General features: G+C 69.1%; 55 protein-coding genes (1 of these 55 only partly in view). 41 read left to right on the forward strand and 14 right to left on the reverse strand.

Annotated elements, in window-relative coordinates; translation table 11 throughout:
- Positions 1-177: 177 nt before the first annotated feature.
- A complete protein-coding gene (olsB, locus tag EDC22_RS06735) occupies positions 178-1,023 on the forward strand; it encodes a l-ornithine N(alpha)-acyltransferase (protein WP_245499665.1) in 846 nt (281 codons plus the stop codon).
- A gap of 105 nt (positions 1,024-1,128) precedes the next feature.
- On the opposite strand, the gene EDC22_RS06740 is transcribed toward olsB, so the two are convergent.
- A complete protein-coding gene (locus EDC22_RS06740; RefSeq protein WP_132805849.1) occupies positions 1,129-3,411 on the reverse strand; it encodes an NADP-dependent malic enzyme in 2,283 nt (760 codons plus the stop codon).
- Between the two features lie 145 nt (positions 3,412-3,556).
- Here EDC22_RS06740 and mutS point away from each other — a divergent pair, with 145 nt between their 5' ends.
- From mutS to trpS, 4 genes are all read left to right on the forward strand, one after another.
- Entirely contained in the window at positions 3,557-6,313 is a 2,757-nt protein-coding gene (gene mutS / locus EDC22_RS06745) for a DNA mismatch repair protein MutS (RefSeq protein ID WP_425385515.1), read from the forward strand.
- Positions 6,310-9,081, forward strand: a complete 2,772-nt coding sequence (locus tag EDC22_RS06750) for a [protein-PII] uridylyltransferase (protein ID WP_132805850.1) — start codon at positions 6,310-6,312, stop codon at positions 9,079-9,081. Before mutS ends, EDC22_RS06750 begins: the two co-directional genes overlap by 4 nt.
- An 85-nt stretch (positions 9,082-9,166) precedes the next feature.
- On the forward strand, positions 9,167-10,735 hold the full coding sequence (gene murJ / locus EDC22_RS06755; RefSeq protein WP_132805851.1) for a murein biosynthesis integral membrane protein MurJ: 1,569 nt from the start codon (positions 9,167-9,169) through the stop codon (positions 10,733-10,735).
- A gap of 51 nt (positions 10,736-10,786) precedes the next feature.
- Complete coding sequence (gene trpS, locus EDC22_RS06760) at positions 10,787-11,833, forward strand: tryptophan--tRNA ligase (protein ID WP_132805852.1); 1,047 nt, start codon at positions 10,787-10,789, stop codon at positions 11,831-11,833.
- On the opposite strand, the gene EDC22_RS06765 is transcribed toward trpS, so the two are convergent.
- The gene (locus EDC22_RS06765; protein ID WP_132805853.1) at positions 11,805-12,095 is read right to left on the reverse strand and encodes a hypothetical protein; all 291 of its coding nucleotides are present in this window, start codon (positions 12,093-12,095) and stop codon (positions 11,805-11,807) included. The two genes, trpS and EDC22_RS06765, sit on opposite strands and share 29 nt — an antisense overlap.
- On the opposite strand from EDC22_RS06765, the gene EDC22_RS06770 reads away from it, so the two are divergent.
- The 23 genes from EDC22_RS06770 to EDC22_RS06880 all read left to right on the forward strand — a co-directional run bounded on the left by EDC22_RS06770 (position 12,094) and on the right by EDC22_RS06880 (position 35,135).
- Positions 12,094-12,585 carry a universal stress protein gene (locus tag EDC22_RS06770; protein ID WP_132805854.1) on the forward strand — a complete coding sequence of 164 codons (492 nt, stop codon included), beginning with the start codon at positions 12,094-12,096 and terminating at the stop codon, positions 12,583-12,585. The two genes, EDC22_RS06765 and EDC22_RS06770, sit on opposite strands and share 2 nt — an antisense overlap.
- A 148-nt stretch (positions 12,586-12,733) precedes the next feature.
- Positions 12,734-13,288, forward strand: coding sequence for a NifU family protein (locus EDC22_RS06775; protein WP_132805855.1), 555 nt, complete (start codon positions 12,734-12,736; stop codon positions 13,286-13,288).
- A gap of 37 nt (positions 13,289-13,325) precedes the next feature.
- A complete protein-coding gene (gene tsaB / locus EDC22_RS06780; protein WP_245499666.1) occupies positions 13,326-14,063 on the forward strand; it encodes a tRNA (adenosine(37)-N6)-threonylcarbamoyltransferase complex dimerization subunit type 1 TsaB in 738 nt (245 codons plus the stop codon).
- Positions 14,060-14,539 (forward strand): GNAT family N-acetyltransferase, encoded by a 480-nt coding sequence (locus tag EDC22_RS06785; RefSeq protein ID WP_132805856.1) that lies wholly within the window; start codon positions 14,060-14,062, stop codon positions 14,537-14,539. Before tsaB ends, EDC22_RS06785 begins: the two co-directional genes overlap by 4 nt.
- 32 nt (positions 14,540-14,571) lie before the next feature.
- Complete coding sequence (locus EDC22_RS06790; protein ID WP_132805857.1) at positions 14,572-15,000, forward strand: Fur family transcriptional regulator; 429 nt, start codon at positions 14,572-14,574, stop codon at positions 14,998-15,000.
- Between the two features lie 6 nt (positions 15,001-15,006).
- On the forward strand, positions 15,007-15,831 hold the full coding sequence (olsA, locus tag EDC22_RS06795; RefSeq protein WP_132805858.1) for a lyso-ornithine lipid O-acyltransferase: 825 nt from the start codon (positions 15,007-15,009) through the stop codon (positions 15,829-15,831).
- Between the two features lie 53 nt (positions 15,832-15,884).
- Positions 15,885-17,315, forward strand: coding sequence for a tRNA (N6-isopentenyl adenosine(37)-C2)-methylthiotransferase MiaB (gene miaB / locus EDC22_RS06800; RefSeq protein WP_132805859.1), 1,431 nt, complete (start codon positions 15,885-15,887; stop codon positions 17,313-17,315).
- Positions 17,316-17,359: 44 nt separating this feature from the next.
- Positions 17,360-18,346: a PhoH family protein gene (locus EDC22_RS06805; RefSeq protein ID WP_132806013.1), complete on the forward strand. Its 987-nt coding sequence runs from the start codon at positions 17,360-17,362 to the stop codon at positions 18,344-18,346.
- A gap of 10 nt (positions 18,347-18,356) precedes the next feature.
- On the forward strand, positions 18,357-18,842 hold the full coding sequence (gene ybeY, locus EDC22_RS06810) for an rRNA maturation RNase YbeY (protein WP_132806014.1): 486 nt from the start codon (positions 18,357-18,359) through the stop codon (positions 18,840-18,842).
- 7 nt (positions 18,843-18,849) lie between these two features.
- Positions 18,850-19,896 (forward strand): hemolysin family protein, encoded by a 1,047-nt coding sequence (locus EDC22_RS06815; protein ID WP_132805860.1) that lies wholly within the window; start codon positions 18,850-18,852, stop codon positions 19,894-19,896.
- Positions 19,897-19,920: 24 nt separating this feature from the next.
- Positions 19,921-21,543 carry an apolipoprotein N-acyltransferase gene (lnt, locus tag EDC22_RS06820; RefSeq protein WP_132805861.1) on the forward strand — a complete coding sequence of 541 codons (1,623 nt, stop codon included), beginning with the start codon at positions 19,921-19,923 and terminating at the stop codon, positions 21,541-21,543.
- 180 nt (positions 21,544-21,723) lie between these two features.
- Positions 21,724-22,131, forward strand: coding sequence for a helix-turn-helix domain-containing protein (locus tag EDC22_RS06825; RefSeq protein WP_132805862.1), 408 nt, complete (start codon positions 21,724-21,726; stop codon positions 22,129-22,131).
- Positions 22,132-22,251: 120 nt separating this feature from the next.
- Positions 22,252-23,421 (forward strand): methionine adenosyltransferase, encoded by a 1,170-nt coding sequence (gene metK, locus EDC22_RS06830; protein WP_132805863.1) that lies wholly within the window; start codon positions 22,252-22,254, stop codon positions 23,419-23,421.
- Positions 23,414-24,118: a tRNA (guanine(46)-N(7))-methyltransferase TrmB gene (trmB, locus tag EDC22_RS06835; protein ID WP_132805864.1), complete on the forward strand. Its 705-nt coding sequence runs from the start codon at positions 23,414-23,416 to the stop codon at positions 24,116-24,118. Before metK ends, trmB begins: the two co-directional genes overlap by 8 nt.
- Before the next feature lie 246 nt (positions 24,119-24,364).
- Positions 24,365-24,925, forward strand: a complete 561-nt coding sequence (gene rimP / locus EDC22_RS06840) for a ribosome maturation factor RimP (protein ID WP_132805865.1) — start codon at positions 24,365-24,367, stop codon at positions 24,923-24,925.
- A gap of 14 nt (positions 24,926-24,939) precedes the next feature.
- On the forward strand, positions 24,940-26,568 hold the full coding sequence (gene nusA, locus EDC22_RS06845) for a transcription termination factor NusA (RefSeq protein ID WP_132805866.1): 1,629 nt from the start codon (positions 24,940-24,942) through the stop codon (positions 26,566-26,568).
- Entirely contained in the window at positions 26,552-27,286 is a 735-nt protein-coding gene (locus tag EDC22_RS06850) for an RNA-binding protein (RefSeq protein ID WP_132805867.1), read from the forward strand. The genes nusA and EDC22_RS06850 overlap by 17 nt, the downstream gene beginning before the upstream one ends.
- Positions 27,283-29,877 carry a translation initiation factor IF-2 gene (infB, locus tag EDC22_RS06855; protein ID WP_132805868.1) on the forward strand — a complete coding sequence of 865 codons (2,595 nt, stop codon included), beginning with the start codon at positions 27,283-27,285 and terminating at the stop codon, positions 29,875-29,877. Before EDC22_RS06850 ends, infB begins: the two co-directional genes overlap by 4 nt.
- Positions 29,878-29,969: 92 nt before the next feature.
- The gene (gene rbfA, locus EDC22_RS06860) at positions 29,970-30,389 is read left to right on the forward strand and encodes a 30S ribosome-binding factor RbfA (RefSeq protein ID WP_132805869.1); all 420 of its coding nucleotides are present in this window, start codon (positions 29,970-29,972) and stop codon (positions 30,387-30,389) included.
- Entirely contained in the window at positions 30,389-31,315 is a 927-nt protein-coding gene (gene truB / locus EDC22_RS06865; protein WP_132805870.1) for a tRNA pseudouridine(55) synthase TruB, read from the forward strand. Before rbfA ends, truB begins: the two co-directional genes overlap by 1 nt.
- Before the next feature lie 36 nt (positions 31,316-31,351).
- Complete coding sequence (rpsO, locus tag EDC22_RS06870) at positions 31,352-31,621, forward strand: 30S ribosomal protein S15 (protein ID WP_132805871.1); 270 nt, start codon at positions 31,352-31,354, stop codon at positions 31,619-31,621.
- Between the two features lie 157 nt (positions 31,622-31,778).
- Positions 31,779-33,905 carry a polyribonucleotide nucleotidyltransferase gene (gene pnp, locus EDC22_RS06875; protein WP_132805872.1) on the forward strand — a complete coding sequence of 709 codons (2,127 nt, stop codon included), beginning with the start codon at positions 31,779-31,781 and terminating at the stop codon, positions 33,903-33,905.
- Positions 33,906-34,151: 246 nt separating this feature from the next.
- The gene (locus tag EDC22_RS06880) at positions 34,152-35,135 is read left to right on the forward strand and encodes a GGDEF domain-containing protein (protein ID WP_132805873.1); all 984 of its coding nucleotides are present in this window, start codon (positions 34,152-34,154) and stop codon (positions 35,133-35,135) included.
- Positions 35,136-35,156: 21 nt separating this feature from the next.
- Here EDC22_RS06880 and fabI read toward each other — a convergent pair whose 3' ends face one another.
- Genes fabI through fabA form a run of 3 tightly spaced genes read right to left on the reverse strand, consistent with a single transcriptional unit; the run spans position 35,157 to position 37,816 of the window.
- Positions 35,157-35,987 (reverse strand): enoyl-ACP reductase FabI, encoded by an 831-nt coding sequence (gene fabI, locus EDC22_RS06885; RefSeq protein ID WP_132805874.1) that lies wholly within the window; start codon positions 35,985-35,987, stop codon positions 35,157-35,159.
- A 27-nt stretch (positions 35,988-36,014) separates the two neighbouring features.
- A complete protein-coding gene (gene fabB, locus EDC22_RS06890; RefSeq protein WP_132805875.1) occupies positions 36,015-37,238 on the reverse strand; it encodes a beta-ketoacyl-ACP synthase I in 1,224 nt (407 codons plus the stop codon).
- Between the two features lie 50 nt (positions 37,239-37,288).
- The gene (gene fabA, locus EDC22_RS06895) at positions 37,289-37,816 is read right to left on the reverse strand and encodes a 3-hydroxyacyl-[acyl-carrier-protein] dehydratase FabA (protein WP_132805876.1); all 528 of its coding nucleotides are present in this window, start codon (positions 37,814-37,816) and stop codon (positions 37,289-37,291) included.
- A 269-nt stretch (positions 37,817-38,085) separates the two neighbouring features.
- Here fabA and irrA point away from each other — a divergent pair, with 269 nt between their 5' ends.
- Entirely contained in the window at positions 38,086-38,550 is a 465-nt protein-coding gene (irrA, locus tag EDC22_RS06900) for an iron response transcriptional regulator IrrA (protein ID WP_132805877.1), read from the forward strand.
- A gap of 172 nt (positions 38,551-38,722) precedes the next feature.
- On the opposite strand, the gene EDC22_RS06905 is transcribed toward irrA, so the two are convergent.
- Positions 38,723-39,271 carry an SH3 domain-containing protein gene (locus EDC22_RS06905; protein ID WP_132805878.1) on the reverse strand — a complete coding sequence of 183 codons (549 nt, stop codon included), beginning with the start codon at positions 39,269-39,271 and terminating at the stop codon, positions 38,723-38,725.
- 206 nt (positions 39,272-39,477) lie between these two features.
- Here EDC22_RS06905 and EDC22_RS06910 point away from each other — a divergent pair, with 206 nt between their 5' ends.
- The 3 genes from EDC22_RS06910 to EDC22_RS06920 all read left to right on the forward strand — a co-directional run bounded on the left by EDC22_RS06910 (position 39,478) and on the right by EDC22_RS06920 (position 41,169).
- The gene (locus tag EDC22_RS06910; protein ID WP_132805879.1) at positions 39,478-40,464 is read left to right on the forward strand and encodes a 2-hydroxyacid dehydrogenase; all 987 of its coding nucleotides are present in this window, start codon (positions 39,478-39,480) and stop codon (positions 40,462-40,464) included.
- A complete protein-coding gene (locus tag EDC22_RS17915) occupies positions 40,461-40,685 on the forward strand; it encodes a DUF2254 domain-containing protein (protein ID WP_165926817.1) in 225 nt (74 codons plus the stop codon). The genes EDC22_RS06910 and EDC22_RS17915 overlap by 4 nt, the downstream gene beginning before the upstream one ends.
- A 181-nt stretch (positions 40,686-40,866) precedes the next feature.
- Positions 40,867-41,169: a TM2 domain-containing protein gene (locus EDC22_RS06920; protein WP_132805880.1), complete on the forward strand. Its 303-nt coding sequence runs from the start codon at positions 40,867-40,869 to the stop codon at positions 41,167-41,169.
- 3 nt (positions 41,170-41,172) lie between these two features.
- Here the strand turns inward: EDC22_RS06920 and EDC22_RS06925 are convergent, their stop codons facing one another.
- The 8 genes from EDC22_RS06925 to ubiE all read right to left on the reverse strand — a co-directional run bounded on the left by EDC22_RS06925 (position 41,173) and on the right by ubiE (position 48,293).
- Positions 41,173-41,931, reverse strand: a complete 759-nt coding sequence (locus tag EDC22_RS06925; RefSeq protein WP_132805881.1) for a molybdopterin-synthase adenylyltransferase MoeB — start codon at positions 41,929-41,931, stop codon at positions 41,173-41,175.
- Between the two features lie 56 nt (positions 41,932-41,987).
- The gene (locus EDC22_RS06930) at positions 41,988-42,728 is read right to left on the reverse strand and encodes a DUF2259 domain-containing protein (protein WP_165926818.1); all 741 of its coding nucleotides are present in this window, start codon (positions 42,726-42,728) and stop codon (positions 41,988-41,990) included.
- Between the two features lie 108 nt (positions 42,729-42,836).
- Complete coding sequence (gene cysK / locus EDC22_RS06935; RefSeq protein WP_132805883.1) at positions 42,837-43,820, reverse strand: cysteine synthase A; 984 nt, start codon at positions 43,818-43,820, stop codon at positions 42,837-42,839.
- 104 nt (positions 43,821-43,924) lie between these two features.
- Positions 43,925-44,215 (reverse strand): alpha/beta hydrolase fold domain-containing protein, encoded by a 291-nt coding sequence (locus EDC22_RS06940; protein WP_132805884.1) that lies wholly within the window; start codon positions 44,213-44,215, stop codon positions 43,925-43,927.
- 5 nt (positions 44,216-44,220) lie between these two features.
- Positions 44,221-44,667, reverse strand: a complete 447-nt coding sequence (gene dut / locus EDC22_RS06945) for a dUTP diphosphatase (RefSeq protein ID WP_132805885.1) — start codon at positions 44,665-44,667, stop codon at positions 44,221-44,223.
- Positions 44,664-45,878 carry a bifunctional phosphopantothenoylcysteine decarboxylase/phosphopantothenate--cysteine ligase CoaBC gene (coaBC, locus tag EDC22_RS06950; RefSeq protein WP_132805886.1) on the reverse strand — a complete coding sequence of 405 codons (1,215 nt, stop codon included), beginning with the start codon at positions 45,876-45,878 and terminating at the stop codon, positions 44,664-44,666. Before coaBC ends, dut begins: the two co-directional genes overlap by 4 nt.
- 64 nt (positions 45,879-45,942) lie before the next feature.
- A complete protein-coding gene (gene ubiB / locus EDC22_RS06955) occupies positions 45,943-47,511 on the reverse strand; it encodes a 2-polyprenylphenol 6-hydroxylase (protein WP_132805887.1) in 1,569 nt (522 codons plus the stop codon).
- Between the two features lie 5 nt (positions 47,512-47,516).
- Positions 47,517-48,293, reverse strand: coding sequence for a bifunctional demethylmenaquinone methyltransferase/2-methoxy-6-polyprenyl-1,4-benzoquinol methylase UbiE (gene ubiE, locus EDC22_RS06960; RefSeq protein WP_132805888.1), 777 nt, complete (start codon positions 48,291-48,293; stop codon positions 47,517-47,519).
- A 111-nt stretch (positions 48,294-48,404) separates the two neighbouring features.
- On the opposite strand from ubiE, the gene mutM reads away from it, so the two are divergent.
- From mutM to gyrB, 9 genes are all read left to right on the forward strand, one after another.
- Positions 48,405-49,286: a bifunctional DNA-formamidopyrimidine glycosylase/DNA-(apurinic or apyrimidinic site) lyase gene (mutM, locus tag EDC22_RS06965; RefSeq protein ID WP_132805889.1), complete on the forward strand. Its 882-nt coding sequence runs from the start codon at positions 48,405-48,407 to the stop codon at positions 49,284-49,286.
- A 70-nt stretch (positions 49,287-49,356) separates the two neighbouring features.
- Positions 49,357-50,130: an enoyl-CoA hydratase gene (locus tag EDC22_RS06970; RefSeq protein WP_132805890.1), complete on the forward strand. Its 774-nt coding sequence runs from the start codon at positions 49,357-49,359 to the stop codon at positions 50,128-50,130.
- Positions 50,131-50,292: 162 nt separating this feature from the next.
- The gene (gene rpsT, locus EDC22_RS06975; protein ID WP_132805891.1) at positions 50,293-50,559 is read left to right on the forward strand and encodes a 30S ribosomal protein S20; all 267 of its coding nucleotides are present in this window, start codon (positions 50,293-50,295) and stop codon (positions 50,557-50,559) included.
- 646 nt (positions 50,560-51,205) lie between these two features.
- Complete coding sequence (locus EDC22_RS06980; RefSeq protein WP_132805892.1) at positions 51,206-51,640, forward strand: rhodanese-like domain-containing protein; 435 nt, start codon at positions 51,206-51,208, stop codon at positions 51,638-51,640.
- 119 nt (positions 51,641-51,759) lie between these two features.
- Positions 51,760-53,187 (forward strand): chromosomal replication initiator protein DnaA, encoded by a 1,428-nt coding sequence (dnaA, locus tag EDC22_RS06985; RefSeq protein ID WP_425385518.1) that lies wholly within the window; start codon positions 51,760-51,762, stop codon positions 53,185-53,187.
- Between the two features lie 136 nt (positions 53,188-53,323).
- Positions 53,324-54,442, forward strand: a complete 1,119-nt coding sequence (gene dnaN, locus EDC22_RS06990) for a DNA polymerase III subunit beta (RefSeq protein ID WP_132805893.1) — start codon at positions 53,324-53,326, stop codon at positions 54,440-54,442.
- 37 nt (positions 54,443-54,479) lie between these two features.
- A complete protein-coding gene (gene recF, locus EDC22_RS06995; RefSeq protein ID WP_165926831.1) occupies positions 54,480-55,625 on the forward strand; it encodes a DNA replication/repair protein RecF in 1,146 nt (381 codons plus the stop codon).
- Positions 55,626-55,809: 184 nt separating this feature from the next.
- Positions 55,810-56,424 (forward strand): LysE family translocator, encoded by a 615-nt coding sequence (locus EDC22_RS07000; RefSeq protein WP_132805895.1) that lies wholly within the window; start codon positions 55,810-55,812, stop codon positions 56,422-56,424.
- Positions 56,425-56,620: 196 nt separating this feature from the next.
- On the forward strand, positions 56,621-56,627 hold the start of the coding sequence (gene gyrB / locus EDC22_RS07005; protein ID WP_132805896.1) for a DNA topoisomerase (ATP-hydrolyzing) subunit B. 2,420 nt of this gene lie beyond the right edge of the window; only the first 7 of its 2,427 coding nucleotides appear in the window; the start codon lies at positions 56,621-56,623; its stop codon lies beyond the right edge, outside the window.

A 56,627-nucleotide genomic window follows, 5' to 3' on the forward strand; every position in this document is an offset into this window, starting at 1 on the left:
TCATATCGCGAAGGAAATGGGGGCGGGACACCCCGGTTCGGGCACCGTGAGGGGACCCGTCACCTTCGGGGGGAGGCTCGCTGACAGGTGCGGCACAGGGGCCAGATGCGACTGACGGACAGGTTCAGCCCCGGCCGGCTCGTGCGGAAGTTCGGGCCTGTTGCCGGATTGACGCCGATGACCTTCGATTTCGGGCGGACCCGGCCGCCCGTTCCGGACAGTTTCGGCCGGATCGGATCGCTCGAGGTGCGGCTGGCCCGCACCGCCGCCGAGGTGCGCATGGCGCAGAGCCTACGCTACCGCGTGTTCTATCGCGAGATGTCGGCCCAGGCCGGTGCCGGTCACAAGTTCCTGCGTCGCGACGTCGACGGCTTCGACGGTCTCTGCGATCACCTGCTCGTGATCGACCATGATCCGCCGGCCGACCTGCGCCGCCGCCGCAAGCCGGTGGTGGTTGGCACCTACCGGCTGCTGCGCCAGGACGTCGCCGAGCAGTATGGCGGCTTCTACACCGCCGACGAGTTCGAGATCGCCGATCTCGTCGAGCGCCACCGGCCGCTGCGCTTTCTCGAGCTCGGACGCTCCTGCGTCCTCAAGGAATACCGCAACAAGCGTACCGTCGAGCTGTTGTGGATGGGCTGCTGGGGCTATGTCCAGCACCACGAGATCGACGTGATGATCGGCTGCGCCAGCCTCGAGGGCACTCGGCCCGATCTGCTGGCGTTGCCGCTGTCATTCCTGCACCACCATGCCGCGGCGCCCGAGGAGTGGCGCATCCGTGCCGTTCCCGGCCGCTACGTGCCGATGAACCGGATACCGGCCGAGGCGATCGACGCGCGTGCCGCGCTGCATTCGCTGCCGCCGCTGGTGAAGGGCTATCTGAGGCTCGGCGCCTTCGTCGGCGATGGCGCGGTGGTCGACCACCAGTTCGGCACCACCGACGTCTGCATCGTGCTGCCGGTCTCGGCGATAAACCCGCGCTATTTCGGCCATTTCGGCCCGCCCAGGGAACGGCTGTCCTGATCTGCCGGTGTGACCTGCCGGGCGGCGGGGCGTCGCGACCTGCCGCGCCCCGCACGTCGCCGCGCTGCACCCTCCACCCGCCGGCTGTGGGCAGCCGCCGATCTTTCAGCCGCCGATATTGTAGGCCGCGATCGACGCCATGTTGACGATGTCGGCGTCGGTCGCACCGAGGCCGACGATCTGCACCGGCTTGTCGAGGCCGACCAGCAGCGGCCCGATCACGGTCGAGCCGCCGAGCTCCTGCAGCATGCGTGTCGAGATCGACGCGGAGTGGATCGCCGGCATCACCAGGACGTTGGCCGGACCCGACAACCGGCAGAACGGATAGGCGGCCATCGCGTCGCGGTTCAGCGCGACGTCGGCCGACATCTCGCCGTCATACTCGAAATCGACATGCCGCTTGTCGAGGATCTTCACCGCTTCGCGGACGCGTTCGGAGCGCTCGCCGCTGGGATGGCCGAAGGTCGAGTAGGCGAGCAGCGCCACCCGCGGTTCGTAGCCGAGCCGGCGCGCCACGCCGGCCGCCTCCACGGCGATGTCGGCGAGTTCCTCGGCGCCGGGCATCTCGTGGATCGCGGTGTCGGCGACCAGCACCGTGCGGCCGCGCGCCAGAGCCAGCGACACGCCGATCACCCGATGGCCGGGCTTCGGGTCGATCACCCGGCGGATGTCCTCGAGCGCGATCGAGTAGTTGCGGGTGACGCCGGTGATCATCGCGTCGGCATCGCCAGTCGCCACCATGCAGGCGCCGAAGGTGTTACGGTCGGTATTGACCAGCCGCTGGCAATCGCGCCAGAGGTAGCCGCGCCGCTGCAGGCGGGCGTACAGATAATCGGCATAGTCCTTGTTGCGGCGCGTCAGCCTGGCGTTGACGATCTCGATGTCGTCGCGCGGCTCGAGCCCGAGCCCCGCCATCGTTTCCAGCACCTGCTGGTCGCGGCCGACCAGGATCGGCCAGCCGAGACCGGAATTGGCGAAGGCGAAGGCGGCGCGGATGACCGGCTCCTCCTCGCCCTCGGCGAATACGACGCGCTTCGGCGCGCGGCGGATCTTCGAGTGGATCCGCTGCAGCGTGCCGGCGATCGGATCGCGCCGGGCCGACAGTTCGGCGCGATAGGCGTCCATGTCGACGATCGGCCGTCCGGCGACGCCCGACTCCATCGCCGCGCGCGCGACCGCAGCCGGAATCGCGCTGATCAGGCGCGGATCGAACGGCACCGGGATGATGTATTCGCGGCCGTAGCGCGGCCGGTTGCCGCGATAGGCGGCCGCCACCTGATCGGGCACGTCCTCGCGCGCCAGCTGCGCCAGCGCCTTGGCCGCGGCAATCTTCATGGCGTCGTTGATGGTTGTCGCGCGCACGTCGAGGGCGCCCCGGAAGATGTAGGGAAAGCCCAGCACGTTGTTGATCTGGTTGGGATAGTCGGACCGGCCGGTGGCCACGATCGCATCGTCGCGGATCTCGGCGACTTCCTCCGGCGTGATCTCCGGATCGGGATTGGCCATCGCGAAGATGATCGGGTTCGGCGCCATCGAGGCAATCATCTCCGGCGTGAAGGCGCCCTTGGCCGACAGGCCGAACACCACGTCGGCGCCCTTCATCGCGTCGGCCAGCGTGCGCGCGTCGGTGTCGACAGCGTGCGCCGATTTCCACTGGTTCATCCCCTCCTCGCGGCCCTTGTAGATCACGCCCTTGGTATCGCAGAGGATGACGTTCTCGTTCGGGAAGCCCATCGCCTTGACCAGCTCGAGGCAGGCGATGCCGGCGGCGCCCGCACCGTTGCAGACGAGCTTCGTGTTGCGGATGTCACGGCCGGTGAGGTCGAGCGCGTTGATCAGTCCGGCGAGCGAGATGATCGCGGTGCCGTGCTGGTCGTCGTGGAACACCGGGATGTCCATCAGCTCGCGCAGCCGCTGCTCGATGATGAAGCAGTCGGGCGCGCGGATATCCTCGAGGTTGATGCCGCCGAACGACGGGCCGAGATAGCGCACCGCGTTGATGAAGGCGTCGACGTCCTCGGTGGCGATCTCCAGATCGATCGAGTCGACGTCGGCGAAGCGCTTGAACAGCACCGCCTTGCCTTCCATCACCGGTTTCGAGGCGAGTGCGCCGAGATTGCCGAGACCAAGGATCGCGGTGCCATTGGAGATCACCGCGACCATGTTGCCCTTCGAGGTGTAGTCGTAGGCGCGGCTCGGATCCTCGGCGATGGCGCGCACCGGAACGGCCACGCCGGGCGAATAGGCCAGCGATAGGTCGCGCTGGGTCGCCATAGGCTTGGTCGGGTTGACCTCGAGCTTGCCGGGCTTGCCCTGGTTGTGGAACAGCAGGGCTTCCTGATCGGTAAAGGTCGGCCGCTGGGCCGGCTGTGGCTTGTCTGACGGCATCGGCCGTGCGTCTCCCCGCGTTTCCTCAAAGGCTTGTGTCCCGCCGATGCGGGATGGCGACCTTACAGAGGGGCTGTGCACCACTCAAGCTGTCGCGCGGCGGCGACGATGAATCGCCCGGGTCGATCTGCTAGGGTCGCGGGCCATGACCGTCAGGCCACCCGATAGAGCCGCCGCCGCGGCGGCGACCGTTCCCGTACCCGATCCGGCCGAGGATGCGCGCGTCACCCCGATGATGCGCCAGTACCTCGAGATCAAGGCCGCCAATCCGGACTGTCTGCTGTTCTACCGGATGGGCGACTTCTACGAGATGTTCTTCTCGGACGCCGAGGTGGCGAGCCGGGCGCTCGGCATCACGCTCACCCAGCGTGGCAAGCATCTGGGTCAGGACATTCCGATGTGCGGCGTGCCGGTCCATGCCGCCGACGACTATCTGCAGCGGCTGATCGCGCTCGGCCACCGGGTCGCCGTGTGCGAGCAGACCGAGGATCCCGCCGCCGCCCGCAGGCGCGGCTCAAAGGCGGTGGTGCGCCGCGACGTGGTGCGGCTGGTGACGCCCGGCACGCTTACCGAGGACACGCTGCTCGATTCCCGCCGCAACAACTATCTCGCTGCGGCCGCGCGCGTGCGCGGCATGGGCGACGACGTGGTGGCGCTGGCCTGGGCCGACATCTCGACCGGCGATTTCGCGGTGGCGGAGACGCAGGCGAGCGAACTTGCCGCCGCGCTCGCCCGAATCGAGCCGGGCGAGCTGCTGGTCTCCGATTCGCTCTACGACGATCCGCAGTTCCGCCCGCTGTGGCGCACGGCCGGGTGGACGGTGACGCCGCTGCCGGCTGCGAGCTTCGATTCGATTTCGGCCGAGCGCCGGCTCCGGGATTATTTCGGCGTGGCGACGCTTGATGGCTTCGGCGCCCTGTCGCGGGCCGAACTTGCCGCCGCCGGTGCGGTCGTCGCCTATGTCGATCGCACCCAGATGGGCTCGCGCCCGCCGCTGTCGCCGCCCGCGCGTGAGCCGCGCGGGGCGGTCATGGCGATCGACGCGGCGACACGCGCCAATCTGGAGTTGGTCGCCACCCTGTCGGGCGAGCGGCGCGGCAGCCTGCTGGCCGCGGTTGATCGGACGCTGACCGCCCCGGGCGGCCGCGAGCTGGCTCGCCGCCTCGCCGCACCGCTGACCGACCCCGCGGCGATCTCTGCCCGCCACGATGCGGTCGAATGGCTCGTCGGGCGCAGCGAGGTGCGCCGTGCCATACGCGAGACGCTGCGCACCGCGCCCGACATCGCCCGCGCCCGCGCCCGCATTGCGGTGGGCCGGGCCGGTCCCCGCGACCTTGCCGCGATCCGTGACGGCATCGCCGCCGCCCGTTCCGCCGCAGCGACGCTGGGCGCGGCCGGCGACGCGCCGGCCGCCATTGCGGCGATCATCGATCGGCTCACCGGCCCCGACGTGAGCCTGCATGGGCGGCTCGAGGCAGCCCTGGTCGATCGGCCACCCTTGCTGCGCCGCGACGGCGGCTTCGTCAGGCCGGGCTTTTCCGCCGATCTCGACGAGGCGCGCGCCCTGCGCGACGAAAGCCGCAAGGTGGTGGCCGGCCTGCAGGCGAAGTATCAGGAGGCGACCGGCATCCGCACGCTGAAGGTCCGCCATAACAACGTGCTCGGCTATTTCGTCGAGACCACCGCCCAGCACATGGAGAAGATGTCGGCCGAACCGCTCGCCGGCGTCTTCTTCCATCGGCAGACGCTCGCCAGCCAGGTGCGCTATTCGACCGCCGAGCTTGCCGATCTCGAGGGCCGCATCGCCACCGCCGCCGAGCGGGCGCTGGCGCTGGAGGGCGAGATCTTCGACGCGCTTGCCGCCGCGGTCCTCGCCGAGGGTACGGCGCTGGAGGCGGCCGCCGCCGCGCTCGGCGAACTCGACGTTCATGCCGGTTTCGCCGAACTCGCGGTCGAGCGCGACTATGTGCGCCCGCTGGTCGAGGCGAGCCTCGCCTTCGAGATCATCGGCGGCCGCCATCCGGTCGTCGAGCAGGCGCTGGCGGCCGATGCGGCCGGGCCGTTCGTCGCCAATGACTGCGACCTGTCGCCCCCCGACGGGGATGACGGGCGGATCCTGCTGCTGACCGGTCCGAACATGGCCGGCAAGTCGACCTTTCTGCGCCAGAACGCGCTGATCGCGATCCTCGCCCAGGCCGGCGCCTTCGTTCCGGCGGCACGGGCGCGCATCGGCATCGTCGACCGGCTGTTCTCCCGCGTCGGTGCTGCCGATGATCTGGCACGCGGCCGCTCGACCTTCATGGTCGAGATGGTCGAGACCGCCGCGATCCTCAACCAGGCAGGCCCGCGCGCGCTTGTCATCCTCGACGAGATCGGCCGGGGGACGGCGACCTTCGACGGTCTGTCGATTGCGTGGGCGACCGTCGAGCACCTGCACGAGGTGAACCGCTGCCGGGCGCTGTTTGCGACGCATTTCCACGAATTGACGGCGCTTGCCGAGACGCTGCCGCGGCTTTCCAACGCGACGGTGAAGGTCAAGGAATGGAAGGGCGAGGTGATCTTCCTGCACGAGGTGGCACCGGGAGCCGCCGACCGCTCCTATGGCATCCAGGTCGCCAGGCTTGCCGGATTGCCTGCGGCGGTCGTCGCGCGCGCCCGCGAGGTTCTGGAGAGGCTCGAGGAGACCGACCGGCGTGCCGGCACCGCCGGTCTCGTCGATGACCTGCCGCTGTTCTCGCTCAAGCCGCGCCGGGCCGCTCCGGCGGCCGCTCCGTCGCCGCCCGTTCATTCCGTGCTTGCCGAACGGCTCGCCGCGCTGATACCCGACGATCTGACCCCGCGCCAGGCGCTGGACCTGATCTACGAGCTCAAGGCGCTCGCACAGGATATGGCGGAGCAATGAACAGGCCGCAGCGCCATCTCGCGCAGATCGTCGAGGCCGGGACGCTGGCGGCCGAGCTCTCTGCCCTGCACGCCGAGCACGGCGCGTCAGCGGCCTTCCGCACGGCGATGCTTGCGCGGCTGAAGGCGGTGCGGGCCGAAGGGCTCGCAACGATCGAGGACTGGCTCTCCGAGGATGGCCGCGGCCTCGCCTGCGCCCGGCGCATCGCCGCCCTGCAGGACGCGATCGTCGAGGCGGTCTTCCTGTTCGCCACCCGCACCGCCTTTCCTGCCGACAATCCCTCCGCGTCGGAGCGGCTGTCGGTGATTGCCACCGGCGGCTACGGGCGCGGCACGATGGCGCCGGGCTCCGATGTCGACCTGTTGTTCCTGCTCCCCTACAAGAAGACCCCGTGGAGCGAGAGCGTCATCGAGCAGATCCTCTACACGCTCTGGGACATGGAGCTGAAGGTCGGCCACGCGGTGCGCTCTGTCGACGACTGCATCCGGCTTGCGAAGTCCGACATGACGATCCGCACCTCGATCCTCGATGCGCGGTTCCTGTGCGGCGACAGGGAGATGTTCGAGGAACTCGAGGCGCGCTTCGAGGCAGAGGTAGTGACCGGCACCGGCGCCGAGTTCATCGAGGCCAAGCTCGCCGAGCGCGACGCGCGCCATGCCAGGGTGGGCGAATCCCGCTATCTGGTCGAACCGAACGTCAAGGACGGCAAGGGCGGGCTGCGCGACCTGCAGACGCTGTTCTGGATCGCCAAGTACTTCTATCGCGTCGGCACCGGGGAGGAGCTCGTCGATCTCGGCGTCCTCGACCGCTCCGAGGCCCGCCAGTTCCGCCGCTGCGAGGATTTCCTGTGGGCGGTGCGCTGCCACCTGCACTTCCTCACCGGTCGCGCCGACGAGCGGCTCACCTTCGACCTGCAGCGCGACATGGCGATGCGCCTCGGCTACACGCCGCATCCCGGCCTGCGCGAGGTCGAGCGCTTCATGAAGCACTATTTCCTGGTGGCCAAGGATGTCGGTGACCTGACCCGCATCGTCTGCTCGGATCTGGAGATGCGGCACGTCAAGCGCACGCAGGTGCTGTCGCGCTTCATGCAGCGCCTGCGTCGCCGCAAGCCGGGCCATCTGGCGGAGAGCGGCGACTTCGTCATCGAGGCAAACCGGCTCAACGTCACCGACGATCTCGCCTTCGAGCGCGATCCGGTCAACCTGATCCGGATGTTCTTCCTCGCCGACAAGTACAACCTGCCGTTCCATCCCGAGGCGCTGAAGCTCGCCCGCCGGTCGCTGAAGCTGATCGACCAGTCGCTGCGCGAGAACCCCGAGGCGAACCGGCTGTTCATGAAGGTGCTGACCTCGCGCAACGACCCGGAGGTGGTGCTGCGGCGGATGAACGAGGCCGGCGTGCTCGGCCGGTTCATCCCGGAATTCGGGCGGATCGTCGGGCTGGTACAGTTCAACATGTACCATCACTTCACGGTCGACGAGCATCTCGTCCGCTCGATCGGCATCCTGGCGGACATCGAGCAGGGCCGGCATGCCGACGATCATCCGCTCGCCAACGAGATCATCCACACCATCCAGAACCGCGAGGTGCTGTATCTGGCGCTGTTCCTGCACGACATCGCCAAGGGCCGGCCGGAGGACCATTCGATTGCCGGCGCCCGCATCGCCCGCCGGCTGGCGCCGCGGCTGGGCTTCTCGCCGGCCGACACCGATACCGTCGCCTGGCTGATCGAAAACCACTTGACGATGAGCATGATCGCCCAGTCGCGCGATCTCGCCGACCGCAAGACGATCGAGGATTTCGCTGCCCAGGTGCAGAGCCTGGAGCGGCTCAAGCTGCTGCTGATCCTTACCGTCGCCGATATCCGCGCCGTCGGCCCCGGGGTCTGGAACGGCTGGAAGGGCCAGCTGCTGCGCACGCTCTACTACGAGACCGAGCCGGTGCTCGCCGGCGGCCACAGCCAGACGCAGCGCACCGTCAGGATCGCCGCGGCCCAGGCGGCGCTGCGCGAGGCGCTCGCCGACTGGAGTGAAGCGGAGTTCGCCGCCTATCGCGACCGCCATTACCCGGCCTACTGGCTGCGCACCGATCTCGAGCGCCAGATCGAGCACGCCCGCTTCCTGCGCGATCTCGACGTCCAGCGCCGCAAGCTCGCCACCCGCGCCAAGCCGGACGAGTTCCGCGAGATCACCGAGATCACGGTATTCGCGCCGGATCATCCCCGGCTGCTGTCGATCATCACCGGCGCCTGCGCGGCGGCAGGTGCCAATATCGTCGACGCGCAGATCTTCACCACCTCCGACGGCTTCGCGCTCGACACGATCTTCGTCTCCCGCGAACTGCCGGAGGATGCCGACGAGCGCCGCCGGGCCGAACGCATCGGCAGGCTGATCGAGCAGGCCCTGGAGGGCAAGGCGCCGCTGCCAGATCTGGTCGGCAAGCGCACCGTGCCGAAGTCGCGGCTACGCGCCTTTTCGGTCGAGCCTTACGTGCTCGTCAACAACACCTGGTCAAACCGCTTCACGGTGATCGAGATTTCCGGTCTCGACCGGCCCGGTCTCCTGTTCGAGCTGACCGGCGTCTTGGCAAGGCTCAACCTCAACATCGCCTCGGCCCACATCGCGACCTTCGGCGAGCGTGCCATCGACGTGTTCTACGTCACCGACCTCACCGGTCAGAAGATCACCAATGCCAACCGCCAGGCGGCGATCCGCCGCCATCTCCTGCAAGTCTTCCAGCCCGCCCGGGAGGGCGCGCCCGCCTGAACGGCGCGCCGTGACGGCGTCCCCCGTTTCGGATAGGGTCCGCCGCCGCCATCCTGGCGGTTGCCCGCTGATCCAGGGAACCTGAATGTCGCTCCTGAGGAATTTCGCGACCGTATCTGGGGGAACGGCGACGAGCCGTCTGCTCGGCTTCATCCGCGATGTCATGATGGCCGCCGGCCTCGGCACCGGACCGGTGGCCGATGCCTTTCTCGTGGCGTTCCGCTTTCCCAACCTGTTCCGGCGGATCTTCGCCGAAGGCGCCTTCAACTCGGCGTTCATTCCGCTGTTCGCCAAGTCGCTGGAGGGGCAGGGCGCCAAGTCGGCCCGGCAGTTCGCGGAGGAGGCCCTGTCCGCGCTGTTGTTCACGCTGCTTGTCCTCACGGCAGCGGCCGAGATCGCGATGGCGCCGCTGATGCTGGTCATGGCGCCGGGCTTCGTGTCCGATCCCGACAAGTTCGATCTGGCGGTGCTGCTGTCGCGGATCTGCTTCCCCTATCTCCTGTTCATCTCGCTGGTGGCGCTGCTGTCGGGAGTCCTCAACGCGCTCGGCCGCTTTGCCGCGGCGGCCTTCGCCTCCGCCCTGCTCAATTTCGTGCTGATTGCCTTCCTCGCGGCGATCTTCTGGCTTGGTCTCGAGGAAACGCCGCGCGCGGGAATCTGGCTGGCCTGGGGCGTCTTCGTTGCCGGGGTCTGCCAGCTCGTGATGCTGGTGGTCGCCTCGCGCCGGGCCGGCATGGGCCTCGCCATCATCCGACCGCGGCTGACGCCCGGAGTCCGGCGGCTGATCGCACTCGGCATTCCGGCGGTGGTGACGGGCGGCATCACCCAGATCAACATCGTTGTCGGAACCGTCATCGCCTCGCTGCGCGAGGGTGCGGTCTCCTATCTCTACTATGCCGACCGCATCTATCAGCTGCCGCTCGGCATCGTCGGAACCGCCATCGGCGTGGTGCTGCTGCCGGAACTCGCGCGCCGGCTGCGGGCCGGCGACGATGTCGGCGTGCAGACGGCGCAGAACCGGGCATTCGAGTTCACTCTGGCGCTGACGCTGCCCGCCGCCTGCGCGCTGATCCTCGTTGCCACGCCGATCATCCGCGGCCTGTTCGAGCGTGGCGCCTTCGACCCGGCCGACACGCGGGCGACCGCGCAGGCCCTCGCCGCCTTTGCTTTGGGCCTGCCGGCCTTCGTGCTCGGCAAGGTCTTCCAGCCAGCCTTCTTCGCGCGCGAGGACACCCGCACGCCGATGTGGTTTGCCGGCATCAACGCCGCCGCCAACATCGTCCTGAGCCTGGCGCTGTTCCCCGTCCTCGCTCATGTCGGCATCGCCCTGGCGACCAGCATCGCGGGCTGGATCCATACCGGCCTTCTCGCCGGCCGCCTCTGGCGCGATGGCTATTTCGTCGCCGATGGACGGCTGAAGTCGCGCGCCCTGCGGGCGATCGCCGCGACGGCGATCATGGCGGCCGTCCTGCTGCTCGTCGAGTGGCTGCTGCGGCCGTTCTCCGGCTCCGGCCGCGACCTCGCCAACGCGATGGTGCTGGCGGCGCTCGTGGCGGCGGGCGGCGCGTCCTATGCCCTCGCCGCGATGCTCACCGGCGTGCTGACGCGCGAGGAGTTCGCCCGCGCCCTCGGCCGTCGCCGGACCGGCGCTTGAATCCGCCCCTGCGATCAGCCATAAGGCGCCGGCATTTCCCGGAGGAACACGATGGCGGCGTTTCGTGAGCGCGTCTTTTCCGGCGTCCAGCCGACCGGAAACCTGCATCTGGGCAACTATCTCGGCGCCATTAAGCGCTTCGTCGCGCTGCAGGACACCTTCGAGTGCATCTATTGCGTCGTCGACATGCATGCCATCACCCAGGCGCCGTCGGTCTGGGGCGGCCCGGCCGAGCTCGCCCGTTCGACGCGTGAGGTCACCGCTGCCTTCCTTGCGGCCGGGATCGACCCGGACCGCCACATCGTCTTCAACCAGAGCCAGGTCGGCGAGCACGCCGAGCTCGCCTGGGTGTTCAATTGCGTCGCCCGCATGGGCTGGCTCAACCGGATGACCCAGTTCAAGGAGAAGGCTGGCAAGCATCGGGAGAACGCGTCCGTCGGCCTGTTCGCCTATCCGACCCTGATGGCCGCCGACATCCTCGTCTACAAGGCGACGCACGTTCCGGTCGGCGAGGATCAGAAGCAGCACCTCGAGCTGACCCGCGACATCGCCCAGAAGTTCAACACCGACTTTGCCGATTCGATCCGCAGGGTCACCGGTGCCGACGCGCTGTTCCCGCTGACCGAGCCGGTGATCCAGGGGCCGGCGACCCGGGTGATGAGCCTGCGCGACGGCTCCAAGAAGATGTCGAAGTCGGACCCCTCCGACTATTCGCGCATCAACCTGACCGACGATGCCGACACCATCGCGCAGAAGATCCGCAAGGCGAAGACCGATCCCGAGCCGCTGCCCTCCGAGGAGGCGGGGCTCGACGGCCGTCCGGAGGCCGACAATCTCGTCGGCATCTATGCAGCGCTCGCCGACTCGACCCGCGCAGACGTGCTCGCCGAATTCGGCGGTGCGCAGTTCTCCACCTTCAAGGCGGCGCTGGTGGATCTGGCGGTGGCCAAGCTTGCGCCGATCGCCGCCGAGATGCGCCGGCTGACGGCCGATCCGGGCCATATCGACAGGGTGCTCAGGACCGGCGCCGACCGGGCCCGCGCCATCGCTGCCCCGATCATGGCCGAGGTCAAGCAGGTCGTCGGCTTCCTGCGCTGACGGTGGTCGGCGCGGCGGTGACGAAGGTCGGGCTGTCGAAGCTGCCGAGACGCACCGCCGCGACCGCGCCCGCGGTGGGTGTCGGGGCCGCGATGACGAGGACCAGGGCAATTTCCGCCCCCGGCAGCCCCAGATCCGAACCGATGTTTCCATCCGTGCATGCAGCTTCTGCCGCTCGGACGAAGCGCAGCGCGACGACAGGACCGGCCATCGCGCGACGCCGCTTGCTGCCCTCCCGAGTCGGTGGCAGCATGCGCGCCATGCCGAAGCGCCGCAGCAGCGAGCCGGGCCACCGGCGCAAGTTCCTCGTCGTCATCGACGACACGCCGGAATGCGACCGCGCGGTCTATTTCGCCAGCCGCCGCGCGCGCCAGACGGGCGGTTCGCTGGTGATGCTGTACGTGATGCCGCCCGGCGACTACCAGCACTGGCTGGGGGTCGAGACCATCATGCGCGCCGAGGCGCAGGACGAGGCGCGCCGGGTTCTCGGTGAATTTGCCGAGAAGGCGCGCAAATGGGCCGGGATCGAGCCCGAACTGGTGATTCGCGAGGGCAACCGGGCCGAGGAGCTGTTGGCGGTCATCGAGGAGGACGAGGACATCGTTGTCCTGGTGCTGGCCGCCAGCGCCGGCAAGGAGGGCCCCGGACCGCTCGTCTCGGCGATCGTTTCGCGCTCGGCCGGAACCTATCCGATCCCCATCACCATCGTTCCGGGATCGCTCTCCGACGAGGAGATCGAAGCGCTGAGCTGAGCGGCGGCGGGCTTGCCTTCATCGGCCATCTGGTAGAATGCTTCTAAACTGGCACTTGGGAGGCGGGGACGATCGCCCCATATCCCCTCATGACGAGCCATTCCGGTCGGCGCGCGTCCGCGCCGGCGAGCGTTAGGGGACGAGACCGATGTTCATCCAGACCGAGGCCACACCGAACCCGGCCACCCTGAAGTTCATTCCCGGCAAGGTGGTCCTGCCCGGCGACACGCTCGACATCCGCTCGCGCGAGGAGGCAGCCGTTTCGCCGCTGGCCGAGCGGCTGTTCGAGATCGACGGCGTTGCCGGGGTGTTCTTCGGCGCCGATTTCATTGCGGTGACCAAGGATGCAGGCGAATGGCAGCATCTCAAGCCGGCCATTCTCGGCGCCATCATGGAGCACTATCTGGCCGGGGCGCCGCTGCTGCGTCAGTCGGCTTCGGACTCCGGCAGCGAGGAATTCTTCGACGAGGCCGATTCGCAGACCGTTGCCACCATCAAGGAGCTGATCGAGACGCGGGTGCGTCCGGCGGTCGCCTCCGACGGCGGCGACATCATCTTCCAGGGCTACCGCGACGGTGTCGTCTATCTGCACATGCGCGGCGCCTGCTCCGGCTGCCCGAGCTCGACGGCGACCCTGAAGCACGGCATCGAGAACCTGCTGCGGCATTTCGTGCCCGACGTACAGGAAGTTCGCCCGATCTGAGCGCCGACCGCAGGCGGCGGCGCGCGGCCGGACGACCGTGGATCGCCGGATCGGCGCGCACCCCTTCGTCGTTGCCTTTCGCCACGCTGTCACGCCGCAGATGACCATCCTCGCCATCGACACGGCGCTCGCCGCCTGCTCCGTCGCCATCGCAGACGGCGAGCGGACGGTGTCGCGCATCGTGCCGATGGCGCGTGGCCACGCCGAGGTGCTGATGCCGCTGGTGGCCGAGGTCCTGGCGGACGCCGGGATCGGCTACGACGCGATTGACCGGTTCGCCGTCACCATCGGGCCGGGCACCTTCACCGGCGTGCGCGTCGGCGTCGCGGCGGTGCGCGGCATGGCGCTTGCCACCGGGCGTCCTGCGATCGGCGTCTCGACTCTGGAGGCGATCGCCGCCACCCATGTTGCCGCAGGCCGGCCAGCGGCGCCGTTCGCCGTGGCGATGGATGCGCGCCGCGAGGAGGTCTATGCGCAGGTCTTCTCGGCCGATGGCGCGCCGCTGGACGACGCCCGGGCGGTGGCGGTGGATATGCTCGCGGCCGGTCTTGCCGCCGACGTGGGTGCCGTCGTCGGCACGGCGGGCGGCCTTCTTGCGGAAGCGGCGCTGCGGCTCGGACGGTCGGTTGTCCCGACGGCTGCCATCGGCTGGCCCGATCCCGTCGCGCTGGCGCGGCTGGCGGCGGTGCGGCAGCCGGCCCGTGCCCCCGCGCCGCTCTATCTGCGCGCGCCGGATGCCAGACCGCAGACCGCCGCCCGGCTCGCCCGCGCATGAGCACCATCGGATTGCCGCGGCGGCTCGCCCCCGGCGATGCGGCGGAGGCCGCCCGGCTGCATGCCGCGGCCATGACCGAACCCTGGGGCGCCGACGCCTGGCAAAGCCTCCTCGCCGATCCGGCCGTGACAGGGTTCGGTGTCGGCGAATCATGGCGGCTCGCCGGGGCGCTGCTGCTGCGCTCGGTCCTCGACGAGGCCGAGATCCTGATGCTCTGCGTTGCGCCGGAGGCCCGGCGTCGTGGTCTCGGTCGCGCCCTTGTCGCGGCCGCCCTCGAGACGGCCGCGCGCAACGGCGCCCGCCGCGTCTACCTGGAAGTTGCGGTTGACAATGCGGCCGCGCTGTCGCTCTACGGGTCGATCGGCTTCCGCGAGGCGGGCCGGCGGAAAGGCTATTACCGGCGCCCGGCCGGACGCGTCGACGCGCTTCTCCTCGCCCGTCCGGGCGATCTGGAGCAGGCGCGGCGTGGCGGCTAGGATCGGGGCATTGCGGCGGGATCGCGAGGGCCATGGCGGACGAGACCAACCTGATCGAGGAGCAGTGCCTGTCGCGCGGCATGCGCATGACCGACCAGCGCCGCATCATCGCCCGCGTGCTGGCGGCCTCTGCCGACCATCCCGACGTCGAGGAGCTCTACCGGCGTGCCGCCGCCGTCGATCCGAAGATCTCGATCTCCACCGTCTACCGCACCGTCAAGCTGTTCGAGGATGCCGGCATCATCGAGCGGCACGATTTCCGGGACGGGCGCTCCCGCTACGAGCAAGTGCCCGACGAACATCACGACCATCTTATCGACCTGAAGTCCGGTCAGGTGATCGAGTTCCGCGACGAGGAGATCGAGCGCCTGCAGGAGCTGATCGCCCGCAAGCTTGGCTACCGGCTGGTCGACCACCGGCTCGAGCTCTACGGCCTGCCGCTGCGCGACGAGGAGCGCTGAGGCCCGATGGGTACGCTGCGGGCGCTGTTCATCCTCGCCGTGCTGGCACTGGTCACGCCGCCGCTGATGCTGGTCCAGCTCGCGCTCCTCGCCGTGCGCGCGCCGCTGGCCGCCCGGCTGCCGGTCGCCTATCACCGGATGGTCTGCGCGCTGCTCGGCGTGCGCGTCACGCTGCATGGCGCGCTCAGCGAGCGCCGGCCGCTGCTGCTTGCCGTCAACCACGTTTCCTGGCTCGACATTTCGGTACTCGGCTCGATCGCGCCGCTGTCCTTCATCGCCAAGCGCGAGGTCGCCGGCTGGCCGGTGTTCGGCTGGCTCGCCCGGCTGCAGCGCTCGCTGTTCGTCGACCGCAACCGCCGCGCCCACACCGGCCGCGTCAATCGCGAGATCGCCGCCCGACTCGCCGCCGGCGATGTCCTGGTGCTGTTCGCCGAGGGCACGTCCAGCGACGGCAACCGGGTGCTGCCGTTCCGCAGCGCGCTGCTCGGCGCAGTGCATGAACTTGCCGGAGACGGCGCCGGTCCGGCTATCAACGTCCAGCCGGTGGCCCTCGTCTACACCCGCCTGTGCGGCCTGCCGATGGGTTTCCAGCACCGTCCGGTGGTCGCCTGGCACGGCGACGTCGATCTCCTCCCGCATCTGTGGCGGCTGCTCAAGTCCGGCACGATCGACGTGACGCTCGCCTTCGCCGAACCGATCCCGCTCGCCACTGCCGCAGAGCGCAAGAAGGTCGCCGGCGCCGCCGAGCATGCGGTACGCCAGCGCGCCACGCTGCTGATCGCCGGCCGTTCGCTCTCCGAGATACTTCCCGCGCCGGCCGAAACAGGCTAAGGAGGTCGGGCAGTTCCGACGCGGACACAGTGGACCCTCGCGGCGCGGGCGACATGGCCGCCCGCCTGGTTTGGACAGGCCAGCCCCCTGGAATGACGGCTTCACGCAGGAAGCACTTCATCAAGACGTTCGGTTGCCAGATGAACGTCTATGATTCAGGCCGCATGGCCGACGCGCTGGCGGCCGAGGGATACGAGCCGGCCGAGCGGCCGGAGGAGGCGGATCTCGTCATCCTGAACACCTGTCATATCCGCGAGAAGGCCGCCGAGAAGGTCTACTCCGAGGTCGGCCGCCTGCGCGCCCTGAAGGAGGCGCGCCGCCGCGCCGGCGGCGAGATGCTGATCGGCGTTGTGGGCTGCGTCGCCCAGGCCGAGGGCGAGGAGATCGTGCGGCGGGCGCCCGCCGTCGATCTGGTCATCGGGCCGCAGAGCTACCACCGCCTGCCGGAGCTGCTGCGCGCCAGCCGTGCGGGCGCGGTTGTGGAGACCGAGTTCCCGGTCGAGGACAAGTTCGACCATCTGCCCGCTGCCGCCCCCGCACGCCTGCGCAGCGCGGGCCCGACCGCTTTCCTCACCGTTCAGGAGGGCTGCGACAAGTTCTGCACCTTCTGCGTCGTGCCCTACACGCGTGGCGCCGAGGTCTCGCGACCGGTTGCCGCGATCCTCGAGGAGGCGCGCCGGCTGGTCGCTGCGGGCGTGCGCGAGATCACCCTTTTGGGACAGAACGTCAATGCCTATCGTGGACAGGCCGCGGACGGCGCCGAATGGGGGCTCGCCCGCCTGATCGAGGCGCTCGCCGGCCTCTCAGGGCTTGAACGCATCCGCTACACCACCAGCCATCCGCGCGACATGGATGCGGCGCTTATCGCCGCCCATCGCGACATCCCGGCGCTGATGCCCTACCTGCACCTGCCGGTGCAGTCGGGCTCCGACCGCATCCTTGCGCTGATGAACCGCAAGCATCGCCGCGATGACTATTTCGCCATCGTCGAGCGGCTGCGCGCGGCGCGCCCCGACATTGCCCTGTCCGGCGACTTCATCGTCGGCTTCCCCGGCGAGAGCGACCGCGACTTCGAGGACACCATGGATCTGGTCCGCCGGATCGGCTACGCGCAGGCCTACTCGTTCAAGTACAGCCCGCGCCCCGGAACGCCGGCGGCCGGCCTGGAGGACCAGGTCCCGGAGGCCGTCAAGGTCGAACGTCTGGCCGCCCTGCAGGCCGAGCTCGACCGCGGCCAGGCGCGCTTCAACGCGGCGACGGTCGGACGTCGGCTCGCCGTGCTGATCGAGAAGCCGGGCCGCAAGCCGGGACAGATGATCGGCCGGTCGCCCTATCTGCAGTCGGTCTTCGTCGAGGCCGATCCTGGCCGCCGCGGCGAGATCGTCGAGACGTTGATCCGGTCGGCGGGACCCAACAGCCTGATCGGCGACATCATCGCGGGTGGGGAGGGAAAGGAGCATCGCGCCATGGAGGCCATCTCTTGAGCGACCCCGGCGTCGGCCGCCCGGCTCCCGCCCGCCGCGGGCCGATGCGTGCCGGTCCGGCCGAACGCATCCTCACCTTCGAGGACAACCGCCTCGCGAGCGACCTGTACGGCCAGTACGACCAGAATCTGGCGCTGATCGAGCAGCGCCTCGGCGTCGAAGCGAGCGCGCGCGGCAATCATGTGACGCTGCGTGGCAGCGAGGAGGCCTGCGCCAGCGCCGCGGAGGTGCTGGAAAGCCTCTATCACCGCCTGGTGCGCGGCCAGCAGGTCAGTCTGGGTGACGTCGACGGCGCGATCCGGGTGGCGACGGCGGTGCCCGACCACCAGGACAACCTGCCCGGCCTGAGCGCGCTTGCCCAGGTCTCGACCCGCAAGCGCACCGTCACCGCGCGCACGCCGCGTCAGGATCTCTATCTGAGGAAGCTTGCCGAGAACGACCTGACCTTCGCGGTCGGTCCGGCCGGCACCGGCAAGACCTATCTGGCCGTCGCCTTCGCCGCCTCGCTGCTCGAACGCGGCCAGATCGACCGGCTGATCCTGTCGCGGCCGGCGGTGGAGGCGGGCGAGCGGCTCGGCTTCCTGCCCGGCGACATGCGCGAGAAGGTCGACCCGTATCTGCGTCCGCTCTACGACGCGCTTTATGACATGATGCCGGCCGAACGCGTCGAGCGCGGCCTGCAGTCCGGCACCATCGAGATCGCGCCGCTCGCCTTCATGCGCGGTCGTACCCTGACGCATGCCGTCGTCATCCTCGACGAGGCGCAGAACTGCACGCCGATGCAGATGAAGATGTTCCTCACCCGCCTCGGCGAGGGATCGAAGATGATCGTCACCGGCGATCCGAGCCAGGTCGATCTGCCGCCTGGCCAGCGCTCCGGTCTCAGCGAGGCCGTGCGGCTGCTCAGCGGCGTCGAGGGGATCGGCCAGACATTCTTCGGCGAGGCCGACGTGGTGCGCCATCCGCTGGTCCAGCGCATCGTCCGCGCCTACGAGGCGGCGGAGGATGCCGAGCGGCAGCGGAATGGCTGAGGCACGAGGGATGGTTGAGGCCGGTCTGACCATCGAGGTCGTCGACGAGGCAGGCGACTGGGACTTCGGGGCCGTGGAGACGATTCTCGCCCGCATCCTCCCGGTTCTCGACCGGCACCTTGCCGGGGTGGCCGGCACGGCGACGCTGGCGCTCGCCGACGACGCCCTGGTGCGCGATCTCAACCGGCGGTTCCGCGGCAAGGACCGCCCGACCAACGTTCTGTCGTTCCCGTCCGGCGAGGTCCCCGCGCCGGGTGCTCCGCTCGGCGACATCGTGGTGGCGCGCGAGACCGTTGAGCGGGAGGCGGCCCTCGACGGCAAGCCGTTCGATCACCACCTCATCCATCTCGTCATTCACGGATTGCTCCATCTTCTGGGGTATGATCACGAATCGGACGACGAGGCCGAGGCGATGGAGCGGCTGGAGACGGCCGTTCTCGCCGACCTCGGCATTCCCGATCCCTATGCCGAGCCCGTCACATCTGCCGGGAACTGAAGGACCCATGCCGAAGGACCAGAACCAGCCGCCCGCCGAAGACCCTTCGAGTAGCGTCGAGGCCGCCGCCGCGGCCCCTGCCCCGCCAGCCCCGCCGAGATCGCTCGTCGCCCGCCTGCGCGCACTGTTCGCCCGGCGCGCCTCCACCTCGCTGCGCGAGAGCCTCGAAGGCGCGCTCGAGGAGGCCGGCATCGCCACCTTCTCCGCCGAGGAGCGGTCGATGCTGCGCAACGTGCTGGCACTCAAGGAGCTGCGGGTTGACGACGTGATGGTGCCGCGCGCCGACATCGACGCGGTCGAGACGGGGGCGACGATCGCCGAGCTGATCCGGGAATTCCGCAATGCCGGCCACTCGCGCCTGCCGGTCTATCGCGAGACCCTCGACGATCCGGCCGGCATGGTCCACATCAAGGACCTGCTCGGCTGGATGAGCGCGAAGGCGACGCTGGGCGAGGCGGAACTCGCGGGCCGGCGCAACCGGCCACCCGGCGGCCTCGACTTCCGACGCGTGCCGCTCAAGACCACCATCGAGGAAGCGGGGCTGGTGCGCGACGTTCTGTACGTGCCGCCGTCGATGCCGGCCGGCGACCTGCTGGTCAAGATGCAGACCACACGCATCCATCTCGCCATCGTGGTCGACGAATATGGCGGGACCGACGGACTGGTCTCGATCGAGGATCTGGTCGAGGAGATCGTCGGCGATATCGAGGACGAGCACGACGAGGCGACCGCGCCGCTGATCGAGCCGGCTGGCGACGGCAGCTTCGTGGCCGATGCCCGCACACCGCTCGAGGATCTGCAGGCCGCGCTCGGTGACGGACTCGACATCGGTGACCTGATGGAGGAGATCGACACGCTCGGCGGCCTGCTGTTCAACAGGGTCGGCCGGGTCCCGGTGCGCGGCGAACTGATCGAGTTCCCGGGTGGCTACGAATTCGAGGTGCTGGACGCCGATCCGCGCCGGGTCAAGCGCGTGCGCATCCAGCGGCGGCAGGCCGGGCAGCTGCGGGCCGCCCGGCGCGACCGGGCCGCTGCCCGATCCGACGCGGCCTGAGCCGGGCAGGAGCGGACCGACGCCGTGCTCGAGGGGATTGCCAGCCGGTTCACCGTCTCTTGGGGCTGGCGACGGGCACTCATCGCGCTGGTGGCGGGCGGTGCCTCGGCGCTGGCGATGCCGCCCTACGACCTGTTTCCGATCCTGTTCCTCACCTTCCCGGTGCTGGTCTGGCTGATCGACGGCACTGTCGCCACCGCCCGAACCGGACGGCTCGGTGCCGTCCTGGCGGCCGCCGGGGTGGGCTGGTGCTTCGGCTTCGGCTATTTCCTCGCCGGGCTCTGGTGGATCGGCCGCGCCTTCCTCGTCGATGCCGACGTGTTCGGCTGGATGATGCCGTTCGCGGTCGCGGCGCTGCCGGCCGGCCTCGCCCTGTTCACCGCCGCCGGCATGGCGCTGGCGCGGCTCCTGTGGCGCGAGGGACCGCGGCGCATCTTCGCCTTCGCGCTCGGCCTTGCCCTCGCCGACATCGCCCGCGGCCATGTGCTGACCGGCTTTCCGTGGAACCTGTTCGGCTATGCGCTGGCCGTCACCCCGGCGATGATGCAGGCGGCGAGCCTGATCGGGGTCTACGGACTGACGGTGCTCGCCGGGTTCGTCTTTGCCAGCCCTGCCGCGCTGGTGGGGTCGGGTGGCCGCCTCGCGCGCGCTGGCCTGCCCGTCGCCGCACTGGCGATCCTTGCCGGCCTTGCCGGATTCGGCACCTGGCGTCTCGCCCGGGCCGATGTTGCCATGGTCGACGGGCTGCGGCTGCGCATCGTCCAGCCGGCCATCGAGCAGTCGCGGAAATGGCTGCCGGAGCATCGCAACGAGATCTTTGCGGACTATCTGGCGCTCAGCGATGTCGCGACCTCGCCCGACACCATGGGCATCGCCGACATCGATATCCTGATCTGGCCGGAGTCGGCGCTGCCCTTCCTGTTCGAGATGGAGCCGGCAGCCCTGCCGGCCATCGCGGCGCTGCTGCCGGACAGGACCACGCTGGTCACCGGCATGCAGCGCATCGAGCGCGACCCCTCGGTGCCACAGGGCTATCGCCTGTACAACAGTATCCTGGTGGTCGATCACGCCGGCACCATCGTCGATGCCTACGACAAGGTGCGGCTCGTGCCGTTCGGCGAGTTCCTGCCGTTCGCCGAACTGCTCGAGTCGATCGGACTGGAGCCTCTGACCCGGGTCGCCGGCGGCTTCACGGCAGGTGCGGTGGCGCGTACCATGCAGGCCGGACCCGCTCCCCGCTTCGTCCCGCTGGTCTGCTACGAGGCGATCTTTCCCGGCGCGGTGGTGCCACCCGGGGAGCGGCCGGGCTGGATCCTCAACGTGACCAACGACGGCTGGTTCGGCAATACGGCCGGGCCCTGGCAGCACCTGCGCCAGGCACGGATTCGCGCCGTGGAGGAGGGCCTGCCGCTGGTTCGGGCCGCCAATACCGGCATCTCCGCGGTGATCGACCCGTACGGCCGGATGCAGCGCCGGCTCGATCTCGGCGTCAGGGGCGTGATCGACAGCGCACTACCCCGTCCGCTGCCGCCGACGATCTGTTCCGTCTGGGGCAACATATTTGTGATCTCAGGTTTGGCAGCCTTTGCCTTGTTCGCGTTTATGCCGTTTCCGCGCAAACAAGGGTTTGCGATTCCGGTTGAATAATTTAGCCTGCTCAATAGGTGCGAGTAGACGTCGCGGCGGTTCCTGCCGTCAGCGAATTGACGTAGAGTCGCATCTGCAACCCAGACCCCGCTCGCCGCAACGGCAGCGGCATCAATCAGAAACCGGACCCGACCGCCTCGTGGCGGCACCCACAACGCAGACAAAACGCAGTCAAACAAGATGAGTCGTAAGGCACCCAATCCCATAGACGTTCATGTCGGCAGCCGTGTCAGGCTTCGCCGCGTGCTGATCGGAATGAGCCAGGAGAAGCTCGCCGAGCAACTCGGCATAACCTTCCAGCAAGTGCAGAAATACGAGAAGGGCATCAACCGGATCGGCGCCAGCCGCCTCTATCACATTGGCCAGATCCTGGGCGTGCCGGTCTCCTTCTTCTACGAGGACGCGCCGGGAGCCGCGCAGCCCCGCGAGGGCTTCGGCGAGACCGAATCCGAACGTTTCGTCGTCGACTTCATCTCCGGTGCCGAGGGGCTTCAGCTCAACAAGGCGTTCCTGCGGATCGCCGATCCGAAGGTGCGCCGCAAGGTGGTGGAACTCGTCCAGGCGGTTTCGGAGGAGAGCGAAAGCTAGCCACATCCCTGCTGCGGTCCTTGACGCTGGAAGCGTTGGCTGTCACAAGGGCGCCCGCCCCGGCGGGCGCCCTTGCTAGCGGCTCGACGCTCCGGCGGCCAGATGAGGGAGAATCCGACCGTGGCACGCAGCGACTACCTGTTCACCAGCGAATCCGTATCCGAGGGTCATCCTGACAAGGTCTGCGACCGGATATCGGACGCCGTGGTCGATGCCTATCTCGCCGCCCAGCCGGATGCACGTGTTGCGGTCGAGACGCTGGTGACGACCAATCGCATCGTGCTGGCCGGCGAGGTGCGCGGACCCGACACGATCACACCCGACCATCTCGAGGAGATCGCCCGACACGCGGTCAAGGAGATCGGCTACGAGCAGGCAGGGTTCCACTGGAAGAACGCCAAGGTCGAGGTCTATGTCCACGCCCAGTCGGCCGACATTGCCCGGGGTGTCGATGCCGCCGGCAACAAGGACGAGGGGGCCGGCGACCAGGGCATCATGTTCGGCTATGCCTGCAAGGAGACGCCGGCACTGATGCCGGCGCCGATCTACTACGCCCATCACATCCTCAAGGCGCTGGCCGAGGCGCGCCATTCCGGAGCCCAGCCCGGCCTGGAGCCCGATTCCAAGAGTCAGGTGACGCTGCGCTATGTCGGCGGCAAGCCGGTGGCGGCCACCTCGGTCGTGGTCTCCACCCAGCATGACGCCGACCTTTCGACCGACCAGGTGCGCGAGATCGTCCGCCCCTACGTGCTCGAGGTGCTGCCCGAGGGCTGGATGTGCCCCGAGGAGGAATTCTACGTCAATCCGACCGGCAAGTTCGTCATCGGCGGGCCGGACGGCGACACCGGCCTCACCGGCCGCAAGATCATCGTCGACACCTATGGCGGTGCGGCGCCGCACGGCGGCGGCGCCTTCTCCGGCAAGGACCCGACCAAGGTCGACCGCTCGGCTGCCTATGCCTGCCGCTACCTGGCGAAGAACGTCGTGGCTGCCGATCTCGCCGATCGCTGCACCATCCAGGTCTCCTATGCGATCGGCGTATCGAAGCCGCTGTCGGTCTATGTCGACTGCCACGGCACCGCGCGCGTCGACGAGGCGAAGCTCGAGAAGATCCTGCCCGAGCTGGTCAATCTGTCGCCGCGCGGCATCCGCGAGCATCTCAAGCTCAACCGCCCGATCTATGCGCGCACCGCGGCCTATGGCCATTTTGGCCGCCAGCCCGAGCCCGACGGCGGCTTCTCCTGGGAAAAGACGGACCTCGTCGATGAGCTGAAGCGCGCCCTTGCCTGAGCGGTCAGCTCCCGCCGGCCCGGCCCGGCGGCTCCTCTACGGACGGCACAAGGGCCACCGGCTGCGGCCGCGCCGCGCAAGGCTGGTCGAGGAGGCGCTGCCCCGCCTGCGGGTGCCGCTCGGCGCACCGTGTCCGGCCGATCCGCGCCGGCTGTTCGACGCGCCGGTCGAGGCGCTGGAGCTCGAGATCGGCTTCGGCGGCGCGGAGCATCTCGTCTTCCGTGCCGCGGCCGCGCCGCGCACCGGCTTCATCGGCTGCGAGCCGTTCGTCAACGGCGTCGCTAGGCTGCTGGCGGAGATCGAGGCGCGCGGTCTTTCCAACATTCTCATCCACGATGACGATGCCCGCGCGGTGATCGACTGGCTGGTACCGGCGTCGCTCGACCGGGTATGGCTGCTCTATCCCGACCCCTGGCCGAAGGCGCGGCACCGCAAGCGCCGCTTCATTTCCGCCGACACGCTTGCCGCGCTCGCCCGGGTCATGAAACCGGGCGCCGAGCTGCGCTTTGCCACCGACATTGCCGATTATGCCGACTGGGCGTTGCGGCGCATCGCGGCCAGCCCGGACTTCGACTGGACCGCCCGCCGCGCGGACGACTGGCGCACGCCGTGGCAGCCCTGGCCCGGCACCCGCTACGAGCAGAAGGCGATCGCCGCCGGTCGCAGGCCCTGCTACCTGACCTTCCGGCGCCGCTGATCGCAGCTGCCGGATGCGCCGCCGCTGCCCCCGGCCGGGCGGCGGTCACGCCTTTTGTTGCGGTTCGGCTTGCGTTTCCGCCGCCCGGCGTATATCTGTTGCGTCAATTCCTTCTCATGACGTCGATGACCGATTGAGAGTGGGTTCCTGCGGGGCCCGCTCCGTTGGCCGTTAGTTAGTAGAAGAGTCCTGGCGAAGACCGAACCGATGCAGGGCCGCGAGCCGACCCAAGCGCCTGAGGATGGCATGGACGAGCCGCGCATCGTGCGCGAGAGCGGACTCGCGGCCCGGGTCGCCGCCATCGCCGAGCCGGTCGCCCGCGATCTCGGCTTCCGGCTGGTGCGCGTCAAGATCAGCGGTCGCGACGGCTGCACCGTGCAGGTGATGGCCGAGCGTCCGGACGGCGAGATGTCGGTCGACGATTGCGCCGATCTGTCGCGCGCACTGTCGCCTGTGCTCGACGTGGAGGATCCGATCGACCGGGCCTACAACCTGGAGATCTCCTCCCCCGGCATCGACCGCCCGCTGGTGCGGCGTTCGGATTTCGAGCGCTGGGCCGGGCACGAGGCGAAGATCGAGCTTGCCGTCGCCCTGGACGGGCGCAAGCGGTTTCGCGGCCGCATTGCCGGGCTCGACGGCGAGACGGTCAGGGTGGCGCTGCTCGAGCAGCCGGAGGGGGAGGTCGCGGCGGTACCTCTGGCGGACATCGCCGAGGCTCGGCTGGTGCTCACTGACGACCTGGTGACCGCGGCGCTGAGGGCGAACAAGGCGCGGCGCAAATCCGCCGGCGAACCCGCGCACGGCTAACAACGGAGACGCTTATGGCGACGGCAGTTAGTGCCAACAGGCTGGAGCTTCTGCAGATCGCGGACGCGGTTGCGCGCGAGAAGGTGATCGATCGCCAGATCGTCATCGCCGCGATGGAGGATGCCATCCAGAAGGCGGCGCGCTCGCGCTATGGCAGCGAGACCAACATTAAGGCCGAGATCAACCCCAAGACGGGCGAGATGCGGCTGTCGCGCCTGCGCGAGGTGGTCGAGACGGTCGAGCTGCCGGCCACCCAGATCAGCCTCGCCGAGGCGCGCGAGCGCAACCCCGCCGCCCAGGTCGGCGACTTCATCGCCGAACCGCTGCCGCCGCTCGACTTCGGTCGCATCGCCGCCCAGTCGGCCAAGCAGGTCATCGTCCAGAAGGTGCGCGAGGCCGAGCGTCTGCGTCAGTATGAGGAGTTCAAGGATCGCATCGGCGAGATCGTCAACGGCGTGGTCAAGCGTGTCGAGTATGGCAATGTGATCGTCGATCTCGGCCGTGCCGAGGCGATCATCCGCCGCGACGAACTGATTCCGCGCGAGAACTACCGTCCGGGCGACCGGGTGCGCGCCTACATCTATGACGTGCGCTCCGAGCAGCGCGGTCCGCAGATCTTTCTCTCACGCACCCATCCGCAGTTCATGGCGAAGCTGTTCGCCCAGGAAGTGCCGGAGATCTACGACAACATCATCGAGATCAAGTCGGTTGCCCGCGATCCCGGCTCGCGCGCCAAGATCGCGGTGATCTCGCGGGATTCCTCGATCGATCCGGTCGGTGCCTGCGTCGGCATGCGCGGCAGTCGCGTCCAGGCGGTGGTCAACGAGCTGCAGGGCGAGAAGATCGACATCATTCCGTGGTCGCCCGACGCGGCAACCTTCATCGTCAACGCGCTGCAGCCTGCCGAGGTGGTCAAGGTTGTGCTCGACGAGGATGCCGAGCGCATCGAGGTCGTGGTGCCCGACGATCAGCTCTCGCTCGCCATCGGCCGGCGCGGCCAGAATGTCAGGCTCGCCTCGCAGCTCACCGGCTGGGATATCGACATTCTGACCGAGGCGGAGGAATCCGAGCGCCGGCAGAAGGAATTCGCCGAGCGCACCGAGATGTTCATGGAGGCACTCGACGTCGACGAGGTGGTCGGCCAGCTGCTCTCCTCGGAGGGCTTCTCGAGCGTCGAGGAGGTCGCGCTGGTACCGATCGACGAGATCGCCGACATCGAGGGGTTCGACGAGGAGACGGCCGTCGAGATCCAGACGCGGGCGCGCGAGCATCTGGAGCGGATCGAGAAGGAACTGACCGCCAAGCGCCGCGAGCTTGGCGTCGAGGATTCCCTCGTCGGGATCGACGGCCTGACCACGGCCATGCTGGTCGCGCTCGGCGAGAACGGCGTCAAGACGCTGGACGATCTCGCCGGCTGCGCCACCGACGATCTGGTCGGATGGACCGAACGCGTCGACGGGGAGACCAGGCGCTACCCGGGCTATCTCGACGGCTTCGAGCTGTCGCGCGAGGAAGCCGAGGCGATCATCATGGCGGCCCGCGTCAAGGCCGGCTGGATCACCGAGGAGGAACGCGCGGCGATGCGGTCGGCGGAGGCTGACGGCGGCGAAGGCGAGGAGGCCGCGGCTGACGGGAACGTCTGACCGACCGGATGGCCTCGCGGCGGCGGACCCCGACGTCGCGGCGGCGGACCGGTCGACCGGCGAGGCCGTCGCCGACCGGGGTCCGCGCGACCGCGCGCCGCTGCGGCGCTGCATCGTGACGCGCCGCAGCCTGCCGGTCGGCGAGCTGGTGCGATTCGTGCTGGGTCCGGACGGCGCTGTGGTGCCGGACATCCGCCAGCGGCTCCCGGGCCGAGGAGTCTGGGTCACGGCGCGGCGTGAGCTGGTCGCCGAAGCGGTGCGCAAGCGGATGTTCGGGCGCGCGTTCCGCGCCGAGGCGCGGGCCGGAGAGGATCTGGCCGAGTTGGTCGGCAGCCAGCTGCGCCAGTCGGCGCTCGGTGCGCTCGGCCTGGAGCGCAAGGCGGGTCGCCTGGCGCTCGGCTTCGCCGAGGTCGATGCGCGGCTGCGGCGGGGGTCGGTGGCGCTGCTGCTGCACGCTTCGGACGCTGCGGCCGACGGGGTGCGCAAGCTCGATCAGGCCGCCCATGCCGGCGGTAAGGTCCCGCCCGTTTGCCGAGTATTCACCTCGGCGGAATTGGGTTTGGCGTTGGGGCGGGCGAATGTGGTACATGCTGCCCTCGATACGGGCGGCGCGAGCGGCGCGGCGATTGCGCGCTGTCGACGATACGAGACGTACATGACCGGATCGACGCCGGACGGGCGCGCGCATCGACCCGGATTCGCAGGAAGGACGGAATGACCGACACGAAGCAGCCAGACGACAAGACGCTCTCGCTGGGTGGGCGCAAGACGCTGAGCCTGCGCCGAACGGTCGAGTCCGGCACGGTCCGGCAGAACTTCCCGCGCGGCCGGTCGAAGCAGGTTGTCGTCGAGAAGAAGAAGCGCCGCACCATCCTCGGCCAGGACGAGCCGCAGGCAGCGGAGAAGGCGGCCGCAGCGACGCCACTCAAGGCCGCGGCGCCTGCACCCGAACCGCGTCCGGCAGCGCCGCGCCCGCAGCCGGCCGGACGCGCCGGCGTGGTGCTGCGCACGCTGACCAGTGAGGAAAAGGACGCCCGCGCGCAGGCGCTCGCGGAAGCCCGCCTCCGCGAGGAGGAGGAACGCCGTCAGGCCGAGATCGAGGCAAGGCGCCGTGCCGAGGAGGAGGAGCGCCTCAGGGCCGAGCGCGAGGAGGCCGAGCGCCGCCGCGCCGCCGAGGAGGAGCGCCGCCGCCTCGACGAGGAAGCCCGCCAGCGCGCCGAGACTTCGGCATCGAGCCGGCTGGCCGAGCCGGCCGCGCCCGCGGCCCCGGCAGAAGCCGCTGCGCGGCGCGCGCCGGCTGCGCCAGCCGCGCCGCCGGCACGCCGCGACGAGAAGGTCGTCGATGACGACACCGAGGCCGGCCGCGCCAAGCGCAAGGCTGCTGCCGAAGTCAAGCCGGTGCGGCGCGGCGAGGAGCGCCGCCGCGGCCGGCTGACGATCACCAACGCCCTCAACGACGACGAGCGCAGCCGCTCGCTTGCTGCCATCCGCCGCCGCCGCGAGCGCGACAAGCGCGCTCACGGAATGCGCGAGCCCGGCGAGAAGATCGCCCGAGAGGTGGTCCTGCCCGAGACGATCACCATCCAGGAGCTCGCCAACCGCATGGCCGAGCGCGCCGTCGACGTCATCAAGCTGCTGATGCAGCAGGGGCAGATGCTCAAGATCAACGACGTCATCGACGCCGACACCGCCGAGCTCATCGCCAACGAGCTTGGCCATACGGTCAAGCGCGTGTCGGAAGCGGATGTCGAGGAAGGCCTGTACGGCGAGCCTGACGATCCGGCCGATCTCGTACCGCGCCCGCCCGTCGTCACCATCATGGGCCATGTCGATCACGGCAAGACGTCGTTGCTCGATGCCCTGCGGGAGACGAACGTGGTGGCCGGCGAGGCCGGCGGCATCACCCAGCACATCGGCGCCTACCAGGCGCGCACGCCGTCCGGCGACGTCATCACCTTCATCGATACGCCGGGCCACGCGGCCTTCACCTCGATGCGTGCCCGCGGCGCCAAGGTGACCGACATCGTCGTGCTGGTGGTTGCCGCCGATGACGGCGTGATGCCGCAGACCGTCGAGGCGATCAATCACGCCCGCGCCGCGAACGTGCCGATCATCGTGGCGATCAACAAGATGGACAAGCCGGACGCCGATCCGGGCCGCGTCCGCAACGATCTGCTGCGCTACGAGATCGTCGTCGAATCGTTGGGCGGCGAGACGCTGGAAGTGGAGGTCTCGGCGCTGAAGCGGATGAATCTCGACAAGCTGCTCGAGGCGATTCATCTGCAGGCCGAGGTTCTCGAGCTGAAGGCCAACCCGAACCGTCCCGCCGAGGGCGTGGTTGTCGAGGCCAAGCTCGACAGGGGCCGCGGCCCGGTCGGAACCGTGCTCGTCCAGCGCGGCACGCTGAAAGTCGGCGACGTGCTGGTGTGCGGCGCCGAGTGGGGCAAGGTGCGTGCGCTGATCGACGACAAGGGAGACAATGTCGACAGCGCCGGGCCGGCAACGCCGGTGGAGGTGCTCGGCCTCGACGGAACGCCGGAAGCGGGCGACCGCTTCGCGGTGGTCGATTCGGAGGCCCGTGCCCGCGAGATCGCCGCCTACCGCCAGCGCAAGAAGCGCGAGCGCCAGCACGCCCGCGGCGTCGGCGCCAAGACCTCGCTCGAGCAGATGATGTCGCAGCTCAAGGAGCAGGGCCGCAAGGAGATTCCGCTGGTCGTCAAGGCTGACGTGCAGGGCTCGGTCGAGGCGATCATCGGCGCGCTCGACAAGCTTGGCACCGACGAGGTGGCGGCACGCGTTCTGTCGGGCGGTGTCGGCGGAATCACCGAATCCGATGTGACGCTGGCGGCCGCTTCCGGCGCCGTGATCATCGGCTTCAACGTCCGCGCCAACCGTCAGGCGCGCGAGGCGGCGGAGCGCGACGGCGTCGAGATCCGGTACTATAACATCATCTACAACCTCGTGGACGACGTGAAGCAGGCGATGTCCGGCCTGCTGGCGCCGACGCTGCGCGAGGAGATGCTCGGCAACGCGCTGATCCTCGAGGTGTTCAACATCTCCAAGGTCGGCAAGGTCGCCGGCTGCCGCGTCACCGACGGCGTTGTCCAGCGCGGCGCCCATGTCCGGCTGATCCGCGACGACGTGGTGATCCACGAGGGCAAGCTGTCGACCCTGAAGCGCTTCAAGGACGAGGTCCGCGAGGTGCAGGCCGGACAGGAATGCGGCATGGCCTTCGAGAACTATCAGGACATGCGGCCCGGCGACATCATCGAGTGCTATCGGGTCGAGGAGATCCAGCGCACGCTGTGATCCTGCTGGTCGGGTGAGGGCGGTGCGGTCCGATCCCGCACCCGCCCACGGAGTGACCCGGATGAAGTCGAAGCAACCTGAAGGGGCGCGCCATGCAGCAAGGCCGTAGCGCCCGGCGGGGCCATGGCACCGGACCGAGCCAGCGTCAGCTGCGGGTCGGCGAGATGTTGCGCCACGCGCTGGCGGAGATCCTGCAGCGCGGCGACGTCGCCGATCCCATGCTCGAAGCCGTCGCCGTCACCGTGCCCGAGGTCCGGGTTTCGCCGGACCTGAAGCACGCCACTGTCTATGTCATGCCGCTCGGCGGCCGGCACGTCGGCGAGGTCGTCGCCGCGCTCGATCGCCATGCCCGCTACCTGCGCGGCCAGCTTGCCCGCAAGGTGACGCTGAAGTTCATGCCCGATCTGCGCTTCGAGATCGACCGCACCTTCGATGCGGCCGATCACGTCGATCGGCTGCTGCGCACGCCTGAGGTCGTCCGCGATCTGCGACCGCAGGAGAACGGCGACTGATGGGCCGGCGCGCTCGCCAGACTGATCTGCACGGCTGGGTTGTCCTCGACAAGCCGGTCGGCATGACCTCGACCCAGGCGGTCGGGCGCATCAAGCGCCTGTTCCGCACCCGCAAGGCCGGCCATGCCGGCACTCTCGATCCGCTGGCCTCGGGCTGTCTGCCGGTCGCGCTCGGCGAGGCGACGAAGACGGTCCCCTTCGTTGTCGACGGGCTGAAGGTCTATCGGTTCACCGTCCGCTGGGGCGCCGAGACCGACACCGATGACAGCGAGGGCCGCGTCATCGCCACCTCGGACTTGAGGCCGGCCGATGCGGCGATCGACGCCGTCCTGCCGCGCTTCATCGGCCTGATCGAGCAGGTACCGCCGCGCTTCTCGGCGATCAAGATCGACGGCGAACGGGCCTACGATCTCGCCCGCGGCGGCGAGGCGGTGGAGCTGGCACCGCGCCACGTGGAGGTGCTCTCCCTCGCCCGCACCGGGCCGACGCGCGACCGCGAGACGGAGTTCGAATGCGAATGCGGCAAGGGAACCTATGTCCGCTCGCTCGCCCGCGACATTGCCCGGGCGCTCGGCGGGTACGGCCATGTCTCGGCGCTGCGCCGGCTGGCCGTCGGCCCGTTCGGCGAGGACGACATGATTTCGCTGGATAAGTTGCAGGAGTTGTGCGATAGGACCCCCGACCGGGATCCTCCGGTCGACGCGTTGCGACCGGTGGAGACCGCGCTGGACGACATCCCGGCGCTGGCCATAAGCCAGTCTGACGCGACCCGGCTGCGAAATGGTCAGCCGGTCTTGCTGCGCGGGCGGGATGCTCCCGTGCTGAGCGGCCCTGCCTACACCACGACGCGCGGACGACTCGTGGCCCTGGTCGAGGCGGACCGCGGCGAACTGCACCCCCGGCGCGTGTTCAACCTGCCCGGCTGAACGCCGGGCCCATGATATTTCGGAGACGATGTCGCGATGTCCATCACCGCGGAACGCAAGCAGCAGCTGATCAAGGAATATGCCAGGGGCGCGGCCGATACCGGCTCGCCGGAGGTGCAGGTCGCGATTCTCACCGAACGGATCGCCAACCTCACCGAGCATTTCAAGACCCACAAGAAGGACAACCATTCCCGGCGCGGGCTGCTGAAACTCGTCAGCCAGCGGCGCAGCCTCCTCGACTACGTCAAGGCGAAGGACGAGGCGCGCTACCGGGATCTTATCACGCGTCTCGGCATCCGCCGCTGACCGTTGCCGCGCGGCGACGATGAGCGTCGCCGCGCATATCCACGCGGGCCCCGGTGGCCATGGGGAGGATAGCCGGACGTTTCGGGCATCATCGGAACGCCTCGCCATCTTGCCCATGGCTCGCTCTGCGGTCCGCCAGAGCCATGAGGCATGACACATGTTCGATATCCAGCGTGAAGAACTCGAATGGGGCGGGCGCACGCTCGTCCTCGAGACCGGCAAGATGGCCCGCCAGGCCGATGGCGCCGTGCTCGCCCGCTACGGCGACACCACCGTGCTGGCCACCGTCGTCGCCAATCAGGAGCCCAAGCCCGGCATCGACTTCCTGCCGCTGACCGTCCACTACCAGGAGAAGTTCTATGCCTCCGGCAAGATTCCGGGCGGCTACTTCAAGCGCGAGGGCCGTCCGACCGAGAAGGAGACGCTCGTCTCCCGCCTGATCGACCGTCCGATCCGTCCGCTGTTCGTCGAGGGCTTCCGCTGTGACACGCAGGTGATCGTCACGGTGCTCAGCCACGATCTGGAGAATGACCCCGACATCGTTGCGATGGTCGCCACCTCCGCGGCCCTCACCCTGTCCGGCGTGCCGTTCATGGGCCCGATCGGCGGTGCGCGCGTCGGCTACATCAATGGCGAGTACGTGCTCAATCCGCAGATCGACGAAATGCCGGAGTCCGCGCTCGATCTGGTCGTCGCCGGCACGGCCGACGCCGTGCTCATGGTCGAATCCGAGGCAAAGGAGCTTTCCGAGGAGGTGATGCTTGGGGCGGTCATGTTCGGCCACCGCAGCTTCCAGCCGGTGATCGATGCGATCATCCGCCTCGCCGAGCGCGCCGCCAAGGAGCCGCGCGACTTCCAGCCCGAGGACAATTCCGAGATCGAGGCGAAGGTCGCCGAGATCATCGCCTCGGACCTCGCTGCCGCCTACAAGATTCCCGGCAAGACCGACCGCCAGGCCGCAGTCGCCGCGGCCAGGGAGAAGGTGATGGCGGCGCTCTGCCCGGCCGATTCGCAGGAGGCGCTCGATCGCGGCAAGGTTGCCGACGCCTTCAAGAAGCTCGAGAAGAAGATCGTCCGCGGCTCGATCATCGAGACCGGCCGCCGCATCGACGGACGCGACCTGAAGACGGTCCGCCCGATCGTCTCGGAGGTCGGCATCCTGCCGCGCGCGCACGGCTCGGCGCTGTTTACCCGCGGCGAAACCCAGGCGCTGGTGGTCGCCACGCTCGGCACCGGCGAGGACGAGCAGTATGTCGACTCGCTGACCGGGACCTACAAGGAGACCTTCCTCCTCCACTACAACTTCCCGCCCTTCTCGGTCGGCGAGACCGGTCGCATGGGCGGCGCCGGCCGCCGCGAGATCGGTCATGGCAAGCTGGCCTGGCGGGCGATCCATCCGGTGCTGCCCGACCACGCCAAGTTTCCCTACACGCTGCGAGTCGTCTCGGAGATCACCGAGTCGAACGGCTCCTCGTCCATGGCAACCGTCTGCGGCACCTCGTTGGCGCTGATGGATGCCGGCGTGCCGATCGCCCGGCCGGTGTCGGGCATCGCCATGGGCCTGATTCTCGAGGAGGACGGCCGGTTCGCGGTGCTGTCCGACATTCTCGGCGACGAGGATCACCTGGGCGACATGGACTTCAAGGTCGCCGGCACCGAGGTCGGCATCACCTCGCTGCAGATGGACATCAAGGTCGCCGGCATCACCGAGGAGATCATGCGGGTCGCCCTCGAACAGGCCCATGACGGCCGCGCCCACATCCTCGGCGAGATGTCGAAAGCGCTGACCTCGGCCCGCCCGGAACTCGGCGAGCACGCGCCGCGCATCGAGGTCATCACCATCCCGGTCGACAAGATCCGCGAAGTCATCGGCTCGGGCGGCAAGGTCGTCCGCGAGATCGTCGAGAAGACCGGCGCCAAGATCGACATCAACGACGATGGCACCATCAAGGTCGCCTCCTCCGACGGCAAGGCGATCAAGGCGGCGCTAGACTGGATCAAGTCGATCGTCGCCGAGCCCGAGATCGGCGCCATCTACCGCGGCAAGGTCGTCAAGGTCGTCGACTTCGGCGCCTTCGTGAACTTCTTCGGCCCGCGCGATGGACTCGTCCATATCTCGCAGCTGTCCAAGGGCCGCCCCGAGAAGGTGACCGACGTCGTCAAGGAGGGCGACGAGGTCTATGTCAAGCTGGTCGGCTTCGACGAGCGCGGCAAGGTCCGTCTGTCGATGAAGATGGTCGATCAGGAGACCGGCGAGGAGATTTCGAGCGGCGAAGCCGCCTGATCGCACCGACCTTGCCCGCAGGCTTCGGCCCGCGTCCGGATCAACGGGCGCGGGCTTTTCTGTGGTCAGCCCGGCTCCGACGTCGCCGTGGAAGGTTTTCCCCAGGCTGCCGGGTGGCGAAACTTTTAGGGAGTTCGTTCAGGAGCCCGCAAGGCGGTACGCGGCAAGGTTGCGCCGACTGCAAGGCCGGTCTGGGCCCGCAGCAATCAGGGACAGGGTGATTTGCTCGACTCGGTCGAAACGCCGGTGGCTTCCAGCCGTCTTTCCGGCACACGCGCGGCCTCGCGCTGGGTCCGGCTGCTCCCCGGCAGCCGTCTGGCGCGGCTGATGGGCGCTGCGGCCATCCTGTCCCTCGCACCGGCCGCGGCGGCCGCTGCGCTTGGCGCCGGCCTGTTCGGGCCAAGCCGGCTCGCGCCCACCTCCGCAACGATCGTCGCTGTCGCCAACATCCTTGGTACCGGTATCGCCGCGCTCTGCATCCGTGCCTCCCTGAGACCGCTGCGTCGCTCGGTCAAGGCGCTGCGTGACTATGCGCGCTATGGTCGTCTGCCGGACCTCAGGATCGATCCGCGCGACGACATCGGGCGGTTGATGAGCGAGATCCGGCAGATCATCGTCGATTCGGAGCAGGCCCATGCCGAGCTCTTGCGCGATGCCGAGACCGACCCGCTGACCGCCCTCGCCAACCGGCGCAAGTTCCTGTGGCACGGTGCGCAGGACCTGCGCGAGGCGCGCCGCCGCGGCGAGCCGCTGGCGGTGATCCTGCTCGACATCGACCGCTTCAAGGCGGTCAACGACAGCTTCGGACATGCGGCCGGCGATGCGGTGCTGCGCCTGGTCGCCGGCGCCGTAGCGCGCGGCCTGCGCGATGGCGATGCGCTGGCCCGTCTGGGTGGAGAGGAATTCGCCATCCTGCTGCCGCGTACGCCGCTGCCGGATGCGCTGCGCCTTGCGGAGACGCTGCGGGCGACCATCGCCGCCCTGCCGATGCCGGCCTTGGACGGCGCGACGGTGACCGCGAGCTTTGGCGTCACCGTGCACGATCAGTCCGACGGCCATTTCGAGGTGCTGCTGGAGCGGGCCGATCGCGCACTCTACGATGCCAAGCGGGCCGGCCGCGACCGCATCGCCTACCGGCTGGCGATCGACGAGGCCGACGACATGACGCCGCCGGAGCTGGCGCAGACCGGCGAGACGGCGCGACCGGCTCGCGTCTGGCTGGTCGACTGAGCGGGACGGGTCTTGGCAGCGTCAACCCGACGCGGATTCGGTGTCGCCGTTGGCTGCCGCCGCAAGTCTCTCGGGATTGGGCATCGAGATGACGTGGAACCCCGAATCGACGAAATGCACCTCGCCGGTGACGCCCGCTGACAGTGGCGACAGCAGATAGAGGGCGGCGCCGCCGACATCGTCGATCGTGGTGGCACGCCGCAGCGGTGCATGCGCCTTGTGGAAATTGTACATGCGCCGTGCGTCGTTGATGCCGGAGCCGGCAAGGGTGCGAACCGGACCCGCCGAGATCGCGTTGACGCGGATGCCCTGAGGGCCGTAGTCGGCGGCCAGATAGCGTACGCTTGCCTCGAGGCCGGCCTTGGCGACGCCCATCACGTTGTAGTTGGGCATCACACGCGTCGAGCCGGCATAGGTGAGCGTCAGCAGGCTGCCGCCGTCAGGCATCAGTTCGGCGGCACGCCGCGTGATCTCGGTGAAGGAGAAACATGAGATCACCATCGTCCGCACGAAGTTGGACCGGCTGGTGTCGGCATAACGACCCTTCAGTTCCGACTTGTCGGAGAAGGCCACCGCGTGAACGACGAAATCGATGGTGGACCAGCGCTGCCGCAGCGTCTCGAACACGGCGTCCACCGTCTCGATCTGCTCGACGTCGCAGGGCAGGACCAGATCGGCGCCGAGGCTCTGCGCCAGCGGTCGCACCCGCCGCCCGAACGCCTCGCCCTGGTAGGTGAAGGCGAGCTCGGCGCCATGCGCGGCCAGCGTCCGGGCGATGCCCCAGGCGATCGAATGATCATTGGCCACGCCCATGACCAGGCCGCGTCGTCCGGCCATCAGCGCGTCGGTCATCGTCCCCTCCCCGCGAACCTGTCGCCGTCAACCGTCGTGCCGGCCGAACACCAGGCTGGCATTGGTGCCGCCGAAGCCGAAGCTGTTCGACAGCACGGTATTGATCTCCACCCCGTCCCGGCGCTCGCGCACGATCGGCATGTCGGCGAAGGCGGGATCGAGCTCCTCGATGTTGGCAGACTCGCAGATGAAGCCGTTCTGCATCATCAGCAGCGAGTAGATCGCCTCCTGCACGCCGGCCGCTCCGAGCGAATGCCCGGTCAGCGACTTCGTGGCGGAGATCGGCGGGCAGCGGTCGCCAGTCCCGAAGATGTTGCGGATCGCCTCGATCTCCGGGCCATCGCCGGCCGGCGTCGAGGTCGCGTGCGGGTTGATGTAGTCGATCGGCTCGCGGACGGTCGACAGCGCCAGACGCATGCAGCGCTCGCCGCCTTCGCCGGACGGGGCAACCATGTCGTAGCCGTCCGAAGTCGCGCCGTAGCCCTTCAGTTCGCCATAGATGCGCGCCCCGCGTGCCTTGGCGTGCTCCAGCTCCTCCAGCACCAGCACGCCGGCGCCGCCGGCGATGACGAAGCCGTCACGGTTGGCGTCGTAGGCGCGGCTCGCCCGCTCCGGCGTGTCGTTGTACTTCGACGACATCGCCCCCATCGCGTCGAAGAGCATCGACAGCGTCCAGTCGAGCTCCTCGCAGCCGCCGGCGAACATGATGTCCTGCTTGCCCCACTGGATCAGCTCGGCGGCATTGCCGATGCAGTGCGCCGACGTCGCGCAGGCCGAGGAGATCGAATAATTGACGCCCCTGATCTTGAACCAGGTCGCCAGCGTGGCCGATGCCGTCGACGACATCGCCTTGGGGACCGCAAACGGGCCGATGCGCTTAGGACCCTTCTCGCGGGCGAGGTCGGCCGCCTCGATCAGGGTGCGCGTCGACGGGCCGCCGGACCCCATGATGATGCCGGTGCGCTCGTTGCTGACCTCGTGCGCCTCCAGCCCGGAATCGCGGATCGCCTGCTCCATCGCCACGTGGTTCCAGGCCGTGCCGCCACCGTGAAAGCGCATCGCCCGGCGATCGATGACCTGGGAGGCGTCGAGCGAGGGGGCGCCGTGAACCCGCGAGCGGAATCCGAGCCGCTCATAGTCGTCGGCCTTCACTATTCCCGACTTCGCGTCGTGCAGCGACGACACGACCTCCTGGACCGAGTTGCCGATACTCGACACGATACCCATGCCGGTCACGACCACGCGTCTCATAGGGGCCTCTCTTGCATTCGTTCGGGCATCCGCCCGGCCGCCCGCGCGCCCTAGACGGGGGCGCCTTCGGTCTCGGATGTGAACAGGCCGACCCTGAGGTCCAGAGCCTGGTATATGGTCTGCCCGTCCACCTTCAGCCACCCGTCGGCGATGCCGAGCGTCAGCTTGCGGCGGATGATCCGCTTCAGATCGACGCCATACTCGACGAGCCGGGCGGTCGGCAGGATCATGCCGGAGAACTTCACCTCGCCCACTGCCAGCGCCCGGCCACGCCCCGGCGCTCCGAGCCAGCCCAGGAAGAAGCCGACCATCTGCCAGAGCGCGTCGAGGCCGAGGCAGCCCGGCATCACCGGATCGCCCTTGAAGTGGCAAGCGAAGAACCACAGGTCGGGTCGGATCTCGAGCTCCGCACGGACATGTCCCTTGCCGTGCTCGCCGCCATCCTCGGCGATGGCGGAGATACGATCGAACATCAGCATCGGCGGCAACGGCAGCTGTGCATTGCCGGGGCCGAACAGTTCGCCGCGGCCGCAGGCAAGCAATTCCTCGAATTCGAAACTGGACCGGCGTTCGGTCATCCGCCTCGTTCGTCCCTTCTCGTGTCGTTGGATAGTGTTCGTCGATCGGTTCCGTCGTGCCGGCTCGGCAGACCGAGGCGGTCCACGGTCGCCTACCTAACATAGCTTTCCCGGTGTCGAAAGTGCGCGGATGGCCCCGTGACGAGCCGCGTCGCCTGCAGGGCAAAGTCGCCTGCAGGGCAGATGCCAGCAGACGTCTCGGCAGCGCTTGCCGTTGAGGGGTGCCCGCCGTATATTCGTCGCGGTTGCAACGGGTTGCGGATCGACGGATGGCCACGGACCTGCCGGCTCGCGACGGCGCGACGGGTGGCGACGCCCGGCGCGCGAATGACACGTCCGACGTCGCGAGGATGCTCAAGCGCGCCGGATTGCGCCCGACGCGCCAGCGGCTGTCGCTGGGTTCGCTGCTGTTTGACGGGCGGGACCGGCACGTGACGGCCGAGATGCTGCACGAGCAGGCGATTCGGGCGCAAGTCCCGGTCTCCCTGGCGACGATCTACAACACGCTCCACCAGTTCACCCGCGCCGGCCTGCTGCGCGAGGTCGCGGTGGACGGCGCCAAGTCGTATTTCGACACCAACACGCGCGACCACCATCATTTCTACGTCGAGGATCAGTCGCGGCTGATCGACATCGAGGGTGCCTCGATCGCGGTCACCGGCCTGCCGGAGGCGCCGCAAGGCATGGAGATAACCCATATCGACGTCGTGGTGCGCGTCCGCCCGCGTCGATAGGGCGGTTTGCCGTTCCGCGACATCGATGATCCGCTTCGACTCCGTCCTTGGTCGCAAGGACTGACGGAGACCCGATTGCCACGTCGCCTGCAATCGCCCGGACTTGCTTCCTCGCGCCACGTGTTCCCTCGCGCGGCAGCCGGCCGCATCGGCTTGCTGTCTGCCGACTGGCTCACTGCTTGAACGTCTCGTCCGGGTAGACGCCCCACAGCTGCTCCTGCGGCATCCAGCCGCGCACGTTGGCCACGCTGACCCGGCAGTACACGCCGTCGCATTCCGCCACATCGACCAGCACCCCCGGCTCGAGCAGCGCCACCACCTTGGCGGTCTCGCCGCGGTCGCGCCTCAGCGGCAGGGTGCGCTCCTTCGACCACGGCGCCACCAGCGCGGTGCGCCGGCCGGACAGCAGCGAATGGAACACCCATCCCTCGGTGCCTTCGCTGTCGCGGATCCGGCGCCAATTCTCGAATTCGGCGGTGATCTCGACCGGGAGTCCCGCGCGGGTATAGATCCAGGTGACCTCGTGGTCCTGCGCCGGGCCGGCGCGCAGGTTCACGCGGTCGGATTTCAGGCTCACGAATCGCGGCAGCGGCAGGCCGCTGGCTCCCGTCTGGGTCTGCGTCTGCGCCGAATCAGCCGCGGCCAGCAGCCAGCCGAGCGCCAGCAGCAGCGCCGCAGGCCCGGACACGGGGCTGCGTCTGCGAGGTCGGGGATGGCTCATCACGGTTCCGTTGCCTGGGCCATGGCAGCCACCAGAAACCCCCCGCCGGCGCGGCTGTCAACCGGGACCGGTGCCGTAGCGCTTTGTGTTTGCGGGGCTGTCTGCTAGGAAGTCCCGGTTCCTCGCGCCGTTGGACCAGCCAGCTACCATCGGCAGGGTAAACGGCCGATGAATCGCCGTGTTTCGGAAGGGGGAGAGAGCCGCGCATGCCCAAGCCGCGTCCGCTCGTCATCGTCACGCGCAAGCTGCCGGATGTCGTCGAGACCCGCATGCGCGAACTGTTCGACACCCGGCTCAATCTCACCGACACGCCGATGGGCCAGTCCGAGCTGGTCGAGGCGGTGCGCGAGGCCGACGTGCTGGTGCCGACCGTCACCGACCGCATCGACGCCGCCGTGCTGAGCCAGGCAGGTCCGCAGCTGAAGCTCGTCGCCAATTATGGCAATGGCGTCGACAACATCGACGTGGAGACCGCGACCAGGCGCGGCATTACCGTCACCAACACGCCCGGCGTCCTCACCGAGGACACCGCCGACATGACGATGGCGCTGATACTTGCGGTGCCGCGTCGGCTTGCCGAGGGCATCCGCGTCATGGAAGCAGGCGACTGGAAGGGCTGGTCGCCGACCTGGATGCTCGGCCGGCGGATCAACGGCAAGCGGCTCGGCATCATCGGGATGGGCCGGATCGGCCAGGCGGTGGCGCGCCGTGCGCGGGCCTTCGGCATGCAGGTCCACTATCACAACCGGCGTCGCGTCCCGGCCGCTGTCGAGGAGGAGCTCGAGGCGACCTACTGGGACTCGCTCGACCAGATGCTGGCACGCATGGACGTGATCTCGATCCACTGCCCGCACACACCGGCGACCTACCACCTGCTGTCCGCCCGCCGCCTGAAGCTGCTCAGGCCGGAGGCCTATGTGGTCAATACCGCGCGCGGGGAGGTGATCGACGAGAACGCCCTCGCGCGGATGCTGGAGGCGGGAGAACTCGCCGGCGCCGGCCTCGACGTGTTCGAGCACGAACCCTCGGTGAACCCGAAGCTGGCGAAATCCGACCGGGTGGTGCTGCTGCCGCACATGGGATCGGCGACGCTCGAGGGCCGCATCGACATGGGCGAGAAGGTCATCATCAACATCAAGACCTTCGCCGACGGTCACCGGCCGCCCGACCGCGTGCTGCCGTCGATGCTGTGAGCGGCCACGCCCCGAAGCCCGACGGGTTCACGGGCCGCGCCCGTCTGCTCGGACTCCTCGACCGGAGTCGCGAGAGCTACTGGTTCCTGCCCGCCAGCATGAGTCTGGTGGCCATGCTGCTGGCCGTTGCGGCGGGTCCGCTCGACCGGGCCATCGACCCGCTGCTGCCGGATCGGCTGGGATACGGCCGATCGATCGATCCGGACAGCGCGCGCGCCTGAGGGTGCCCCTAGGCCGCACCATCCAGCCTACTTCGCGGCTTCCTCATCGATCCGGACGGCAACCGCATCGAGGCCGTGTGCCACCTTCCCGGGTAGGCAGTCTCCGTCCGGCCGGAACACCGACCTTGCGCGGGAACCTTCCTGCCCACATTTCGCTTGTCCGATGCGAGGAGCCCGAACCATGACCGACCCGCGCGATGCCACCCGGATGATGCAGTACGACGCGCTGTCGAAGTCGCCGGTGCTCGCCTATATCCTCTGGTTCTTTCTGGGCTTCCTCGGGGCGCACCGGATGTATTCCGACCGCGTGCCGTCCGGTCTCCTGCAGCTCGTGGTGCACGGCATCGGCTGGCTGACCACGCCGATCCTGATCGGCTGGGTGTTCATCGCGATCTGGGCGATCTGGTGGGTAATCGACGCCTTCCTGATCCCCGGCTGGATCCGCGACCACAATCTTGGCGTCGCCCGGCGGCTGGCGTCGTAGGCGTCAGGGCGCCGCGTAGCCGATCGTCTCGACCCGCATCGACAGGGCGTCGAACAGCATCAGCCGGCCGATGAGCGGCTCGCCGACTCCGGTGAGTAGCTTCAGCGCCTCCAGCGCCATCACGCTGCCGATCAGGCCGGTGAGCGCGCCGAGAATGCCGGCCTGCGCGCAGGTCGGCAGCAGGCCCTCCGGCGGGGGCGCGGGAAAGATGTCGCGGTAGGAGGGGTTGCGGCGGCCGTCCGGCCCCTGCGCATAGGGCATCAGCGTTGTCACCGAGCCGTCGAAGCGGCCGACCGCGCCGCTGACCAGCGGTCGCCGCCAGGCCGCGCACGCGTCGGCAACCGCATAGCGCGTCGCGAAGTTGTCGGAACCGTCGATCACCAGGTCGTAGCCGCACACCAGCCCGGGCGCGTTGTCGGCGGTCAGGCGCAGCGCGTAGGACTCGACCGCGACGTGCGGGTTGATCCGCTCGATCGAGCGCTCGGCGCTCGCCACCTTGGCCATCCCGACGGCATCGGAGTCATGGATCACCTGGCGCTGCAGGTTCGACAGCGAGACCACGTCGTCATCGACGATGCCGAGCGTGCCGACCCCGGCCGCGGCGAGATATTGCAGCACCGGGGAACCGAGGCCGCCGGCGCCGACGACCAGCACGCGGCCGCGCTTCAGCCGCTGCTGACCCGGTCCGCCGATCTCCGCAAGCACGATGTGCCGGGCGTAGCGCTCGATTTCGACTTCCGTCAGACTGATGGGGGCGAGCATGGAGCAGCCTGTGTCCGCGTTTCTCCGACGCCGCGGCCTTGCCGCGGACGTCCTACTCAATCCGGCAGGTCTCCCGCGACCGCGAGGAAGCGCCGACCGGCTCCCTCGAAGCCCAGACCGATGACGCTTACGAGCACGACCGCCGTCTCGACCGGCCAGGCGTCCGGCACCACCACCTCGCTCAACCTGTAGGTGATCGGGCAGCCGCGCGAGGCAGGGATCGTCCGGTCCTCGTGCAGCATCGCCTCGTTGCCGGTGTCGAGATTCTCGATCAGCAGGCGGAAGCCATTGGCCGGCTCGCCGATCATGCCGGTGCAGTCGATGCCCGGCGTCTCGGCGTGGAAGATCTCGAGGCGTGCCCGGTAGCGCGCCGTCGGCTCGGCCAGCGCATCGGACGGCAGCGGCACACCGAAGGCGAGCGATACCGGATCGGCCTCGAACTCGCCGAGCGGGCTCGAGGCCAGCACCAGCGCGCGGTCCTCCAGCGCGATCTTGCCGACAAGTGGCGCCGCCGCCTGGCGGGCCTGGTGGCGCGCCTGCGCCAGCGGCACGCCCTCATCCTCGATCAGGACACGGAACGGCGTGCCCGGCACCCAGGAATCGGTCGCCGTGTCGATGACGTAGATGTTGGCGAACGGAAAGCCCGAGCCATCATGCACCCCGAATTCCTCGAAGGCGAAGGTGTCACCGTTCGGCGTGAACCCGAGACTGCGGTGGTCGGCGAGCTCCGCCGCCTGCGCGAGACCGAGCAGGGCCGCGAACCAGCCGGCGGCAACCAGGGACGAAAAGGCACGCATCGCGTTCCTCTCCTCAGCAGTCATCCGCGTCCCCTGGCGTGAGCATAGCCGCCGTGCCGCGCCGCGCCAAGCGCCGCTTGCCCGAGGGTTAACGCCGCCTCGCCACGATCACAGGCCCTCGAACAAGGCGGTCGACAGGTAGCGCTCGGCGAAGGAGGGGATGATCACGACGATCTGCTTTCCGGCCCATTCCGGCCGCTGTCCGACCCGGATCGCGGCGGCGACGGCGGCGCCGGAGGATATCCCGACTGGAATACCCTCGACCCGCGCCACCTCGCGCGCCGTCTCGAACGCCTCCTCGTTGGTCACCTGGACCACTTCGTCGATCACAGAGCGGTCTAGGATGCCCGGCACGAAGCCCGCGCCGATGCCCTGGATCTTGTGCGGCCCGGGTTCGCCGCCCGACAGTACCGGGCTTGCCGCCGGCTCGACCGCGACCACGTGCAGCTCCGGCTTGCGGCCCTTCAGCACCTGCCCGACGCCGGTCACGGTGCCGCCGGTGCCGACCCCGGACACGAACACGTCGACATCGCCGCCCGTGTCGTTCCAGATCTCTTCGGCAGTGGTCTTGCGGTGAATCTCCGGATTGGCGGGGTTCTGGAACTGCTGCGGCATCACCGCGCCGGGGATCTCCGCGAGCAGTTCCTGGGCCCTGGCGATCGCGCCCTTCATGCCCTTCGCGCCGTCGGTGAGCACCAGCTCGGCGCCGAGCAGCGCCAGCATCTTCCGCCGCTCGATCGACATCGTCTCGGGCATCACCAGGATCAGCCGGTAGCCGCGCGCCGCGGCGACGAAAGCGAGCGCGATGCCGGTATTGCCCGATGTCGGCTCGATGAGCACCGAGCCGGGCCGGATGGTGCCGGCGGCCTCCATCGCGTCGATCATCGAGACGCCGATGCGGTCCTTGACGCTGGCGATCGGGTTGAAGAACTCGAGCTTGGCAACGAGCCGCGCCCCGACGCCGGCCTTCGCCGCCAGCCGGTCCATCCGCACCAGCGGCGTGTCGCCGATCGTGTCGGTGATCGCGGCGTAGATGCGGCCGCGTCCGGGTTTGGCGGGCGGCTGGAAGCGGTGGTCGGGCGGGTTGCTCATCTCTTGTCTCCTTCGTGGTCGGCAGGGGCTGCCCCCGGGCCTTTCGGTCTGCCGCGGACAGAACTAGGGCGCGCTGCGGGCGCCAGCGAGGTCGTTGCGCCGGCCTATCCGACGGTGCGCTTCGGGACGGCGGCGACGGCGGCGACCGCCGCGTCGCGCTGCGGCACGACGTCGCGGAAGACCCGGCCGGCGTGCGGCCTTCCCGCGCAGCCGACGTGCCTGACCCTGTTTCCCGCGGCCTGCAGCCTGGCGGCGAAGCTCCCATTGTCGTCGATCACCGGACCCCGGCGTCCTCTGTCGATCAGAGCCGGCGGACAGCCGGTCGGATCGGCGCGGCCAGGGCTGGCAATGGCAGGCGTCCGGTGGTCTTTCGATCGGAATCCGGTGAGCCACATCAGGTTCAGCGCCCCGTCGATCCGAATCCGCCTGCACCGCGGATGCTGCTGCCGAGCGCGTCGACTTCGATCAGCCGGACCCGGGACACCGGCGCGACGACAAGCTGGGCGATGCGGTCGCCGCGGCCGATGCTGATTGGCGCGTCGCCGTGATTGACGAGGATCACCTTCACCTCGCCACGGTAGTCGCTGTCGATGGTGCCGGGCGCATTGAGCACCGTCACGCCGTGCCTCGCGGCAAGCCCCGAGCGCGGTCTGACCTGCCCCTCGAAGCCCTCCGGAATCTCGACGATGAGCCCGGTCGGCACCAGCGTCCGTTCGCCCGGTCCGAGCATCAGCGGCGTTTCGACCGCCGCCCGGAGATCGAGCCCGGCGGCGCCGGCCGTCCCGTAGTCCGGCAGCGGCATGTCGGCGCCATGCGCGAGCCGCAGCACGCGGATCGTCACGCTCATCGGGCGGCTGCCTTCAGCCGCTCGCCGATATGCGCGACAAGGCGGCTGGCGACCTCGGTCTTGGCCATCTCCGCCCATGTCTCGACGCCTTCCGGCGAGACCAGATGGACGCGGTTGCGGTCGCCGCCCATCACGCCGCTCGCCGCCGACACGTCATTGGCCACGATGAGGTCGCAGCCCTTGCGGGCAAGCTTCGCCCTCGCGTGCTCGATGACGGTCTCGGTCTCGGCGGCGAAGCCGACGACGAGGCGCGGGCGCAGCGTATGATGCTGCGACAGAGTTTGCAGGATGTCGGGGTTCTCGGTCAGCCGCAGCTGCGGTATCGCGCCGCTGCCGTCCTTCTTCAGCTTCTGGCTGCCCTCGGCCTCGGGCCGCCAGTCGGCGACCGCGGCCGCGCAGACCGCGACGTCGACCGGCAGCCGCTCCTCGACGGCGGCGAGCATCTGTCGGGCGGTCTCGACATGGACGGTGCGAACCCCCGGCGGATCGGGAAGCGAGACGGGTCCTGATACCAGCGTCACATCTGCGCCGGCGGCGGCCGCCGCCGCGGCGATCGCGTGGCCCTGCTTGCCGGAGGAGCGGTTGGCGAGATAACGCACCGGGTCGATTGGCTCGTGCGTCGGCCCCGAGGTGACCAGCATGCGGATGCCGGCGAGCACCGCCGACGCCGCCGACGCCGCGAGCCTCTGCCGGATTGCTGCGAGGATCTCCGCCGGCTCGGCCATGCGGCCCTCGCCCGCCTCGTTCGCCTCGGCCATCTCGCCGGCATTGGGGCCGACGACGGCGATCCCGTCCTGCCTGAGCCGCGCCACATTGCGCTGGGTGGCGGGATGGCTCCACATGCGCGGGTTCATGGCGGGCGCCATCAGCACCGGCTTGTCGGTGGCGAGCAGCACGGCGGTTGCGAGACTGTCGGCGATGCCGTTCGCCATCTTTGCCATCAGGTCGGCGGTCGCCGGGGCCACCACCACCAGGTCGGCCTCGCGCGACAGCCGGATGTGGCCGATCTCGGCCTCGTCGGTCAGTGAGAACAGGTCGGTGTAAACCTTTCCGCCCGACAGGCTGGCAAAGGACAGCGGCGTCACGAAACGGGTGGCTGCCTCGCTCATCACGACGCGGACCGAGAGGCCGGCCTCGCGCGCCCGCCGGATGAGCTCGAGGCACTTGTAGGCGGCGATGCCGCCGCCGACGATGAGAAGGATTCGCGTCATGACCAATCCGCTTGCCCGTGCCGTCCGATCGTATCCGCTCATCGGGCCGACAGCCAACCGTCGCTCATGACCACATCGCCGCGGCAATCGCCACCAGCGCCAGCGCCCCGATCCACAGGGCGATGCGCCCGGACCGGGTGCGGCGCGCCTCGGCGCGGGCGATCGCGCGCACGCTGGCATCGTCGAGGTGGAAGCCGTCGCGGGCCATGTCGGCGAGGCCGGCGGCGATCCGCTCGCCGCGCGCCAGCAGGTCCGGCGCGGTGAAGAGCAGCCGGCCGAGACTTGCCGCGCCTTCAGCGGCCGACGACAGGGCCCCCTGCGGTCCGAGATGGCGCCGGATCCATTCGCCGACGACCGGCTCGGCCGTCGTCCACATGTCGAGCTCTGGGTCGAGATGGCGCGCCACGCCCTCGACCACCACCATCGTCTTCTGCAGCAGTAGCAGTTCCGGCCGGGTGCGCATGTCGAACAGTTCGGTGACCTCGAACAGCTGCGACAGCAGTCGCGCCATCGAGATCTCCCGCGCCGTCTTGTCGCGCAGCGGTTCGCCGATGGCACGCAGCGCCTGGGCAAATTCCTCCACGGTGTGGGTGTCGGGCACGTAGCCAGCCTCGAAATGCACCTCCGCCGTCCGGCGGTAGTCGCGCCGGATGAACCCCCACAGGATCTCTGCCAGGAACCGCCGCTCCTTGGCGCCAAGCCGACCCATGATGCCGAAGTCGACGGCGACGACATTGCCGTGCGCGTCGACGAACAGGTTGCCCTGGTGCATGTCGGCGTGAAAGAAGCCGTCGCGCAGCGCCTGTCGCAGGAACGACTGGATGACCAGCGCCCCGAGGCGCTTCAGGTCGTGGCCGGCGGCCTCGAGCGCCGCCCGGTCGGCGATCGGAGTCCCCTCGACCCATTCGAGCGTCAGAACCCGTTTCGCCGAGCGGTTCCAGTCGACCCGCGGGATGCGGAAGCCCTCGTCCCCGGCCGTGTTCTCGGTCATCTCCGAGATCGCGGCGGCCTCGAGCCGCAGGTCCATCTCGATGGCGACGGAGCGCGCCAGGGTCGCCACTGCGTCGACCGGTCGCAGGCGCCTGGCCTGCGGATCGACCCGCTCGATCAGCCGCGCCGCGAAGAAGAAGGTCTCCAGATCGCGCCGGAAGCGCTGCTCGATGCCGGGCCGGAGCACCTTGACCGCCAGCTCGCGACCCTCGGCGGTGGCCTTGTGCACCTGGGCGATGGAGGCGGCGGCGACGGGTGGTCCGAGCGTATCGAAGACCTCGTCGACCGGCCGGCCGAGCGCCGCCTCGATCGCCTGGCGCGCGATCGTGTCGGAGAAGGGCGGCAGCCGATCCTGCAGGCTGGCGAGATCGGCGGCCATCTCGTCGCCGACGACGTCGCGGCGGGTGGCGAGGAACTGGCCGAGCTTGATCCAGCTCGGGCCGAGCCGGGTGAAGGCAGCGGCCAGCCGCGCCTCGCGCCGGTCGCGGCGGCCGATCACGCGGCCGAGGAACTGGCCGAGGCGGATCGCCGACGCCGGCCCGGCTGGCAGATCGGTCGGATCGACCCTGTCGAGGGCGTGCTCCCGGCACAGGATCAAGCCGGCATGCGCCAGCCGGGCGAGATGGGCGACCGACCGGAGCATGGATGTCAGATCCGCCAGCCCGAATGCAGCACGGCGATGCCGCCGCTCAGGCATCTGTAGGAGACGCGGGAGAACCCCGCCGCCTCGATCATGCCGGCGAAGGTTTCGCGGTCGGGGAAACGGCGAATCGATTCGACCAGATAGCGGTAGGGTTCGGCGTCGCCGGCGACGAGACGGCCCATCGCCGGGATCACGTTGAAGGAATACAGGTCATAGATGCGGTCGAGCATCGGCATGTCGACCGGCGAGAACTCCAGGCACAGGAACCGGCCGCCCGGGCGCAGCACCCGGTACGCCTCGGCGAGCGCGCGGTCGATGTGGGTGACGTTGCGGATGCCGAAGGCGATGGTGTAGGCGTCGAACGCCTGGTCGGGGAGCCCGATCTCCTCGGCGTTGCCCTCGACGAAGGTCAGCCGCCCGGCGAGCCCGCGCTTGCGAGCCCGTGCCTCGCCGACGTCGAGCATGTTCGGATTGATGTCGAGAACGGTGATCTCGGCGGCCGGCGCGGCCTCGGCGATGCGCAGGGCGATGTCGCCGGTGCCACCGGCGACATCCAGCACCGACCAGCCGGCGCCAGTCTTCGGCGGCGCCAGCCAGGCGATCAGGGCATCCTTCCACAGTCGGTGAAGGCCGCCCGACATCAGGTCGTTCATCAGGTCATAGCGGCGCGCCACGCGGTCGAACACCGCGTCGACATGGCCCTGCTTCTCGGCCTCCGGGACCGAGCGGAAACCGAAATGGGTGTCGCGGGCGTCGTCCGCCCCGGAACTCTCGCGCGTCATGGCGGCGACCATAGCGCAAGCCCCCCGGCCGCGCTATCGTTGCAGCCCGTTCGCGGCCGGCCTGCCGCCGCCGCATCCAAGCCGCACGGGTCGAAGCGTCACGGACGAGCCTTGCCGGAACTTCCCGAAGTCGAGACGGTGCGCCGCGGTCTCGCTCCCGCCATGGAGAATGCGCGGCTCGAACGGGTCGTGGCGCGACGGCCGGATCTGCGCTTTCCCTTGCCCGAGCGCTTCGCCGAACGTCTCGGCGGACGCACGGTGACCGGCCTGGGACGGCGCGCGAAATATCTCCTCGCCGATCTCGACGATGGCATGGTGCTGGTCATGCATCTCGGCATGTCCGGCTCGTTCCGCGTCTCGCAGCCGGGCAAGGCGGCGCTGCCCGGCGACTTCCATCATCCGCGCTCGAAGATTGCCGCCCACGATCACGTGGAGTTCGTGCTGTCGGGTGGTGCCACCGTCACCTACAACGATCCGCGCCGGTTCGGCTTCATGCTGCTGGTGCCGCGGGCCGGCATCGCAACGCATCCGATGTTTGCCGGGCTCGGCGCCGAACCGGTCGGCAACGCCTTCGACGCGGCGTATCTGGCCGCACGGCTCGCCGGTCGGACGATGCCGCTGAAGGCGGCGCTGCTCGACCAGCGCATCGTCGCCGGCCTCGGCAACATCTATGTGTGCGAGGCGCTGCACCGGGCGCGGCTGTCGCCGCTGCGCGCGGCGGGGACGTTGGCGACGCCGGCCGGCCGGCCGAACATGCGCGCGGTCCGGCTGGTCGAAGCCATCCGCGCGGTGATCGGCGAGGCGATCGAGGCGGGCGGCTCGTCGCTGCGCGACCATGTCCGCGCCGACGGCTCGCTCGGCTATTTCCAGCACGCCTTCCGGGTCTACGACCGCGAAGGCGCGCCGTGTCCGACGCCCGGCTGCCGTGGCACCGTGACGCGCATCGTCCAGTCCGGCCGCTCGACCTTCCTCTGTCCGCGCTGCCAGCGCTGAGCTTGCCCCGACGGCGGGGCTCCTGTAGCGCTAGCCTGCGATCATCGACTTGACGTCACGGGGAGAGGACATGGCTTACGAGAACATCCTGGTGGAGACGCGCGGTGCGGTGGCGCTGATCACCCTCAACCGCCCGAAGGCGCTCAACGCGCTGAACTCCGCGTTGATGACCGAACTGTCGACTGCGCTGGACGGCTTCGAGGCCGATGCCGAGATCCGCGCCATCGTCATCACCGGCTCGGAAAAGGCCTTCGCCGCCGGCGCCGACATCAAGGAGATGCAGTCGAAGACCTACATGAGCGCCTATCTGGAGGACTTCATCACCTCCTGGGAGCGGGTCTCACGGGTTCGCAAGCCGGTGATCGCGGCGGTGGCGGGTTATGCGCTGGGTGGCGGCTGCGAGCTCGCCATGATGTGCGATTTCATCATCGCCGCCGACACCGCCAAGTTCGGCCAGCCGGAAATCCTGCTCGGCGTCCTGCCGGGCGCCGGCGGCACGCAGCGCCTGACTCGCTTGGTCGGCAAGTCCAAGGCGATGGACCTGTGCCTGACCGGACGGATGATGGACGCCGCCGAGGCCGAGAGGTCCGGCCTGGTGAGCCGTGTCGTGCCGGCCGACAAGCTGATCGAGGAGGCGGTTGCGGCGGCCGAGAAGATCGCCTCGCTGTCGCTGCCCGCGGTCATGCTGACCAAGGAGGCGGTCAACCGCGCCTACGAGACGACGCTCGCCGAAGGGATCCGCTTCGAGCGGCGCGTGTTCCACTCGATGTTCTCGACCGAGGACCAGAAGGAGGGAATGCAGGCCTTCATCGAAAAGCGCCCCGCCGTGTTCAGGCATCGCTGAGCGGCGGCGGTCGGCCATCGCGAGCGGCGGCCCGCTGTTGACGCCGCGACGCGCTTGCGTCTATATGTCCGCGACCCGCGGCGGACCTTCGAGTTCGCCGCTTTTGGTATTTTCCGTCGGCCGGCGCTTCGATCGGCCGGTGAATGTCCCGGAGACCTGTTCATGGCGAACACCCCGTCGGCCAAGAAGGCGGCCCGCAAGATCGCCCGGCGCACCGCCGTCAACAAGGCGCGCAAGAGCCGCGTCCGTACCTTCGTCCGGAAGGTCGAGGAAGCGATTGCCTCCGGCGATCAGACGAAGGCCCGCGAGGCGTTGCGTGCCGCCGAGCCGGAACTGATCCGCGCCGCCCAGAAGGGTGTCCTGCATGCCAACACCGCTTCGCGCAAGGTGTCGCGCCTGGCGGCGCGCGTGAAGTCGATGCAAGCCTGAAGAAGCCGCAGGATCGGTTACCGAAGGGCCCGGCTCCGCCGGGCCTTTTTCGTTGCCGCAACCTGCACGGCAGCAGCCGGCCGTGCCGGAATCCGAACTTCTCAACCAATCTGCCGCTGAATCAAGGGCTTGGCAACACGACGCGGAAATGGCTCGCAAACGGGGCCGCACGCGCCCGTCTTGCGCGTCACGGAAATGTCGAATAGCGCACTGGGTGCACTGGGTTGACGTCACCCTCAAGGCTGCCGGTTTCCATTGACTCCTCAGGCGGTTGGCGAGGCCGCTCGAAAAGCTGCCGTAAGGGTGCCGGTGCAATGCCGGTACCGGCACGCCGGTGGGGCTGGACGAGTCGGTTGCCTCTCCCCGAGCCGGTGTGTATCTTCCGACCATTGGGGATCGCCCGATGATCTCAATGTAATCGAAAGAGTAGAAGGCTTGGTTTCCAAGCGGCGGGGACGGTTTGTCATGACAATGGTCGCACGGGCGCGGACGGGTGACATCGCCGGATATTCTTTTCTGCATCTCTGAGAGACTCGACTCAGTACTCGAGCCGGCTCGTATTCTGTAACGCCGGCACAGGTTAAGTCCGGGTTTGACCGGACGGCGTGAGAACCTACTCTGGCAGAATGGGAGATGCGGGCGGATCATGTCCGGCGCATATGCAGGTGACGTTTCCTCATCCGAGGCCTGGCGGATGCTGGCGGAGGATCCGTCGGCCGTTCTCGTCGACGTGCGCACGCGGGCCGAATGGACCTTCGTCGGCGTCGCCGACCTGTCGCCGATCGGCAAGCAGCCGGTGCTGATCGAGTGGCAGAGCTATCCGGCGATGCAGGTCAATCCGCGCTTCCTCGAGGAACTCGCTGCGGCGCTCGGTGCGATCCCGGCCGCGCGCGAGGCGCCGCTGTTCTTCCTGTGCCGCTCGGGCGCGCGCAGCGCGTCGGCGGCGGCGCGCGCCACGGCGGCGGGCTATGCGGCCTGCTTCAACATCTCGGACGGTTTCGAGGGGCGGCTCGATGTCGCGCGCCATCGCGGCACGGTCGAGGGGTGGAAGGCATCGGGACTTCCTTGGGTGCAGTCATGAGTGGACGGATGGCGACAGGTGCGGCGGGCGTGGCGATGGAACTCTCGGAGGACGCGGATGCCAGCGCGAACTGGGTGTCGGGAGGGGCGGACCGGCAGGCCGAGACGGCGGGGGCGGCCGTGACGGACTCGGGCGCTCGCCATGCCGAGGCCTGGTCGCGCATCGTCCAGCGGCTTCGCGCCGAGTTCGGTGAGGACATCTACCGCAGCTGGTTCAAGGGGTTGTCCTTCGTCGAGGTGTCCGACATGACGGCCGTGCTGACGGTCGCCACGCCGTTCCTGCGGATGTGGATCCGCACCAATTACGGCGCCCGTCTGCTGGCGCTGTGGCGCGCCGAATGTCCGGGCGTCGAGCGGGTCGACGTGCGCGTGCGCGGCGTCGAGACGGCGACGCCGGAGCGGTCCACCCCGGCGCCGGTGCAGCGGCGCCTGCGCGATACGCGGTCCGCTCCGGCGCTGGTCCAGCCTGCCACGGCGTCGGGCGACCAGCTCTTCGAGAGTGCGCCGCTCGATCCGCGCTTCAAGTTCGAGACCTTCGCGGTGGGCGAATCCAACAAGATCGCGCACGACACCGCACTGTCGGTGGCCACGTCCGGTTCGGCCGGCACCATGTTCAACCCGCTGTTCATTCACGGCGGCGTCGGTCGCGGCAAGACACATCTGCTGCATGCCATCGCCTGGAAGGCGGCTGAGCTCGACCCTTCGCGCCGCATCCTGCATCTGTCGGCCGAGCAGTTCGTGTTCCGCTTCGTGTCCGCGGTGCGGTCGGATGCAGCGATCCCGTTCAAGGAGACGCTGCGCTCCATCGACCTCATGCTGATCGACGATCTGCAGTTCCTGCAGGGCAAGGCCACCCACCGCGAATTCAGCCATACGATGAACGCCCTCATCGAGGGCTGCCGGCAGGTGGTGATCGTTGCGGACCGCCCGCCGGCCGATCTGTGTGGCTTCGACGACCGAACCCGCTCGCGGCTCGCCGGCGGACTCGTCGCTGCCATCGGCAGCCAGGAGCTTGCGCTGCGCCGCCAGATCCTCGAGGCTCGGGTGCGGGCGCTCGCCGAGCGGGGACAGTCCGTCGATCTGTCGACCGAGGTGCTGGACTATGTCGCCCGTCAGGTCTCATCCAGCGGCCGCGACCTCGAGGGGGCGCTGAACCGGCTGGCAGCGTATCGCTGCTTCGCCAACGTGCCGGTGACGCTCGACCTTGCCGAACGGGTGATCCGCGATCTCGTCGCCACCCAGGAGCGACCGCAGATCCGCATCGAGGACATCCAGCGCGTCGTCGCCATGCACTATCAGGTGTCGCGGTCCGACCTGGTGTCGAACCGTCGCACCCGGGCGATCGTCGTGCCCCGCCAGATCGCCATGTATCTTGCCAAGGTGCTGACACCACGCTCCCTGCCGGAGATCGGCCGCCGCTTCGGCAACCGCGATCACACCACCGTGCTGCACGCGGTGCGCAAGATCGAAGGGCTGCTGGCCAAGGACAGGTCGCTGGCGCGCGACATCGAGACCCTGCGCCGCCGTATCGAAGACGGCGAGAGCTGAGAGCGCGCCGCTTCGCGCGCCCGCTGCACTTGCAAATGCGACCCGTTCCCGGCAAGTTCACCATCCTTTCCCGCACTGGGTGGGTTGGGGTGCCGGTCGGGTCTGCCGCGCCGGCTGATCGACAGGATTGCGTGCCATGCGTGTCACGATCGAACGCGCCGCGTTTCTGAAATCGCTCGGTCACGTCCACCGGGTGGTCGAACGGCGCAATACCATCCCGATCCTGTCCAACATCCTGGTGCGGGCGGATGGTGCGACGCTGCAATTGAAGGCCACCGACCTCGACATCGAGGTGGTCGATACCTCGCCGGCCGACGTGGCGCAGCCCGGCGCGACCACGGTCGCCGCCCATACGATCTACGATATCGTTCGCAAGCTGCCGGACGGCGCACAGGTCGCCCTCGAGACCGGCCCCGACGGCGCCTCGTTGGTGCTGTCCTCCGGGCGCGCCCGCTTCACGCTGCAAACCCTGCCGGGCTCCGATTTCCCCGACATCACCGCCGGGGCGTTCAGCCACCGCTTCGCGCTGCCCGCTGGCCGGCTCAAGCGGCTGATCGACAAGACACAGTTCGCGATCTCCCAGGAGGAGACCCGCTACTACCTGAACGGCATCTACTTCCACACGGTCGAGACGGACGGGCTTGCGCATCTGCGCGCCGTTGCGACCGACGGCCACCGGCTTGCCCGCGTCGAGACCGACGCGCCGGACGGGGCGCAGGGGATGCCGGGCATCATCGTGCCGCGCAAGGCGGTGCAGGAACTCCTCCGGCTGCTCGACGATCCGGCCGAGGCGGTTGGCATCGAACTGTCCGCCAACAAGGTGCGGTTCACGCTGGGCGCCGTGGTCCTCACCTCGAAACTGATCGACGGCACCTTCCCGGACTATGCCCGGGTCATCCCGACCGGCAATGACAGGATCCTGCGCGTCGATCGCGATGCGTTCGCCCGCAGCGTCGACCTTGTATCGACCGTCTCCAGCGAGCGGGGGCGGGCGGTAAAGCTCGCGCTGGACCGCGATCGCGTGGTGCTGAGCGTCAACAATCCCGACGCCGGCAACGCGACGGAGGAATTGGCCGCGGCCTATTCGTCCGAGCCGCTTGAGATCGGCTTCAACGCGCGCTACCTGCTCGACATAACCGGGCAGCTGGAGAGCGGCGAGGCGCGGTTCGAACTCGCCGACCCAGGCTCGCCGACACTGATCTGCGACGAAACCGACCGCTCGGCGCTCTACGTGCTGATGCCGATGCGGGTCTGACGAAAGGTCCTTCGTCCTGCCGGATGCGTCAGCGGCCATCGACGACGCCGGCCCGTCCGGGGCCCGGCACCGCGTTGCGATCCGCCGGCTGGCGCTGACCGATTATCGCAACTATCCGGAGCTGCGGCTGACGCTCGGGCCGCAACCGGTGGTGCTGACCGGGGCCAATGGCGCCGGCAAGACCAATCTCCTCGAGGCGCTGTCCTACCTGGCCCCCGGCCGCGGGCTGCGTGGCGCCAGCCTCGACGCGGTGATCCGCGCCGGCGCCGACGCCTTCGCCGTGGCCGCCTCCGTGGAGCGCGGCGAGGCCGCGGTCGATGTCGGCACCGGATTCCGCCGCGGCGAGAGCGGTCGCGAGGTGCGGATCGACCGGCAGCGGGCGCGCTCGGTGTCGGCGCTGGGCGAGATCGTTCGCGTCCTGTGGCTGACGCCGGCGATGGACGGTCTGTTCACCGGCGCCGCCGCCGACCGGCGCCGCTTCCTCGACCGCCTGGTGCTGACGCTGGATCCTGGCCACGCCGCCCGGGTCGGCGAGTTCGAGAAGCTGATGCGTCAGCGCAACCGCCTGCTCGAGGAGGCACGTCCCGATCGACGCTGGCTCGATGCGGTCGAGCATGAGCTTGCCGGATCGGCGGTAGCGCTCGCTGCCGCGCGGGCAGAGGCGGTGGCGCGGTTGAGCGCGGCACTCGCCGGCCGTGCGGGCGGAGTCTTCCCCGACCCCGCCCTGGAGCTGGTCGGAACCCTGGAGAACGAGCTGCGCGCGATGCCGGCGCTGGACGTCGAGGAGAACTATCGCCGCGCGCTGCAGGCGGCGCGACGTCGGGATGCCGCCGCCGGGCGGACGCTGCTCGGCCCGCATCGCAGCGATCTGTCGGTCGTCCATGCCAATCGCGGTGTCCCCGCCGCCATCGCCTCGACCGGCGAGCAGAAGGGGCTGCTGATCGCCCTCGTCCTCGCCCATGCGCGGATCGTGGCCGCCGCCGATCGGGGGGTCGCGCCGCTTCTGCTGCTCGACGAGGTGGCGGCGCATCTCGACGATATCCGGCGCGCGGCGCTGTTCGGCGAGATCCTGGCGCTCGGCGCGCAGGCCTGGATGACCGGCACAGACCGGCTGCTGTTCGCCGACATCGCTGCCGATGCGCAATGCTTTGAGGTCATCGACGGCCGGGTGTCGCCGCTGTGAGCGGCAGGCAACGTTCGCCAAACCGGCCGTGCGGCAATCGTGCCACGCCGGCGAGGCGATCCTCCGCCGATGTCTGTCCGGCACAACGGCGGCTGCCCGAAGCGCACCCGACCGGTGCGCTGGCCTCCCGAACCGTCGAAGCCGCTTCCCTCGCCGGCCGTGATGGCGTAGACCTTTGGCGGCCATGGACACGACCAGCCTCGTCGCCTTCGCGCTCGCCCTCGGGCTTGCCGCCGCCATTCCCGGGCCGGGCATCGCGGCGATCGTCGGTCGTGCGCTCGGCACCGGCTTCCGCCCGACCCTGCCGATGATGGCCGGACTGATCGTCGGCGACCTCGTCTACCTGTCGGCCGCGGCGCTCGGGCTCGGGGTCATCGCGGCGAGCTTCGGCACGGTGTTCGTGATCATTCGCTGGCTCGGCGCGGCCTATCTCGTCTATCTCGCCATCCGGCTTTGGACCGCGAAGCCCGAGCATGGCGTCATCGCGGCGCGCACCGGCGGCGGGCCGGTCTCGACCTTCCTGGCCGGGCTGGCGGTGACGCTCGGCAACCCGAAGGTGATCCTGTTCTATCTCGCTGTCCTGCCGACCATCGTCGATCTCGGCGGCCTGACGGCGCTGGCCTTCGCGGAAATGTCGGCGGTGGTGATCCTCGACCTCGTGGTGGTGATCGGCGCCTACGCGGCGCTCGCCGCCCGTGCCCGCCGGATGTTCGAGTCGGCGGCGGCGCGCCGCCGGCTCAACCGGCTCGCCGGCGCCAGCATGATGGGCGCGGCGGCGGCGATCGCGGCGCGCGGCTGAGCCGCGCGCGGATCCCCGCAGATTGCCGTCCGCCACGGAAATACCCATATTTTTCAGTGAAATGAGCAAGGTCCGGGGTCGGCATTCGGCCTCCGGAAATGCTAGACTGGCACTGATTCTGGTGATCCTCCCTGGGCAGGCGCCGAAGGGCGGCTGAAGGCTTGGCGCGCGAGGCCCTCTGACAGTGGATATCGATATGCAGG

Source organism: Tepidamorphus gemmatus, assembly GCF_004346195.1.
Taxonomy (GTDB): Bacteria; Pseudomonadota; Alphaproteobacteria; order Rhizobiales; family Tepidamorphaceae; genus Tepidamorphus; species Tepidamorphus gemmatus.

Coding starts and splice junctions, on each gene's coding strand:
- olsB (WP_245499665.1), top strand. CDS start 178: ATGACCTTCGATTTCGGGCGGACCCGGCCGCCCGTTCCGGACAGTTTC.
- EDC22_RS06740 (WP_132805849.1), bottom strand. CDS start 3,411: ATGCCGTCAGACAAGCCACAGCCGGCCCAGCGGCCGACCTTTACCGAT.
- mutS (WP_425385515.1), top strand. CDS start 3,557: ATGACCGTCAGGCCACCCGATAGAGCCGCCGCCGCGGCGGCGACCGTT.
- EDC22_RS06750 (WP_132805850.1), top strand. CDS start 6,310: ATGAACAGGCCGCAGCGCCATCTCGCGCAGATCGTCGAGGCCGGGACG.
- murJ (WP_132805851.1), top strand. CDS start 9,167: ATGTCGCTCCTGAGGAATTTCGCGACCGTATCTGGGGGAACGGCGACG.
- trpS (WP_132805852.1), top strand. CDS start 10,787: ATGGCGGCGTTTCGTGAGCGCGTCTTTTCCGGCGTCCAGCCGACCGGA.
- EDC22_RS06770 (WP_132805854.1), top strand. CDS start 12,094: ATGCCGAAGCGCCGCAGCAGCGAGCCGGGCCACCGGCGCAAGTTCCTC.
- EDC22_RS06765 (WP_132805853.1), bottom strand. CDS start 12,095: ATGGCGCGCATGCTGCCACCGACTCGGGAGGGCAGCAAGCGGCGTCGC.
- EDC22_RS06775 (WP_132805855.1), top strand. CDS start 12,734: ATGTTCATCCAGACCGAGGCCACACCGAACCCGGCCACCCTGAAGTTC.
- EDC22_RS06785 (WP_132805856.1), top strand. CDS start 14,060: ATGAGCACCATCGGATTGCCGCGGCGGCTCGCCCCCGGCGATGCGGCG.
- EDC22_RS06790 (WP_132805857.1), top strand. CDS start 14,572: ATGGCGGACGAGACCAACCTGATCGAGGAGCAGTGCCTGTCGCGCGGC.
- olsA (WP_132805858.1), top strand. CDS start 15,007: ATGGGTACGCTGCGGGCGCTGTTCATCCTCGCCGTGCTGGCACTGGTC.
- miaB (WP_132805859.1), top strand. CDS start 15,885: ATGGCCGCCCGCCTGGTTTGGACAGGCCAGCCCCCTGGAATGACGGCT.
- EDC22_RS06805 (WP_132806013.1), top strand. CDS start 17,360: ATGCGTGCCGGTCCGGCCGAACGCATCCTCACCTTCGAGGACAACCGC.
- ybeY (WP_132806014.1), top strand. CDS start 18,357: ATGGTTGAGGCCGGTCTGACCATCGAGGTCGTCGACGAGGCAGGCGAC.
- EDC22_RS06815 (WP_132805860.1), top strand. CDS start 18,850: ATGCCGAAGGACCAGAACCAGCCGCCCGCCGAAGACCCTTCGAGTAGC.
- EDC22_RS06825 (WP_132805862.1), top strand. CDS start 21,724: ATGAGTCGTAAGGCACCCAATCCCATAGACGTTCATGTCGGCAGCCGT.
- rimP (WP_132805865.1), top strand. CDS start 24,365: ATGGACGAGCCGCGCATCGTGCGCGAGAGCGGACTCGCGGCCCGGGTC.
- nusA (WP_132805866.1), top strand. CDS start 24,940: ATGGCGACGGCAGTTAGTGCCAACAGGCTGGAGCTTCTGCAGATCGCG.
- infB (WP_132805868.1), top strand. CDS start 27,283: ATGACCGACACGAAGCAGCCAGACGACAAGACGCTCTCGCTGGGTGGG.
- rbfA (WP_132805869.1), top strand. CDS start 29,970: ATGCAGCAAGGCCGTAGCGCCCGGCGGGGCCATGGCACCGGACCGAGC.
- truB (WP_132805870.1), top strand. CDS start 30,389: ATGGGCCGGCGCGCTCGCCAGACTGATCTGCACGGCTGGGTTGTCCTC.
- rpsO (WP_132805871.1), top strand. CDS start 31,352: ATGTCCATCACCGCGGAACGCAAGCAGCAGCTGATCAAGGAATATGCC.
- pnp (WP_132805872.1), top strand. CDS start 31,779: ATGTTCGATATCCAGCGTGAAGAACTCGAATGGGGCGGGCGCACGCTC.
- fabI (WP_132805874.1), bottom strand. CDS start 35,987: ATGACCGACGCGCTGATGGCCGGACGACGCGGCCTGGTCATGGGCGTG.
- fabB (WP_132805875.1), bottom strand. CDS start 37,238: ATGAGACGCGTGGTCGTGACCGGCATGGGTATCGTGTCGAGTATCGGC.
- fabA (WP_132805876.1), bottom strand. CDS start 37,816: ATGACCGAACGCCGGTCCAGTTTCGAATTCGAGGAATTGCTTGCCTGC.
- irrA (WP_132805877.1), top strand. CDS start 38,086: ATGGCCACGGACCTGCCGGCTCGCGACGGCGCGACGGGTGGCGACGCC.
- EDC22_RS06905 (WP_132805878.1), bottom strand. CDS start 39,271: ATGAGCCATCCCCGACCTCGCAGACGCAGCCCCGTGTCCGGGCCTGCG.
- EDC22_RS06910 (WP_132805879.1), top strand. CDS start 39,478: ATGCCCAAGCCGCGTCCGCTCGTCATCGTCACGCGCAAGCTGCCGGAT.
- EDC22_RS06920 (WP_132805880.1), top strand. CDS start 40,867: ATGACCGACCCGCGCGATGCCACCCGGATGATGCAGTACGACGCGCTG.
- EDC22_RS06925 (WP_132805881.1), bottom strand. CDS start 41,931: ATGCTCGCCCCCATCAGTCTGACGGAAGTCGAAATCGAGCGCTACGCC.
- EDC22_RS06930 (WP_165926818.1), bottom strand. CDS start 42,728: ATGCGTGCCTTTTCGTCCCTGGTTGCCGCCGGCTGGTTCGCGGCCCTG.
- cysK (WP_132805883.1), bottom strand. CDS start 43,820: ATGAGCAACCCGCCCGACCACCGCTTCCAGCCGCCCGCCAAACCCGGA.
- EDC22_RS06940 (WP_132805884.1), bottom strand. CDS start 44,215: ATGTGGCTCACCGGATTCCGATCGAAAGACCACCGGACGCCTGCCATT.
- dut (WP_132805885.1), bottom strand. CDS start 44,667: ATGAGCGTGACGATCCGCGTGCTGCGGCTCGCGCATGGCGCCGACATG.
- coaBC (WP_132805886.1), bottom strand. CDS start 45,878: ATGACGCGAATCCTTCTCATCGTCGGCGGCGGCATCGCCGCCTACAAG.
- ubiB (WP_132805887.1), bottom strand. CDS start 47,511: ATGCTCCGGTCGGTCGCCCATCTCGCCCGGCTGGCGCATGCCGGCTTG.
- ubiE (WP_132805888.1), bottom strand. CDS start 48,293: ATGACGCGCGAGAGTTCCGGGGCGGACGACGCCCGCGACACCCATTTC.
- EDC22_RS06970 (WP_132805890.1), top strand. CDS start 49,357: ATGGCTTACGAGAACATCCTGGTGGAGACGCGCGGTGCGGTGGCGCTG.
- rpsT (WP_132805891.1), top strand. CDS start 50,293: ATGGCGAACACCCCGTCGGCCAAGAAGGCGGCCCGCAAGATCGCCCGG.
- EDC22_RS06980 (WP_132805892.1), top strand. CDS start 51,206: ATGTCCGGCGCATATGCAGGTGACGTTTCCTCATCCGAGGCCTGGCGG.
- dnaN (WP_132805893.1), top strand. CDS start 53,324: ATGCGTGTCACGATCGAACGCGCCGCGTTTCTGAAATCGCTCGGTCAC.
- EDC22_RS07000 (WP_132805895.1), top strand. CDS start 55,810: ATGGACACGACCAGCCTCGTCGCCTTCGCGCTCGCCCTCGGGCTTGCC.